This window comes from Actinomadura sp. GTD37 (assembly GCF_041951365.1).
Taxonomy (GTDB): Bacteria; Actinomycetota; Actinomycetes; order Streptosporangiales; family Streptosporangiaceae; genus Spirillospora.
The window spans coordinates 454,932-512,602 of sequence record NZ_JBGNUS010000004.1 but is presented as its reverse complement, the minus strand read 5'-3'; the positions used below and the strand labels follow the sequence as shown (position 1 = coordinate 512,602).

Genomic DNA, 57,671 nt, shown 5'->3' with positions numbered 1-57,671 from the left:
CCCGCTCCTGCAGCAGCCGCGCCACCTCGTAGGCGAGGACGGCGCCCATGCTGTGCCCGAACAGCGCGGCGGGACGGTCCATCAGCGGGGCCATCGCACCGGCGACCAGGCGGGCGAGCTGGTGCGCGTCGGTGACGAACGCGTCCGCCATCCGGTCGGCGCGGCCCGGGTACTGGACGGCGTGCACCTCGACGGCCGGGCTGACCTCCTTCGCCCACGGGCGGTAGAACACCGCCGACCCGCCGGCGTGCGGCAGGCAGAACAGCCGCATCGACGCCCAGGGGCGCGTCTCGGCGCAGCGGAACCAGGTCACGTGATCAACTCCTCCTCGTACCGGCGGGAGGCGCGGCGCGGGTCGTCCGGCAGCGGCCACGGCGCGACCCTCGGGTCCGGCACGAGCTTGGGCGCGGTGCTCTCCGCGGCCACCTTGAAGCCCCGGCGCCGGTAGGTGGCGATCGCGTTCGGATGGTCGAGGCTGCTCGTGCGCAGCCACACCCGCGACGCGGGCCCCGCGTCCAGGGCCCACAGCTCGCCGCGCTGCCAGGCGCGCCGGCCGCACTGCTCGACGAGGTAGCCGCCGTAGCCGCGGCCGACGAACGCGGGGGTCAGGCCCACCAGGTGGATCTCGGTGTCCCCGCCGGGCTGCGCCTCGATCTCGAAGAAGCCCGCGATGGTGCCCTCGGCCATGGCGATCCACGTGCTCAGCTCGGGCCGCTCGACCCAGGCGCGCCACTGCGCGTACGTCCACGGGAAGCGGTCCGTCCAGCAGACGCGCGAGCCGACGGTCGCGTACAGGGCGCGGCTGACGTCGGCGGACGGCAGCGCGGCCAGCGTGAACGTCATCTCGACGCCGGGCAGCGGCGCGGGGCGCAGGTCGGCCGCGTCCCGCATCTCCATCTCCCACTCGGTGACCGAGGGGATCTCCAGAGCGCCGTCTCCTGGGGGCGGCCCCCAGACGCCTTCACTCACCCATGGCCTCGATGAGGCTCTTCGGCCGCATGTCCGTCCAGTTCTCGTTGATGTAGTCCAGGCACGCCTGCCGGGTGTCCTCGTCCTTGGCCACCGTCCAGCCGGCGGGGACCTCGGCGAAGGACGGCCACAGCGAGTGCTGGCCCTCGTCGTTGACGAGGACGGTGTACGTGCCGTCCGGGTCCTCGAACGGGTTGCTCATCTCTATCCCTTTCAGTGACTGCTGCGCAGTTTGTCCAACTTAGCGGCCAGCACGGCGCCCATCTCGGCGGCGGGGCCCGGCTCCATGAGGAGGTGGTGGTCGACGTCGAGCGGGTAGTCCTCGATCTCGCCCTCGACGAGCGGGCCCCAGTTGGACCGCCCGGTGGGCGAGTCGCCGGTGCGCCCCCGGAGCGCGGTGAAGAACACGATGTCGCCGCGGAACCGTCCCGGCCGGTACCGCTCGGCCTGGCGGAGCCCGTTCTCGTAGTTGCGGTAGACGTTGACGAGGTCGTCCTCGCCGAGGGTGGCGAGGGCGTCGTCGCGGTCGGCGAGCAGGGCCATGATCTGCGCCATGTCGGGGTTGCCGTCCGCGGCGACCATCCCGGCGTCGATGCCGATGGCCTCCAGCAGCTCCGGGAGGACCTCGCGCCGCTCGGATTCGAGGTCCTGGCCGTGGTAGGCGTCGATGAGGGCGAGCAGGCCGACGCGCTCGCCCGCGTCCTGGAGCCGGACGGCCATCTCGTAGGCGACGAGCCCGCCGAGCGACCAGCCCGCGAGGTGGTAGGGGCCGGACGGCCGGACGGCCCGGATCTGCTCCAGGTAGTCCGCGGCCATCTCCTCCACCGAGCCGGGCAGCTCGGACTGCGTGAACGCGCGGGCCTGCAGCCCGTAGATCGGCTGGTCGGGGCCGAGGTGCCGCTGGAACTGGAGGTAGCCCCAGGACAGGCCGCCGGCCGGGTGGACGAAGAAGACCGGCGGGCGGGCGCCCCCGGCGCGGATCGGGAGCAGGACCTCGAAGCCGAGCCTGTCCTCGGGCTCGCCCGCGCGGGTCAGGGCCTCGACGGTCTGGTGGGTGAACACGTCGCGGGGCGTCAGCTCGACGCCCGCCAGGCGGGCCCGGGTGACGAGCTTCAGCGCGGCGATGCTGTCGCCGCCGAGGTCGAAGAAGCTGACGTCGGCGCCGACGCGGTCGAGGCCGAGGACGTCCGCGACGATCGCGCAGAGCCGCTCCTCCTCGGGCGTGCTGGGGTCGCGTCCGGCGGCGGCCTCGCCGTAGTCGGGGGCGGGCAGGGCGCGCCGGTCGAGCTTGCCGTTCGGGCCGGTGGGGAACGTGTCGAGCCGGACGAACGCGGCCGGCACCATGTACTCGGGCAGCCGGTCCCTGACGAACTCGCGCAGCCCGCCGATCGATTCGGCGACGACGTAGGCGACGAGGGTCTTGACGCCGGGGGCGTCCTCGCGGGCGACGACGGCGACGTTCTGCGCGGCCGGGTGGGCGGCGACGGCCGCCTCGATCTCGCCCAGCTCGATCCGGAACCCGCGGACCTTGACCTGGAAGTCGGCGCGGTCGACGTATTCGAGGGCGCCGTCCGGCCGCCACCGGACGAGGTCGCCCGTCCGGTACATGCGGTCGCCGGGCGCGCCGTACGGGTCGGCGACGTAGCGCTCGCCGGTGAGCGAGGGCCGCCGCAGGTAGCCGCGGCCGAGCCCGGCGCCCGCGATGTACGCCTCGCCGACCACGCCGGGCGGGACGGGCCGCAGCCCCTGGTCGAGCACGTAGACGCGCACGTCGTCGAGGGGGCGGCCGAGGACGGCGGACGTCTCGGACGGGTCGGCGAGCGGCGCCCGCTGCCCCGCGATGGTGGTGTACGTGGTGGCCTCGGTGGGCCCGTACACGTTGCCGACCTCGATGCCGGGGCAGGCGGCGAGGACCTTGCGGATGGCGCTCGGCGATCCCGCCTCCCCGCCGGTCAGGACCTCGCGGAGCCCCGCGAACGCGTGCGGCCGCTCGTCGGCGACCAGGTTGAACAGGGTGGTGGTGAGGAACAGGCCGGTCAGCTCCCCGGCGGCGATGAGCTCTTCGAGCGCCTCGCCGCCCAGGTGGCCGGGGGGCGCGACGACGGCGGTGCCGCCGCGCAGCAGCGGCGTCCAGATCTCGTAGATCGACGCGTCGAACGCGTGCGGCGAGTGGACGAGGACCCGCTCGTGGGCCCCTCCCCCGAGCCGCCCGTCGGTGGCGAGGTCGACCGCGTCGCGGTGCCGCAGCATGACGCCCTTGGGGACGCCCGTCGAGCCGGAGGTGAACAGCACGCAGGCGAGCTGCTCGGGGTGGCACTCCACGTCCGGGGCGGTGTCCGGCAGCGCGTCCGCTCCGGGGTCGTCGTCCACGACCAGGATGCGGGCGGACGTGCCGAGGGCGGCGACGCGGTCCCGCATCGGCGCGTTGACGACGAGGACGGGCGCGTCCACCTCGGCGATCGCCCAGGCCGTCCGCTCGGGCGGGTAGCCGTGGTGGATCGGCGCGTAGGCTCCGCCGGCCTTGAGGATCGCCAGCGAGACCACGACGGTGTCGGCGGATCTTTCGAGCAGCACCGCGACGGGGGTCTCGCGCCCGACGCCGAACTCGATGAGCCGGTGCGCAAGCCTGTTCGCCCGCGCGTCCAGTTCGGCGTACGTGAGCGACTCCCCCGCCGCGCGGAGGGCGGTCGCGCCGGGGTTCGCGGCGAGCTGCCCGGCGAAGCGGCCGGTGAGGGTGTCCGGGCGGTGGCCGGCCCGCGGGCCCTGCCACGTCCCGAGGACGAGGGCGCGCTCGTCGTCGTCCAGGACGGCGATGCGGCCGAGCGGCAGGTCCGGGCGGTGGGCGATCGCTTCGAGGACGCGGACGAGGCGGCGCATCAGGCGGCGCGCCTCGGCGGCGGTGCAGAGGTCGGTGCGGTGGTCGATGCGGAGCGACAGGCCGCGGCCGGGGACGGCGGCGAACGTCAGCGGGTAGTGCGAGGCGTCGTGGCCGTCGACGCCGTGGAGGGTGAGGCCGCCGAGGTCGGTACCGGCGGCGTCGGGGTCGAACGGGTAGTTCTCCAGGACGGTCATCGTGTCGAACAGCGTCCCGGCGCCGGTCAGCCGCTGGATGTCGGACAGGCCGAGGTGGTGGTGCGGCATCAGCGCGGCCTGCTCGTCCTGGAGCCGGGTGAGGGCCACGGCGACGGTGTCGGCGGGGCGGACGCGGACGCGGATCGGCAGCGTGTTGATGAACAGGCCGATCATCTGCTCGACGCCGGCGAGTTCCGGCGGGCGGCCGGACACGGCGGCGCCGAACACGACGTCGGTGGAGCCGGTGAGGCGGCTGAGCAGCGTCCCCCAGGCGAGTTGCAGGACGGTGTTGAGGGTGACGCCCTGGGCGCGGGCGCGCGCGCCGAGCGCGGAGGTGAGCTCCTCGGTGAGGCGGGTCCGGACGCGTCCGGGGGTGTCGGCGCCGGGCTCGGGCGCGCCCGGCGCGACGAGGGTGGGTTCGTGGACGCCGTCGAGGGAGCGGCGCCAGGCGTCCTCGGCGGCGGGGCGGTCCTGGGCGGCGAGCCACGCCAGGTAGTTCTTGTACGGCGTGACCCGCGGCATCCCGGTGTCGTCGCCCTTGGCGAGGTACAGCGCGAACAGCTCGGTCTGCAGGACGGGCGTGGACCAGCCGTCCAGCAGGATGTGGTGGTTGGTGAACACCATGCGGTGCAGGCCGTCGGCGAGCTTGATGAGCGTGTACCGCAGCAGCGGCGGCTTCGTCATGTCGAAGGGCCGGGCGCGTTCGGCGGCGGCCAGTTCGCGCGCCCTCGCCTCGCGTTCGGGCTCGGGCAGGGCGGAGAGGTCCTCGTCCCGCCACGGCAGCCGGACCGTGCGGTGCACGACCTGGACCGCCGAGCCCTCCTTGCGCTGCCGGAACCCGGCCCGCAGGTTCGCGTGCCGGCGCAGGAGGGTCGCGGCGGCGGCCTTGAGCGCGTCCACGTCGAGGGGGCCGCGCAGGTCGAACACGACCTGCGCGGTGTAGACGTCGCGGCCCGAGTCGTAGAGGGCGTGGAAGAACAGCCCCTGCTGCAACGGGGACAGCGGGAGGATGTCCTCAAGCTGCGACTTGCTCAATCCAGCTCCCATTCGCCGTCGAGCTCGGCGGCGAGCTCGTCGATCTCGTCCTGGCTGACGTCCACGAGGGACAGGTCGGACGGGGTGAACCCGCCGACGGGCCCCGCGGCGGCGCCGCCGGCGACGTGCGCGACGAGGCCGCGCAGCGCCGCGTACCAGCGGGCGGCGAGGTCCTCGACGGCGGCGGCGTCGAACAGGTCCCCGGCCCACGTCCACGTCGCGGACAGCTCGGGGCCGCCCGGCAGGTCGCGGGTGTGCGCGTTGACCTCGACGGCGTGGACGAGGCCGAGCGCGGGGTCCTGCCCGGCGCCGAGCGCGGCGCCGTCGGCCTGGTCCGCGGGCCCCCAGTCGGTGGCCTCGGGCGCGGCGGAGCGGCCGAGGTAGTTGAACGCGATCTGCGGGCGGGCGGTGAGGGCCGCGCCGGACGCGGGGGCGAGGTGGCGGAGCAGCCCGTAGCCGATGCCGTTGTCGGGGATCTCGCGGAGCTGCTCCTTGACCCGCTTGAGCGCCGTCCCGACGGCCTGGCCGCCCTCGCGGACGTCGGCCGGCTCCACCCAGCCCGCGTCGACGCGGACCGGGTGGATGGAGGTGAACCAGCCGGCGGTGCGGGACAGGTCGACGCCGGGGACGATCTCCTCGCGGCCGTGCCCTTCGAGGTCGATGAGGACGGCCGTCTCGTCGGACGTGCCGCGCTCGCGCCGCCATTCGGCGACGGCGAGGGCGAGGCCGGTGAGCAGGACGTCGTTGACGCGCCCGTGGAACGCGGCCGGGACGGCGGTGAGGAGCGGCTCGGTCACGTCGGCGGGCAGGTCGAGGGTGAGGTGCCGCGCCGTCCCGAACGTGTCGGCGGCCGGGTCGAGCGGGCGGGCGCCGAGGACGGGGTCGGGGGTGGCGAGGACGTCCTCCCAGAGCGGCAGCTCGGCGGTCCGGGCGGGGTCGGACGCCTCGGCGGTGAGGCGCTGCGCCCAGCGGCGGAACGACGTGGGGACGGGGTCGAGCTCTCCCCCGGCCCACGCGGTGACCAGGTCGGGGAGCAGGATCCGCCAGGACACCCCGTCCACGGCGAGGTGGTGGAGGGTGAGCAGGAGGCGTCCCGAGGCGGCGGGCCCGGCGTCGAACCAGACGAGCTGCGCCATCGTCGCGGCGGACGGGTCGAGGCGGCGGCGGGCGGCCTCCGCCTCCCCGGCGAGGACGGCGCGGAGGGCGCCGGCGTCCAGGCCCGCCACGTCCACGCGGCGGACGAGGGGCGCGGCGTCGACCGTGCCGGGCTCGCCGACCTCGAACTCGTCGCCGTCCGCGCGGAGGCGGAGCATGTCGTGGTGGTCGAGGACGGTCTGGAGCGCCCCGGTCAGGGCGCCGACGCCGAGGTCCGGCGGCACCTGGAGCAGCATCCGCTGGCTGTAGCCGGCGACGGGCCCGGCCAGCTCCCGGTACCAGCGCATGATCGGCGTCGCGGGGACGCGGCCGATGCCCGCGCCGGGCGCCTCGGCCTCGACCCGCTCGCCCTCGCCGACCGGCCTGGCGGCGGCGGCCAGCTCCTCGACGGTCTGGTGCTGGAACACCTCGCGGGGCGTGATGACGAGGCCGGACTGGCGGGCGCGGGAGACGAGCTGGATCGCGATGATCGAGTCGCCGCCGAGGTCGAAGAACCCGTCGTCGATCCCGGCCCGCTCCAGGCCGAGCACTTCGGCGAACAGCCGGGCGAGGGTCTCCTCCTCGGCGGTGCGCGGCGCGCGCGACGACGCCTTCGCGGCGAAGCCGGGCGCGGGCAGGGCCGTGCGGTCGAGCTTGCCGTTGGACGTCAGCGGGATCGCGGCCAGCTCGACGACGGCCGCCGGGACCATGTAGTCGGGCAGCGACCGCCCGGCGAACCGGCGCAGGTCGGCCGGGTCGGCGGGGGCGGCGCCGGCCGCGACGACGTAGGCGACGAGGCGGCCGTCCCGGACGATGACGGCGGCGTCCTTGACGGCTTCGTGCCTGGTCAGGACGCCCTGGATCTCGCCCGGCTCGATGCGGAAGCCGCGCAGCTGCACCTGCTGGTCGGCGCGGCCCAGGTATTCGAGGGCGCCGTCGCGGCGCCGGCGGCCGAGGTCGCCCGTCCGGTACATGCGGGCGCCGGGCGCGCCGTGCGGGTCGGCGACGAACCGCTCGGCGGACAGGCCGGGGCGGTTCAGGTAACCCCGCGCCAGGCCCGCCCCGGACACGTACAGCTCGCCCGCCACGCCCGGCGGGACGGGCTGGAGGCGTCCGTCGAGGACGTAGACGCGCAGGTCGGGGATGCCGACGCCGATGACGCTGCCCGGGGCGGTGGCGGCGTGGACGCGGTCGAGGGCGATGTGGGAGACGTGGACGGTCGTCTCGGTGATCCCGTACATGTTGACGAGCGTCGGCGCGTCCTCGGGATGCCGGGAGTACCAGTCCTCAAGGCGTCCCAGGTCGAGGGCCTCGCCGCCGAACACGATGTAGCGGAGCGCCAGGTCCGTGCCCGGGTTGTCCCTGTCGGCGGCCATGAGCTGGTAGAACGCCGACGGGGTCTGGTTGAGGACCGTGACCTTCTCGGCTTCCAGAAGCTTGAGGAAGTCCTCCGGCGAACGGGACGTCAGGTACGGGACGACGATGAGACGGCCGCCGTAGAGCAGCGGCCCCCACAGCTCCCAGACCGAGAAATCGAACGCGTAGGAGTGGAACAGCGTCCACACGTCGTCCGGCCCGAAACCGAACCACTGCTCGGTCGAGCGCAGCAGCCGCACCACGTTCTGGTGCGGAACCACCACGCCCTTGGGCCGACCCGTCGAACCCGACGTGTAGATGACGTAGGCCGGGTGGTCCGGGTGGATGGCGACATCAAGGTTCGTACTGGGCTGCCCGGTAGCGTCCAGGTCGTCCGGGCCGAGGGTCAGGACGGGCTTGGCGTCCTCGACCATGTAGGCGATGCGGTCTTCCGGATAGTCCGGATCGATCGGCACATATGCCGCGCCCGTCTTCAACACCGCCAGGACCGCCACCACGAGGTCCGCCGAGCGCGGCAGCGCCAGCGCCACGAACTGCTCCGGCCCCACACCCCGCTCCGCGAGCCGGCGCGCCAGGCGGTTCGCCTTCGCGTTGACCTCCGCGTACGTCCACGACACGCCCTCGAACGTCACGGCGGGCGCGTCCGGCCGCGCCGCCGCCTGCGCCTCGAACAGCGCCGGGATCGTCGTCCGCTCGGCCTCGCCGGCGCTCTCGCCTCCGGCCCAGCGGCGCAGCAGCGTGCGGCGCTCGCTCCGGTCGAGGATCTCGGCGGCGGTGATGGGCGCGCCGGGGTCGGCGACCAGTGCGCGGACGAGGCGCTCGAAGCGGTCGGCGACGGACACGGCGGTGGCGGCGTCGAAGAGGTCGAGGGCGTACTCCAGCCCGGCCTCGATGCCGCCGGGCGCGCCGCCGTCGCCGTGCCGTTCCTCCAGGTAGAGGGACAGGTCGTACTTGGCGACGCCCGCGACCAGGGGTTCCGCGCCGCCGGTGAGGCCGTCCAGCTCCAGCCGGGCCTCCGGGTTGTTCTGGAACGACAGGACGACCTGGAACAGCGGGTGCCGGGCCATCGACCGCGCCGGGTTGAGCACCTCGACGAGCCGCTCGAACGGCAGGTCCTGGTGCGCGTACGCGGCGAGGTCGGACTCCTTCACCCGGGCGATCAGCTCGCGGAAGGACGGCTCCCCCGAGGTGTCGGTCCGCAGGACCAGCATGTTCACGAACATGCCGACGAGGTCGTCGAGGGCCTCGTCGGTGCGGCCCGCGATGGGCGAGCCGATCGGCACGTCCGTGCCCGCCCCGAGCCGGGTGAGCAGCGCGGCGTAGGCGGCCTGCATGACCATGAACAGGCTCGCGCCGCTCTCGCGGGCGAGCGCCAGGAGCCCTGCGTGCAACTCGGCGTCGAGCTCGAACGTGTGCGTTCCGCCCCGGTAGGACGCCTCCGCCGGGCGCGGCCGGTCGGTGGGGAGCGACAGTTCCTCCGGCAGCCCGGCCAGAGCGTCCCGCCAGTAGGCGACCTGCTGCGAGATCAGGCTCTCGGGATCGTCCTCCGAACCGAACAGCTCCCGCTGCCACAACGTGTAATCGGCGTACTGGACCGGCAGCGGAGCCCACCCCGGCGCCGCGCCCCCGGCCCGCGCCGCGTAGGCGGTGATCACGTCGCGGGCGAGCGGCGCCATCGACCAGCCGTCCGCCGCGATGTGGTGCAGGACGAGCATCAGCACGTGGACGCCGTCGCCGAGCGTGAACAGGCGGGCGCGCAGGGGCGGCTCCACCGACAGGTCGAAGCCGCGCCCGACCTCGGCGGCCAGCGCCGTCGGCAGGCCCGCCTCGCCGGTCGCGTCGACCGCCAGCCTCGGCCGGGCGGCGGCCGGTTCGAGGACGAGCTGGCGGGCGGTGCCGGACCCGTCCGGGAAGATCGTGCGGAGCGACTCGTGCCGCGCCACCACGTCGGCGAGCGCCTCGCGCAGCGCGGCCAGGTCGAGGGAGCCGTTCAGGCGCAGCGCGATCGGCATGTTGAACGTCGCCGGCGCGCCCTCGAACCGGTTGAGGAACCAGAGCCGCTGCTGCGCGTACGACAGCGGCACGACGTCCGGGCGCTCGGCCCGCACCAGCGGCGGGCGCACGTCGCCGGCCGCGTCCGCGAGGCGTTCGGCGAGGCCCGCGACGGTCGGCGCCTCGAACAGCGCCCGGACGGGCAGCTCCGCACCCAGCGCGGACCGGACCTTGCCGACGAGCCGCGTCGCGGTGAGCGAGTCGCCGCCGAGGTCGAAGAACCCGTCGTCGACGCCCACCCTCGGCACGCCGAGGATCTCCGCGAACAGCCCGCACAGGATCTCCTCCTGCGGGGTGCGCGGCGCGCGGCTCGCGGCGGCGCCGGCGTCGGGCGCGGGCAGCGCGGACCGGTCCAGCTTGCCGTTCACGGTCAGCGGCAGCGCGTCCAGGACGGTGAGCGCCGGGACCATGTAGTCGGGCAGCCGCCCGGCCGCGTACCGGCGGACGGCCGCGACGTCGACGTCCGGGCCCACCAGGTACGCGGCGAGGCGCTTGTCGCCGGGCCGGTCCTCGCGGACGACCACGGCGGCCTGCGCGACGCCCGCGCACCCGGCGAGGACGTTCTCGATCTCGCCGGGCTCCACCCGGAACCCGCGGATCTTGACCTGGTCGTCGGCGCGGCCGACGTACTCGATCGTGCCGTCCGGCCGCCACCGCGCCAGGTCGCCGGTGCGGTACATGCGGTCGCCGGGCGCGCCGAACGGGTCGGCGACGAACCGCTCGGCGGTCAGGCCGGGCCTGCCGAGGTACCCGCGCGCGAGCTGCGCGCCCGCCAGGTACAGCTCGCCGGGGACGCCCGCGGGGACGGGCTGGAGCGCGGTGTCCAGCACGTAGGACCGGGTGTTGCGGTGGGGGCCGCCGACCGACGGGTGCTCGCTGCGCGCGACCACCTGGTTCATCGTGTCGATGGTCGACTCGGTGGGCCCGTAGAAGTTGCGGGCGGTGAGGCCGGGGATCGCGCGGAGCTCGGCCCACAGGCTCTCGCCGACGGCCTCGCCGCCGAGGAGCAGCTGCGTCGGCAGGTGCCGCCCGTCGTCGTCCAGCAGGCCCGCTTCGCGGAGCGAGGTGAAATGCGACGGGGTCGTGTTCACCAGGTCGATCTGCGCGCGCGCCACGTAGCCGGTGTACGCCTCGACGTCGCGGCGCGTGTCGTCGTCGATGAGGTGCAGCTCGTGGCCGTGCATCATCCACAGCAGGCCCATCCACGACGTGTCGAACGAGAACGACGCCAGGTGCGCGAACCGCATCCGCCGCCCGCCGGCGGCCTCGGCCGCCGGATCGATGAACGCGTCCCGGTGCGCCTCGAAGTAGTTGAGCACGCCCGCGTGCGGGACGGTCACGCCCTTGGGCCGCCCCGTGGACCCGGACGTGTAGATGACGTAGGCGGCGTTCCCGGCCCGCAGGCTCCGGACCCGCTCGCCGTCCGACGGGTCGTGCGCCGGGCGTCCCGCCGCGTCCGGGAAGTCGCCCGCGGTGACGGTCAGGGCCGGACGGGCGTCGGACAGCATGAAGGCGATGCGGTCGGACGGGTACTCCGGGTCGATCGGGACGTACGCCGCGCCCGCCTTGAGGACGCCCAGGATCGCCGCGACGATCGCCGGAGTGCGCGGCAGGACGAGCGCCACGCGGTCCTCGGGGCCGATGCCCCGGGCGATCAGCTCGTGGGCGAGGCGGTTGGCGCGCTCGTTCAGCTCCGCGTACGTGAGCGTCGCGTCCCCGCAGGCGAGAGCCACCTCGGACGGGGTGCGGGCGGCCTGGGCCTCGAAGAGGGCCGGGAGGGTGCCGGACGGCGCCGCGGCGGCGGTGTCGTTCCAGGCCGCGAGGGCCGAGCGCTCATCGGCGGCGGGCAGGGCGACGGCGCCGATCAGGCGGCCCGAGTCCTCGGCGAACGCCTCCAGGAAGCGGCGGACGCGGGCGAGGAGCGCCTCGACGACCGCGTGCTCGTAGACGTCCGGGCGGTAGTGCAGGCGGAGCGACAGCCGCTCGCCGGGCGCGGCGACGAACGACAGGGGGAAGTGGGTCGCGTCGTAGGAGTCGGCGGCGGCGATGCGGACGCCGTTGAGGGACCCGTCCATCGAGGACGGGTCGAACGGGTAGTTCTCCAGCACCGTCATCGTGTCGAACAGCGCGCCGCCGTGGCCGGTCACGCGCTGGATGTCGGTGAGTCCCAGGTGGTGGTGGGCGAGGAGTTCGGTCTGCTCCTCCTGGAGGCGTTCCAGGAGGGAGCCGAGCGACTCGTCCGGCCGGTACCGGACGCGGATCGGCAGCGTGTTGATGAACAGCCCGATCATCTGCTCGATGCCGGGCAGCTCGGGCGGGCGGCCGGACACGGTCGCGCCGAAGACCACGTCGTTCGTGCCGAGGAGGCGGCCGAGGACGAGCCCCCAGGCGCCCTGGAGGACGGTGCTCAGCGTGACGCCGTGGCGGCGCGCCGCGCGGCCGAGGCGGCGGGTGGTCCGCTCGTCGAGTTCGACGGCGGCGCGCTCCGGGGGCTCCGGGGCGCGGGCGGCGGCCTCGGGCGCGACGAGGCTGGGCTCGGCCACGCCGTCGAGGGCGCGGCGCCACGCCTCCTCGGCGGCCGCGCGGTCCTGCCGGGCGAGCCAGGCCAGGTAGTTCTTGTACGGGGTGACGCGCGGCATCCCCGTGTCGTGGCCGCCCTGCATGTAGAGCAGGAACAGCTCGGTCGCGAGGATCGGCGTGGACCAGCCGTCCAGCAGGATGTGGTGGTTGGTGAAGACCAGCCGGAACCGCTCGGGCCCCATCCGGACGAGGACGAACCGCAGCAGCGGCGGCGCGGTCATGTCGAAGCCGCGGGCCCGTTCCCGCGCGACGACGGCGTCCGCGTCGGCCCCCGACGCGGTGACCTCCTCCCACGGCGTCGCGACCGTGCGCGGGACCACCTGGACGGGCCGCGACAGGTCCTCGTGCCAGAACGCGGCGCGCAGGTTGGCGTGCCGGCGCAGCAGCGTCTCCGCGGCGGTGCGCAGCGCCGCGACGTCCAGGGGCCCCTCCAGGTCGAGGACGAACTGGGCCGTGTAGACGTCGCCGTCGCCCGCGTCGAAGAGGGCGTGGAAGAAGAAGCCCTGCTGCAAGGGCGACAGCGGCAGGATGTCCTCGAGGTCCCCCCGGTTCACGATCTGTGCCTCCACGCGGTCTGCAGCTTGTCGATCTCGCTCTGGTCCAGGTCGACGAGCAGGTCGGACGGGGTGAACCCGGCGGCGTCCCCGGCGGCGGCGTCCGCGGCGAGGGCGCGCAGCGCGCTGAACCAGCCCTCGGCCAGCTCCCGGACGTCGGCGGCGTCCAGCAGGCCGCCCGGCCACGTCCAGGTCGCCGACAGCACGGGCCCGCCGGGCAGGTCCCGGGTGACGGCGTTGATCTCCAGGACGTGCGCCATCGGCATCGCCGGGTCCTCGCCTGCGGGGAGTTCCTCGGACGCGAGCGTCCAGTCGCCGCCCTCGTCCCCGGCCGCGACCCGGCCGAGGTAGTTGAAGGCGATCTGCGCGGCCGGCACCGCGGCCAGCTCCTCGGCGGCGGCGCCGCCGCCGTGGCGCAGCAGCCCGTAGCCGATGCCGCCGTCCGGCACGGCCCGGAGCTGCTCCTTCACCGTCTTCAGCGCCGCGCCGCCGGCCGCGCCGCCCGCGTCCAGCCGGACGGGGTGGATCGAGGTGAACCACCCGGCGGTGCGGGAGACGTCGGCTCCAAGCACGACGTCCTCGCGGCCGTGGCCCTCGATGTCGACGAGGACGCCGGTGCCGCGCCCGCCGCGGTGCCGCCGCCACTGGGCGACGGCGAGGGCGAGGCCGGTGAGCAGCACGTCGTTCGCCCGCCCGTGGAACGAGGCGGGGACGTCGGTGAGCAGCGGCCCGGTGACGTCGGCGGGCAGGTCGAGGGTGACCGAGCGGGCGCGGGCCGCGATGTCCACGCGCGGGTCGAGCGGGCGCTTCGCGAGGTTCTGCGGAGGGCCGTCGACGATGTCGAGCCAGTCCTCCAGTTCCTCCTCGTCCCGCTCGGACGTGGTGAGCTTCTGCGCCCAGCGGCGGAACGACGTCGGCACCGGGTCGAGCTCTCCCCCGGCCCACGCGGTGACCAGGTCGGGGAGCAGGATCCGCCAGGACACGCCGTCCACTACCAGGTGGTGCAGGACGGCGAGGAGGCGGCCCTGCTCCCGGCCGGCGTCGAACCAGACGAGCTGCGCGACCGTCCCGGCGGACGGGTCGAGGCGTTCGCGGGCGGCGGCCGCCTGCTCGGTGACGACGGACTGGAGCTTGTCGGCGTCCAGCCCGGCGACGTCGACGCGGGTGACGAGCCCGGCCGCGTCGCACGCCCCGCGCGGCCGGACGACGGGCTGCCAGCCGTCCAGCCGGAGGCGGAGGACGTCGTGGTGGTCGAGCAGGGTCTGGAACGCGGCGGCCAGCCGCTCGGCGCCGAGGTCCGGCGGCGTGCGCAGCAGCATCGACTGGTGGAAGCCGCCGATCAGCGCGGCGTCGCCGGCCACCCGGTCGCGCAGCCACGCGACGATCGGGGTGACGGGGACGGGGCCGATCCCGGCGCCGGGCGGCTCCGCCTCGGTCTCCTCGCCCTCGCCGACCGGCTGCGCGGTCGCGGCCAGCTCCTCGACGGTCTGGTGCTGGAACACGTCCCGCGGCGTGATGACGAGGCCGGACTGGCGGGCGCGGGAGACGAGCTGGATCGCGATGATCGAGTCGCCGCCGAGGTCGAAGAACCCGTCGTCGACGCCCACGCGCTCCAGGCCGAGCACCTCGGCGAACAGCCGGGCGAGGGTCTCCTCCTCGGCGGTGCCGGGCGCGCGCGACGACACCTTCGCGGCGAAGCCGGGCGCGGGCAGCGCCGTGCGGTCGAGCTTGCCGTTGACGGTGAGCGGCAGCGCGTCCAGCTCGACGACCACGGCCGGGACCATGTGGTCGGGCAGGTCCCGGGCGGCGAACCGGCGCAGCTCGGACGAGTCGGCGCCGGACCCGGCGACGTGGGCGACGTAGGCGACGAGGCGGTCGTCGCGGACGACCACGGCGACGTCGGAGACCGCGTCGTGGCGGGCGAGGACCGACTCGATCTCGCCCGGCTCGATGCGGAAGCCGCGCAGCTGCACCTGCTGGTCGCTGCGGCCCAGGTATTCGAGGGCGCCGTCGCGGCGCCGGCGGCCGAGGTCGCCCGTCCGGTACATGCGGGCGCCGGGCGCGCCGTGCGGGTCGGCGACGAACCGCTCGGCGGACAGGCCCGGACGGTTCAGGTAGCCCCGCGCCAGGCCCGCCCCGGACACGTACAGCTCGCCCGCCACGCAGGGAGCGACCGGCTGGAGGCGGTCGTCCAGGACGTAGAGGCGCAGGTCGGGGATGCCGACGCCGATGACGCTGCCGGGCGCCGTCGCCGCGTAGGCGCGATCGAGGGCGATGTGGGAGACGTGGACGGTCGTCTCGGTGATCCCGTACATGTTGACGAGCGTCGGCGCGTCCTCGGGATGCCGGGAGTACCAGTCCTCAAGCCGCCCCAGTTCCAGGGCCTCGCCGCCGAACACGATGTAGCGCAGCGCCAGGTCCGTGCCCGGGTTGTCCCTGTCGGCCGCCATGAGCTGGTAGAACGCAGACGGCGTCTGGTTCAGGACGGTCACCCGCTCCGCCGCCAGCAGCGCCAGGAACTCCTCCGGCGACCGCGACGTCAGGTACGGGACGACGACCAGGCGGCCGCCGTAGAGCAGCGAGCCCCACAGCTCCCACACGGTGAAGTCGAACGCGTAGGAGTGGAACAGCGTCCACACGTCGTCTGACCCGAAACCGAACCACTGCTCGGTCGAGCGCAGCAGCCGCACCACGTTCTGATGCGGAACCACCACGCCCTTGGGCCGACCCGTCGAACCCGACGTGTAGATGACGTACGCGGGGTGGTCGGGCGAGATCGCGACACCGAGGTCGGCGTCGTCGTAGCCGGAGGCGTCCAGGTCGTCCGGGCCGAGGGTCAGGACGGGCTTGGCGTCCTCGACCATGTAGGCGATGCGGTCTTCCGGGTAGTCCGGGTCGATCGGCACATACGCGGCACCCGCCTTGAGGACCGCCAGGACCGCCACCACGAGATCGGCCGAGCGCGGCAGCGCCAGCGCCACGAACTGCTCCGGCCCCACACCCCGCTCCGCGAGCCGGCGCGCCAGGCGGTTCGCCTTCGCGTTGACCTCCGCGTACGTCCACGACACGCCCTCGAACGTCACGGCGGGCGCGTCCGGCCGGGCCGCCGCCTGCGCCTCGAACAGCGCCGGGATCGTGGCCCGCTCCACGGGGGCGGCCGTCCGGGACGCGGGGCCGCCGGCCCACTCGCCGAGGATCAGCGACCGCTCCTCCGCCGACAGGACCTCCGCGCCGCCGATGGGCGCGTCCGGGTCGGCGAGCAGCGCGGACAGGTGCCATTCGAACCGCTCCACGAGCCGCCGCGCGGTCGCCGGGTCGTAGAGGTCGAGCGCGTACTCCAGTTCGCCGTCGAGCCCGTCCGCCCGCTCGGTGAGGATCATCAGCAGGTCGAACCGGGACACCCCGGCGGTCAGCGGCTCCGGCTCGGCGCTGAACCCGGGCATCTCCAGCCGGGCCTCGGGGTTGTTCTGGAACGTCAGCCCGACCTGGAACAGCGGGTGCCGGGCCAGGTGGCGCGGCGGGTTCAGCACCTCGACGAGCCGCTCGAACGGGACGTCCTGGTGCGCGTACGCGGCGAGGTCGGTCTCCCGCACCCGGCCGACCAGCTCGCGGAACGACGGGTTCCCGGACGTGTCGGTCCGGAAGACGAGCATGTTCACGAACATGCCGACGAGGTCGTCGAGGGCCTCGTCGGTGCGGCCCGCGATGGGCGAGCCGATCGGCACGTCCGTCCCGCCGCCGAGCCGGGTGAGCAGCGCGGCGAACGCGGCCTGGGCGACCATGAACGGGCTCGCGCCGGTCTCGCGGGCGAGGCCCAGGAGGGCCGCCCGGAGGTCGGCGCCGAGCCGGAACCGCTCCGTCCCGCCCCGGTAGGACGCCTCCGCCGGGCGGGGCCGGTCGGCGGGGAGCTCCAGCTCCTCCGGCAGCCCGGCCAGAGCGTCCCGCCAGTAGGCGATCTGCTGCGAGATCAGGCTCTCGGGATCGTCCTCCGAACCGAACAGCTCCCGCTGCCACAACGTGTAATCGGCGTACTGGACCGGCAGCGGAGCCCACCCCGGCGCCGCGCCCCCCGCCCGCGCCGCGTAGGCGGTGATGAAGTCGCGGGCGAGCGGCGCCATCGACCAGCCGTCGCCGCCCACGTGGTGCATGAGCAGCAGCGCGACGTGCTCCTCCGGCCCGACGCGGAACAGGTGCGTGCGCAGCGGCGGCTCGGCGGAGATGTCGAAGGCGTACCCGGCGGCCATGGCGAGCCGCGTCGGCAGCTCCGCCTCGGTCGTCTCGGCGACCTCCAGCTCGGGGCGTGCGGCGGCCGGGTCCAGGACGAGCTGGCGCGGCACTCCCCCGCTGTCCGGCAGGACCGTGCGGAGCGTCTCGTGCCGCTCCACCAGGTCGCCGACGGCGGCGCGGACCGCGTCCACGTCCAGCGCGCCGCGGATGCGCAGCGCGGCCGGCATGTTGTAGGTCGCGTTCGGCCCCTCGAACCGGTTGAGGAACCAGTGCCGCTGCTGCGCGTAGGACGGCGGGACCACGTCCGGCCGCTCGCGCGGCTCCAGCGCCGGCCGGGGCGGCCGCCCGCCGCCGCCGAGGAGCGCGGCGAGGCCCGCGACGGTCGGCGCCTCGAACAGCGCCCGGACGGGCAGCTCGACGTCCAGCGCGCGGCGGACGCGGCTGACCACCCGCATCGCGATGAGCGAGTTGCCGCCGAGCGCGAAGAAGTCGTCGTCGGCGCCGATCCGGTCCGCGCCGAGCAGCTCGGCGAAGACGGCGGCGACGGCCTCCTCGGCCGGCCCGGACGGGGCCCGGTACGCGGTCGCGGGGGCGATCGCCAGTCGCGGCTTCGGCAGCGCCTTGACGTCGACCTTGCCGTTCGGGGTGAGCGGCATCTCGTCCAGGACGACGACGGCGGCGGGCACCATCGACTCCGGGAGGCTCTCCCGGATGTGGGCGCGCAGCTCCTCCGGGTCGAGGGTCTGGCCGGGCGCGGCGACGACGTAGGCGACGAGCCGCTTCTCCGCCGGCCCGTCGACGGCCTCGGCGGCGTCCCCGGCGATCCCCTCGGCGGCGGTGGCGCCGGGCAGGTCGAGGCCCTCGACGGTGACGGCGGCGCCGGACGCGACGGCGGCCTCCAGGGTCCGCCGGAACCAGTCGGCGAGCCGCTCGGCGGTGCCGCGGTCGAACAGGTCGAGCGCGTACTCCAGGGTCCCGGCGAGCGCGCCGGAGCCGTCGCGGGCGTCCTCCAGCAGGAACTCCAGGTCGAACTTGGCGACCCCGGCGTCCACCGGCTCGACGGCGACGTGCAGGCCGGGCAGCTCGACCGACGCCTCCGGGTTGTTCTGGAGCGTCAGCATGACCTGGAACAGCGGGTGCCGCGCCAGCGACCGGACCGGGTTGAGCACCTCGACGAGCCGCTCGAACGGGACGTCCTGGTGCGCGTACGCGGCGAGGTCGGTCTCCCGGACGCGGGCGAGCAGCTCCGCGAAGGACGGGTCGCCGGACGTGTCGGTCCGCAGCACGAGCGTGTTGACGAAGACGCCGACGAGGTCGTCGAGGGCCTCGTCGGTGCGGCCCGCGATGGGCGAGCCGATCGGCACGTCCGTGCCGCCGCCGAGCCGGGTGAGCAGCGCGGCGAGCGCGGCCTGCAGCACCATGAACACGCTGACCTGGTGGTCGCGGGCGAGGGCGCGCAGCCCGCCGGCCAGTTCCGCCGGGACCTCGAAGCCGACCTGGCCGCCCCGGTAGGAGGCGCGCTCGGGGCGCGGCCGGTCGTGCGGCAGCCGGATCTGGTCGGGGAGGCCGGCGAGGGCGTCCCGCCAGTAGGCGATCTGGCGGGCGGCGAGGCTGCCCGGGTCGCGCTCGCCGCCGAGCAGGTCGCGCTGCCAGAGCGCGTAGTCGGCGTACTGCACGGCGAGCGGCGCCCACTCGGGGGCGCGGCCCTCGCGGCGGGCCAGGTAGGCGGTGATGACGTCGCGGGCGAGCGGCGCCATCGACCAGCCGTCGCCGGCGATGTGGTGCAGGACGATGAGGAGGAGGTGCTCGTCCCCGTCCGGCCCGTCCCCGTCCGACGCGTCGCGGCCCGTCCGGTAGAGGTGCGCGCGGAGGGGCAGCTCGCGCGCCAGGTCGAAGCCGCGCGTGGCGTCCATGAACAGGGCGCCGCGCAGGTCGTCCGGCTCGGCGGCCGTGAGCAGCGGCTCCGCCTCGTCCGGCGGCAGGATCACCTGGTGCGGCTCGCCGTCGGCGTCGGCGAACAGGGTCCGCAGCGGCTCGTGCCGGGCCACGACGTCGCGGAGCGCGTCCCGCATCGCGTCGTGGTCGACCGCGCCGGTGAGCCGCAGCGGGATCGGCATGTTGTAGGTGGCGGTGAGCCCTTCGAGCCGGTTCAGGAACCAGAGCCGCTCCTGCGCGTGGGAGACGGGCAGCGGGACGGGCCGCTCCGCCGGCCGCAGCGCGGGGCGCGCCGCGCCGGCGGCGGACGCGATGTGCCCGGCCAGGCCCGCGACGGTCGGGGTCTCGAACAGCGCCCGGACGGGCAGCTCGACGTCCAGCGCGGCGCGGGCGCGGGCCACCACGCGGGTCGCCTTCAGCGAGTCGCCGCCGTGGTCGAAGAACCCGTCGTCGACGCCGACCCGGTCCAGGCCGAGGACGTCGGCGAAGATCCCGCAGAGGATCTCCTCGCGGGCGTCGCGCGGGCCGCGCGCGGTGAGGTCCGCGGCGAAGTCGGGCTCGGGCAGCGCGGACCGGTCGAGCTTGCCGTTCGGGTGGAGCGGCATCGCGTCCAGCACGACGATCGCGGACGGCACCATGTAGTCCGGCAGCGTCCCGGCGACGAAGGCGCGCAGCTCCGCCGGCTCGACGTCCCCCACGACGTACCCGGCGAGGACGTTGTCGCCGACCGCGTCGCGGCGCGCCACGACGACGCTCTGCGCGACCGCCGGGTGCGCGGAGAGCGCGGTCTCGATCTCGCCCAGCTCGATCCGGAAGCCGCGGACCTTCACCTGGTGGTCGAGGCGGCCGAGGTACTCGATGTGGCCGCCGCGGTTCCACCGGACGAGGTCGCCCGTCCGGTACATCCGCTCGCCCGGACCGCCGAACGGGCAGGCGACGAACCGGTCCGCCGACAGGGCGGGGCGGCGCAGGTAGCCGCGCGCGAGGCCGTCGCCCGCGAGGTACAGCTCGCCCGGCACGCCGACGGGGACGGGCTGGAGCCGCCCGTCCAGCACGTAGGCGCGGGTGTTGGCCATCGGGCGGCCGATCGGGGCGAGGCCCGCGGTGTTGCCGTCGTCGTACCAGCCGGTGACGAAGACCGTCGCCTCGGTCGGCCCGTAGATGTTGGAGATGCGGGCGTCCGGCAGCAGCGCCCGGACGTCCTGGACGAGCTGCGGCGGCAGCGCCTCCCCGCCGAGCGCCACGTCCCCCGCCTCCAGCCGGAACTGGGGGGACGCCCCGCCGGCGGCGTCCCGGCGGGCCCCGCCGCGCGACAGCAGCACCGCCACCGCCGACGGGACGCCGCTGATCATCGTCCCGGACCAGCCGCCGCGCTCGGCGACCTCCAGGAGGTCGCGGACGACCTCGATCTCGCCGCCGGCGGTGAGCGGCACCAGCCACTCGAACACCGACACGTCGAAGTTCAGCGACGTGGAGAACAGGACGCGCCGCATCCGGGCGGGGCCGTAGCTCGCCATCGACTCGGCGCAGAAGTCCACGACGTTGGCGTGGGAGATCACGACGCCCTTGGGGCGGCCCGTCGAGCCGGACGTGTAGATGATGTACGCCGGGTTCCCGGGACGCAGCGGCCGGACGCGTTCGGCGTCGGCGAGGTCGCCTGCGGGCAGCCCTCCGAGGGAGAGCGCGTCGAGATCGACGCGGGGCGTCCCGCCGGGCAGCGCCGCGCCCGACGTCGTGATGACGCAGGCGGGGGCGGCGTCCTCCAGCATGTAGGCGATGCGGTCGGCCGGGTACGCCAGGTCGACGGGCAGGTACCCGGCGCCCGCCTTCAGCACGGCCAGCGCCGCGACCACGAGGCGGGCGTCGCGCGGCAGGGCGAGGGCGACGAAGTCCTCGGCGCCGACGCCGCGCGCGACGAGGTGCCGGGCGAGGCGGTTCGCGCGGGCGTTCAGCTCGGCGTAGGTGACCCGGTCCCCGCCGGCCACGACGGCGGTCGCGTCCGGGGTGCGGGCGGCCTGCGCCTCGACCAGGTCGGGGACGACGGCGGGCACGACCGGCAGGGCGGTGTCGTTCCACCGGTTCAGCAGGGTGTCGCGTTCGGCGCCGTCCAGCAGATCGACGGCGCTGAGCGGCAGGGACGGGTCGGCGGCGACCTGGGCGAGCAGCCGCTCCAGCCGGGCCGCCATCGACGCGGCGGTCTCCGGGTCGAACAGGTCGAGCGCGTACTCCAGCCGGCAGCCGATCCCGGCGGGGGCGCCGGCCGCGTCCTGCGCCTCCTCGACCAGCAGCGCCAGGTCGAAGCGGGACACGCCCGGGTCGACCGGCTCCAGCGCGACCGTCAGGCCGGGCAGCGCGACCCGCGCGGACGGGTTGCTCTGGATCGAGATCATCGCCTGGAACAGCGGGTGCCTGGCCATCGACCGCTGCGGGTTCAGCACCTCGACGAGCCGCTCGAACGGGACGTCCTGGTGGGCGAACGCGGCGAGGTCGGCCTCGCGGACCCGGCCGAGCAGCTCGGCGAACGACGGGTCGCCGGAGGTGTCGGTGCGCAGCACGAGCGTGTTCACGAACACGCCGACGAGGTCGTGCACGGCCTCGTCGCCGCGGCCCGCGACCGGCGAGCCGATCGGCACGTCCGTCCCCGCGCCGAGGCGGGTGAACAGCCCGGCGAGCGCGGCCTGCAGCACCATGAACAGGCTGGCGCGGTGGTCGCGGCCGAGCGCGGTGAGCGCGGCGTGCAGGCCGGGCGGCAGCGTGAACGCGTGCTGGGCGCCCCGGTAGGTGGCGCGCGGCGGGCGCGGCCGGTCCGCCGGCAGCGCCAGCTCCTCGGGGAGGCCGGCGAGGGCCTCCCGCCAGTGCGCGAGCTGCCGGCTCATGACGCTGCCGGGGTCGTCCTCGTCGCCGAGGACCTCGCGCTGCCAGATCGCGTAGTCGGCGTACTGGACGGGCAGCGGCGCCCACTGCGGCTCGTCCCCGGCGGCGCGGGCGGCGTAGGCGGTGATGAGGTCGGTCGCCAGGGGCTCCATCGACCAGCCGTCCCCGGCGATGTGGTGCATCACCAGCAGGAGCAGGTGGTCGTCCTCGGCGACGCGGAGGACGTGCGCGCGGACGGGCGGCTCGGCGGCCAGGTCGAACCCGCGGGTCGCGGCCTCGAACACCGCGTCCCGGAGCCCGTCCGGGCCGCAGGCGATGACCTCCGGCTCGGCGCCGAGCTCGTCCGGGGCGAGGACGCGCTGGTACGGCTCGCCCTCGACCGGCACGAACACCGTGCGGAGCGCCTCGTGCCGCGTCATCATGTCGCGCATCGCGGCGCGGACCGCGGCCAGGTCGAGCGAACCGGTCAGCCGCAGCGGGATCGGGATGTGGTAGGTCGCGTTGGGGCCTTCGAGGTCGTGGATGAACCAGAGGCGCCGCTGCGCGTACGAGACCGGGACGAGGCCGGTCCGCTCCGCCGGGACCAGCTTCGGCCCGGCCTCCCCGGCCGCGTCCCCGATGGCGGCGGCCAGCGCGGCGACGGTCGGGGCGTCGAACAGCGCCCGGACGGCCAGCTCCGCGTTCAGCGCCGCGCGGGCGCGGGCCACCACGCGGGTCGCCTTCAGCGAGTCGCCGCCGAGGTCGAAGAAGTTGTCGTCGATCCCGACCCGCGCCACGCCGAGGACCTCGGCGAACACCGCGCACAGCGCCTCCTCGCGGGCGTCGCGGGGCGCGCGGCCGGCGGCGGGCGCGGCGGGGCCGGGCGCGGGCAGCGCGGCCCGGTCGAGCTTGCCGTTCGGGTTCAGCGGCATCTCGTCGAGGACGACGATCCCCGCCGGGACCATGTACTCGGGCAGGACCGCCGCGACGGACCGCCTCAGCTCCGCGGCGTCGACGCCGTCGCCGACGACGTAGCCGGCGAGGACGGTGTCGCCCGCGGCGTCCCGGCGCGCCACGACGACGCTCTGCGTCACGGCCGGGTGGGCGGAGAGCGCGGTCTCGATCTCGCCCAGCTCGATCCGGAAGCCGCGGACCTTCACCTGGTGGTCGAGGCGGCCGAGGTACTCGATCTGCCCGCCGTCGTTCCAGCGGACGAGGTCGCCCGTCCGGTACATCCGCTCGCCGGGCCCGCCGTAGGGGCAGGCGACGAACCGTTCGGCGCTCAGCCCGGGGCGGCGCAGGTAGCCGCGCGCCAGGCCGTCGCCCGCGAGGTACAGCTCGCCGGGGACGCCCGCGGGGACGGGCTTGAGCGCCGCGTCCAGCACGTACGCGCGGGTGTTGGCGATCGGGCCGCCGATCGGCGCGTGGCCGGCGGTGTTGCCGTCGTCGGACCAGGCCGTCGCGTAGACGGTCGCCTCGGTCGGGCCGTAGATGTTGGAGACGCGCGCGTCCGGGACGAGGGCGCGCAGGTCATGGACGAGCCGGGCCGGCAGGGCCTCGCCCGCGAGGACGATGTCGTTCGCCTTCAGGTCGAGGGGGCCCGCGGCCAGGAGGGCCGACATCGCGGACGGGACGCCGGAGACGAGCGTGCCGTGCCAGCCGCCGCGCTCCGCCACGTCCAGCAGGTCGCGGACGACCTCGATGTGGCCGCCGGCCGTCAGCGGGGCCAGCCACTCGAACACCGACACGTCGAAGTTGAGGGACGTGGAGAACAGGACGCGGGCGAGGCGCCCGGCGCCGAAGTCCCGCTTCGCCCACGCGCACAGGTCGGCGGCGCCGGCGTGCGATACGACGACGCCCTTGGGGCGTCCCGTCGAACCCGAGGTGTAGATGGCGTAGGCCGCGTTGCCGGGACGGAGCGGGCGGACGCGGTCCCCGTCGGCGGGCGCCTCGGCGGACTCGCCGGACAGGTCGAGGCCGTCCAGCAGGACGCGCGGCACGGCGCCCGGCAGGTCGGCGCCGGACGTCGTGACGACGCAGGCGGGGGCGGCGTCCTCCAGCATGAACGCGATGCGGTCGGCCGGGTATGCCGGGTCGACCGGCAGGTACGCGGCGCCCGCCTTCAGCACGGCGAGGGCCGCGACGACGAGGTTCTCGTCGCGCGGCAGGGCCAGCGCGACGAAGTCCTCCGCGCCGACGCCGCGTCCGATCAGGTGGCGGGCGAGGCGGCTGGCGCGCTCGTCCAGCTCCCGGTAGGTGAGCGTGGCCCCGCCGTGCGTGACGGCGGGCGCGCCGGGGGTGCGGGCGGCCTGCGCCTCGAACAGCTCGGGGAGGACGGCCGGCCCGACCGGCGCCGCCGTGTCGTTCCACTCGTCCAGGACCCGGGCGCGCTCGGCGTCGTCCAGCAGGTCCACGTCGCGGAGCGGCGTGGACGGGTCGGCGTCGCCCAGCGCCCGCAGGAACCGGACGTAACGGTCCAAGTGCGTGGCGACCTGGTCCTCGGTGTAGAGGTCGGGGTGCGCCTCGAAGTCGACGCGCATCCCGGCGCCGTCGGAGTTGTCGTAGATGTTGATCGACAGGTCGTCGATCGGCCCCGTCGTGATGGCGTGGGGCCGCGCCGGCAGGCCCCCGAAGTCGAACCGGTAGTCGAACGCCATGATGTTGATGACGGGCCCGTACAGCCGGCGGCGCTCGCCGAGCAGCTTCAGGTCGCGCAGCAGGTCCTCGCGCCGGTAGCGCTGGTGGCGCAGCGCCCGCGCGCTCGCCCGCGTCACCGTGCGGACCAGCTCCTCCACCGTCATGCCCGGCCGGACGGTGACGCGCAGCGGCAGGACCGTCGACAGCATGGCCGGGGTGTCCAGGGCCGCCTGCGAGGTGCGGCCGGACACCGCGAGGCCCAGGATGACGTCCTCGGCGCCGGTCATCCGCGCCACGTACGCGGCCGTCGCGGCGATCGCGAGGCCCTGCGTCGCGGTGCGCAGCCGGCGGGCGCCCGCCGCCAGGCCGGCCGCCTCCTCCGGCGGGACGGCGCCGATCAGGCTGAGGTAGTCGGTGGTCGGCTCGGCCATCTCGTCCGACAGCGACACCGCGACCGGGCGGTCGGCGAACCGGTCCGTCCAGTAGGCGCGGTCCCGCTCGAACCGCTCCGACGCCCGGTAGTCCTCCTCGGCGGCGAGGAGCGCCCGGTAGTCGCCCACCTCCGCCGGGACGTACTCGCCGCCGTTCGCGAGCAGCGTGTAGACCTCGGCGGCGCGGCGGCTGATCAGCAGGCCGCTGTAGGCGTCCAGGATCGTGTGGTGGGCGCGCAGGAACCAGCGGTGCAGGTCGGGCCCGAGCCGCAGCAGCGCCGTGAGGAACAGCCGGTCGCCGTCGAGGGGCAGCGGCGCCGACATCCGCTCGCGCATCCACGCGCGCGCGGCGGCGTCCGGGTCGGGCTCGCCGGACAGGTCCACGAGCGGGATCGACACGCTCGCGTCCGGGTCGAGGATCTGCCGCGGGACCCCGTCCCCTCCGGCGAGCCGCGCGTTCATCGCCGGCGACTCGTGCGCGGCGATCCGCGCCACCCGGTCGAACAGAGCGTGGTCGACCGGCCCCTCGATCTCGATGTACTGCGCGATGTGAATCGGCGTTTCCGGCGCCAGCTGCTGCGCGTACCAGACGCTCCGCTGAGCGGCCGAAAGAGGAACGAACTCGGTGGACATCAAGCGGCACTTTCCCGGTCGAAGGGGGTTTCCTTTACGCCCGGCATCGGAACCGGCAGGGCGCCGGCGGGCAGCAATTCAGAGAGAATGACCACAGAACTGATCGGGCTTTCCCCGTCCCCTTTCACCCCGAGCCGCCACCGGGAACGCGATCGGCCCGCGTTTTCCCGGAGTCAACGCCCTGTGTTCCCGCCAATACAGAGCGCCGCCGCTTTCCGCGCTCACCGGAACCGCCCTCGACCCAACGTTCTACTCAGGAGTAGCGGAGTCACAGTCAACCAGCCTGTCACATGCCTCGCAATCCCCTCAAAAGTAGAACTTGGCCGGTCCCATTGCTAACAGGAGTGACAAAACCGCCGGGCCGCGTCCCGCGCCGACCCCGCCGGGACGCTCATCGGATGACAAAGGTTGGCAACCCGATCGGCCCACTGCGGTCACCCAGAGTGATCGTCAGCGGGTCGGGTACTCGTGCACGACCACCGCGGCGGCGCCCACACCCGGGTGCCGCTGGAGGACCGCCTCGATCTCGCCCAGCTCCATCCGGACCCCGGCGATCTTGACCTGCCGGTCGACGCGCCCCAGGTACTGCAGGGTGGGGCGGTCCTCGCCGCCCGCGCCCGCCGGCAGCAGCCGCACCGCGTCGCCCGTCCGGTAGAGGCGGCCGGTCGGGGACGAGGCGTCGAAGGGGTCGCGGTAGAACGCCTCGCGCGTCCGCTCGTCGCCGCCGAGGTAGCCGCGGCCGACGACGACGCCGCCGACGAACAGCTCGCCGGTCTCGCCGGCGTCGCAGGCCGCCCAGGTGCTCGCGCCGTCCGCGCCGTCCTCCTCCCGCAGCACGTACAGGCGCGCGTTGACGACCGGGGTGCCGATGGGGAGGCGGAGGAGCCCGAGGTCGCCGGCCGTCACGGTGTGGTGGGTGACGTCGTCGGAGCACTCGGTCGGGCCGTAGGCGTTGAGCAGCCGGGCGTGCGGCATCGCCTCCAGCCAGCGGCGGGACAGCTCGGCGGGCAGTTCCTCGCCGGTCGCGATCATCCAGCGCAGCCGGGTCAGCGAGCCCGGGGCGAGGTCGTCGAGGAGGTGCCTGACCATGGTGGGGACGAGCTCGACGATCGTGATGCCCTGGTCGTCCACGGCGCGGGCGAACGCCGCCGGGTCGTGCGCGGCGTCGTCGCCGATCACGTCGACGCGCCCGCCGAGCAGCAGCGGGCACAGCATCTGCCAGATCGAGATGTCGAAGCCCAGCGGGGCGGTGAACGCGACGACGTCCGCGCCGGTCAGCTCCAGGTCGACGATCTTCGCCCAGAGGTGGTTGAGCATGCCCTGGTGCTCGACGACCGCGCCCTTGGGGCGGCCCGTCGAGCCCGAGGTGAACAGGACGTACCGGGGCTGGTCGAGGGCGTCCAGGCGGGGCTCCCCGGCCCACGGCGCGAGCCCGCCGGCGGCGGCCGCGCCGACGACCCGGCACCCGGCCTCCGCGGCGCCCTCCAGCAGGGCGGGGGCGGGCTCGGCGTCCACGGTGACCAGCACGGACGCGCCCGCCTGGCCGAGGACGTCGCGGACGCGCCCGGCGGGCCACGTCTCGTCGGCCGGCACGTACAGGGCGCCGATCAGCTCGATCGCGAGGAAGGCGGCGACGACCTCGGCGCAGCGCCCGCCGCCGACGCCGACGACGGCGCCCGGTTCGACGCCCGCCGCCTCCAGCAGCGCGGCGAGGCGGCGGGCCTCGGCGGCCAGCCCGGCGTAGGAGAGGGTGCGGCGCCCGTCGGCGACCGCCGGGCGGTCGCGCTCGGCGGCGAACCGCTCCACCCGGGCGATGACGGTGCCGGCGAGGTCGACGTCCCGCTCGCGGACCATCCCGTGCCGGACGGCCAGCTCCCGGGCCCGCTCCGCCTGCGCCGCGGGCACGTCGAGGGCGGGCAGCCCGGACAGGGGGAGCAGCCGGTCCACGGCGGGTCCGCGAGCACTCATCATTACTCTCCGTGTTCTATAACCACTCCGCTGTAACGGCAATACAAGCGGAGGCCATAGCTTATGTCCGACAGTCGGCAGAAGCACCGCGCAATACACCCTACCGGCCAGTAAGTAGGGGGTTGCGACGGGAAGTTGCCCGCGGGTACGGTGATGCTCCGCATGGCTCTGGCGTGAGGCCGGCGGCGAACTCGGGGGAAGATGAGGGAATTGTTTCTTCATTTGAGGGTGGACGCGTGCCGATAATCACCTCGCCGCAGGATTTCAATGTCGACGACCTTTATGTCGATCTGCGGCATGTCATCGACCGGCCGCTCTACCTGAAATGCGAGGGCTTCAATTTCGCCGGATCGGTCAAGCTGAAGGCGGCCGCCGCGATGGTGGAGGCGGCCGAGCGCGAGGGCGCGCTCACCGCCGGGTCGGTCATCGTCGAGTCGTCGTCCGGCAACCTCGGGATCGCGCTCAGCCTCATCGCCGCGAGCCGGGGCCTGCGGTTCGTGTGCGTCACCGACCCGCGCTGCAACCCCGCGTCGATGCGGGTCATGCGGGCGCTCGGCGCGGAGGTCCGCGTCGTGTCCGACAAGGACGCCAACGGCGGCTACCTCGGGGGCCGCATCAGCTACGTCCGGGCGCTGTGCGAGTCGGACGAGCGGTACGTCTGGCTGAACCAGTACGCCAACCGGAACAACTGGCTGGCGCACTACCGCGGGACCGCTCCAGCGATCGACCGCGAGTTCCCCGACCTGGAGGTTCTCTTCGTCGGCGCCGGGACGACGGGCACCCTGATGGGCTGCGCCCGCTACTTCCGCGAGCACGACCGCCCCGTCACGATCGTGGCGGTCGACGCGGTCGGCTCGGTCACGTTCGGCGGCATCCCGGAGCGGCGGATGGTGCCGGGGCTCGGCACCAGCAGCAGGCCCTCCCTGGTGGACGAGTCGTTCATCGACGACGTCGTGCACGTCGCCGAGCCGGACACGATCCGCACCGTCCACGCGCTCGCGTCCCGCGGGTTCCTGTTCGGCGGCTCGACCGGCACCGTGGTGTCGGGCGCGTCCCGCTGGCTGGACGCCAAGTACCCGGGCGAGGACCCGGTCGCGGTGGCGATCGCCCCCGACCTCGGCGAGCGGTACCTGGACTCGATCTACGCGGAGGACTGGGTGCGCGAGCACTTCGGCGGCCTGCTCTCCGACCCGGCCGGTATCGTCGGCGACTGATCATCGAGAGAACACGGAGTTTCCCACCATGACGCAGGTCCCAGCATTCGCCGTGATCTCCGGCGCCCAGGTCCACGAGGCCGTCGCCGGGCGCGAGGAGGAGGTCACCCGGATGGTCGAGGCGGCCTACCGGCTGCACGGCGCGGGGGCGACCGTCAACCCGGACTCCTACTTCCTGCGGTTCCCCGACCGCCCGGCCGACCGGATCATCGCGCTGCCGGCCTCGGTCGAGGGCGACGTCGGCGTGCACGGCATCAAGTGGATCTCCAGCTTTCCCGGCAACGTCGCGAACGGCATCCCGCGCGCCTCGGCCGTGCTCATCCTGAACGACGCGGAGACCGGCTACCCGTTCGCCTGCCTGGAGAGCTCGATCATCTCCGCGGCCCGCACCGCCGCGTCCGCCGCGCTGGCCGCCGCCGCCCTCGCCGACGCCCGCGGCGACCGCCCGCGCCGGGTCGGGTTCATCGGGGTCGGCCTCATCGCGCGCTACATCCACACCTACCTGGCGGGCAACGGCTTCACGTTCGACGAGCTGGGCGTCCACGACCTGTCCGCCGCGCACGCGGAGGGCTTCAAGGGGTACCTGGAGCGGTCGGAGAAGGGCGAGATCACGATCCACGAGTCGGCGGAGTCGCTGATCCGCTCGTCCGACCTGATCGTCTTCGCGACCGTCGCCGGCGAGCCGCACGTGCACGACCCGGCCTGGTTCGCGCACGGCCCGCTCGTGCTGCACGTGTCGCTGCGGGACCTCTCCCCCGAGATCATCCTGTCGGCCTACAACATCGTGGACGACGTCGAGCACTGCCTGAAGGCCGGCACGTCGCCGCACCTGGCCGAGCAGAAGGCCGGCAACCGCGACTTCGTCGCGGGCACCCTGAACGACGTCCTCACCGGGGCGGCGAAGCCGCCGTCCGGCAGGCCGGTGGTCTTCTCACCGTTCGGCCTGGGCGTCCTCGACCTGGCGGTGGCGAAGTACGTCTACGACCGGGTCTCGTCGTCGGGCGCGCTGCACACCGTCCCCGACTTCTTCCACGAGCTCAAGCGCTACGGCTGACCCCGCCGCCCGGCGCGCGTCCCCTCGCGGACGGCGCGACGGCGCGCGCCACGACTCCCTCGAACCATTGGGCGAGCCAACGACCATGTTATCGTTGGTCTCGCCAACGTTGGCCGTGCCAAACATCTGGCCGGCGAACGCATACCCGAGGGAGCGAAGACCATGATCAAGCCGTTCCGCATCGACATCCCGCAGGCCGACCTCGACGACCTCGGCGACCGGCTCGCCCGCACCCGCTGGCCCAACGAGATCGCGGACGCCGGATGGGACTACGGCTTCCCGCTGGCGCGGCTCAAGGAACTGGCCGAGTACTGGCGCACCGGCTACGACTGGCGCCGGCACGAGGCCGAGCTCAACGAACTCCCGCACTTCACCACCGAGATCGAGGGCCAGGACGTCCACTTCGTGCACGTGCGGTCGCCGAGGCCGGACGCGCTCGCGCTGATCCTCACCCACGGATGGCCGGGCTCGTTCCTGGAGTTCCGCGACGTGATCGAGCCGCTGTCGCGCGACTTCCACCTGGTGATCCCGTCCATCCCGGGGTTCGGCTTCTCGGGGCCGACCCATGAGCGCGGCTGGGACGCCGGCCGGGTCGCGCGGGCCTGGGCCGAGCTGATGCGCCGCCTCGGGTACGAGCGCTACGGCGCGCAGGGCGGCGACTTCGGGGCCGGCATCTCGACGGCGCTCGGCGCGGCGGCGCCCGCGAACGTCGTCGGAGTGCACGTCAACTACCTGCCGACCCGGCCGGACCCGGACGCGGGCGTCGAGCTGTCCGCGTCCGACGAGGCCCGGCTGGACAAGGTCCGGCACCTGATGGCGAACCGCCCGCCCTACCAGGCGCTGCAGGCCCTCACCCCGCAGACCATCGGCTACGCGCTGACCGACTCGCCGGTCGGCCAGCTGGTCTGGATCGCCGAGCGCTTCGCGCAGTGGACCGGCCCCGACACGCAGATCGACGACGACCGGATGCTCACCGACGTCTCGCTGTACTGGCTGACCGCCACCGCGGCCTCCTCGGCCCGGCTGGCCCGCGAGACCCCGCGCGGCGGCGCGCCGTGCCGGGCGCCGCTCGGCGTGGCGGTGTTCGCGCACGACATCACGCAGCCGGTGCGGCCGCTGGCCGAGCGGCTGTACGACATCAGGCACTGGTCGGAGTTCGACCGCGGCGGCCACTTCGCCGCGATGGAGGTCCCGGAGCTGCTCGCCGGGGACGTCCGAGACTTCTTCCTCACCCGGCTCAAGGAGGACGGCCTGGCCGCCGCCCGGTAGCGGCGGGCGCGGCCGCGGGTGTCACAGGACGGGCCGGTGCGCTGTCTTGACTCACGTCGGCCACCACGCGCCCGACTCCGGAACCTTCCCATGGAAAGGGAGAGGCTCATGACCAGTCCTCGAATCCGCGCAGCGCACCACGTCAGGAGACGGCCCGCCGCGGCGATCGTCCTCGCCGCAGTCCTCGTCCTGGTGAGCCTCGTCCCGGTGCGGAGCGCCCCCGCGCAGGAGAGCCGGCCCGGAGCGCCGAAGCCCACGGTCGTGCTCGTGCACGGAGCCTGGGCGGACGCCTCCAGCTGGAGCGGAGTCGTCACGAGGCTCCAGCGCCACGGGTACTCCGTCGCCGCGGTCGCCAACCCCCTGCGGTCGCTCTCCGGGGACGCCGCGTACGTGCGGGCCTTCCTGGAGACGCTGAAGGGCCCGATCGTCCTCGTCGGCCACTCCTACGGCGGAGCGGTGATCACCAACGCGGCGACGGGGAACCCGAGCGTCAAGGCGCTCGTCTACGTCAACGCCTTCGCGCCGGACGAAGGCGAGACCGCGACGGCCCTCGCCGGGCCGGACTCCGCGCTCTCGGCCGCCGACCCCACCACCCTGTTCGACTTCGTCCCCGCCGCCCTCCCGCCCACCCCGGCGACCGACCTCTACCTGAAGCGGTCGACCGTCTCGGCGTCGTTCGCGATCGGGCTGAGCGCACCGGACATGGCACTGGTGACGGCCACGCAGCGCCCGGTCACGCTCGGCGCGCTCAACGAGCCGTCCGGGGCTCCCGCCTGGCGGACGATCCCGTCCTGGTACCTCATCGGAGACAAGGACAGGATCATCCCGCCCGGCGCCGAACGCGCCATGGCGGCACGGGCAGGCTCCACCGTCACCGAGTACGACGCCGGGCACCTCGGCCTGGTGACGGCGCCCACGACCGTCGCCCGCGGAATCGAGCAGGCCGCGAGGGCGGGCGTTCGCTAGCGGCGCGGTACCCGGCCTCGCCCGCGTCCGTCCGGCCGCCGCCGGCGGACGACGGGCGAAGCCGCCTGTCCGGCCGGCGTCCCGTCCCGGGCGGCGGGCGTCAGACTTCGATGACGACCTTGCCGGGGACCCCCTTCCGCTTGGCCTCGAACGCCTCGCGGGTCTCGGCCAGCGGGTACACGGCGCCGACATGGGCCCGGAGCCGCCCCGACTCTGCCCGCCGCGCGATTTCGGCGAGCTGGGCGCGGTCGGGCTCGACGATGAAGAAGACGGCGCGTCCGTTCTCGGGCTCGACCGGGGGCGGCGCGGTGATCGAGACCAGGGCGCCGCCGGGCCCGACCCTCCCGGCGGAGCGCGCGAGCAGGTCGCCGCCGATGGTGTCGAAGATCAGGTCGACGGGGCCGACGGCGTCCTCGAAGCGCTGCCGTTCCAGGTCGACGAATACGTGCGCGCCCATCTCGGTCGCGACGTCCGCGGCGCGGGCCCGGCCGGTGGCGATGACGTGCGCGCCGGCTCCGCGGGCCAGCTGGACGGCCAGGCTTCCGGTGCCGCCGCCCCCGCCGTGCACGACGACGGACTTGCCGGATTCCAGGCCGCCGTGGACGAAGAGCGCCTGCCAGACGGTCAGCCCGGCGAGCGGCAGCGCGGCCGCCTCGGTGAACGTCGACGACTCGGGCAGCCGGGCGAGGTTGCGGGCCTCGACCGCGACGTACTCGGCCGCCGCGCCGTCGCGGTGCCAGTCGGTCAGGCCGAAGACGCGGTCGCCCACGGCCAGGCCGGCGGTTCCGTAGCCGACCTCGGCGACCACGCCGGCGACGTCGTGGGCCGGGATCGACGGCGTCCGGTCGCGTCCCGCTCGATCCACCCAGGTGCCCGGCCAGTCGAGCTCGTCCGGCACGAACCCCGCCGCGTGCACGCGTACGACCACGTCGCCCGTCGCCGGCCGCGGTCGCGGCGCGTCCTCCAGGACGAGTCCCCCGCTACCGCCGCGCTCATGAATGCGCACAGCCCTCATCGCCGTCCCCTTCCGCTCCATGGGTAGTCCCTTCCCCTGAGAGATGATGATCCACGAGCCCCGCCGCGCGCCGCTCCTCTCTCCAGAAGGAGATAGAACGGGCCGGAGTGGGCACGGGTCGGCTATGGATGAGCGTGATGTCAGGCGCGGGGACGTCCAGGAGCTGTCGGACTTCGAGCTGGTCGTGTACGAGACCGTGGCGGAGATCGACAAGGAGCGCGGCGCGGCCGACTTCGCGGCGATCGGCGCGCTCGTCGAGGCGCCCGAGGAGGATCTGTGGGCCGCGCTCGGGCACCTCGTGGCGATCAACCACCTGCACTCGACCAGCGAGGGGTACGTGCTCGGGCCGCACGACTGGGCGCCCTGACCGTCCCGCTGGATGGGAGCGCCGGGCGGGCGGCGCCCGGCGCGCTGGCACGATGACCGGGTAAAACTGGGACACGTGTGGGAGGCCGCCGCGATGAAGCTCGTCGTCACCGAGGAACAGCGGGAGCTGCGGGACGCGCTGCGGCGCTTCTTCGCCGACCGGTCCCCCGCCGCCGAGGTGCGGCGGCTCATGGAGACGGCCGAGGGCCACGACCCCGGGGTCTGGGCGCAGATGGCCGAGCAGCTCGGGCTGCAGGGCCTCGCGATCGCCGAGGAGCACGGCGGCGCCGGCTTCGGGATCCGGGAGCTGGCCGTCGTGTTCGAGGAGATGGGACGCGCGGTCGTGTGCGCGCCGTTCCTCGCCACGATCACGGCCGCGGCGGCGCTGGAGGCCGGTGAGGGCGGCCATGACCTGCTGCCCGGCATCGCCGACGGGTCGGTCATCGCGACGCTGGCCGTGGCCGAGGACGGCGGGTCCTGGGACCTCGGCGACGTCCGGGCCACGTTCGGGGACGGGCTGCTGCGGGGCGGCAAGAGCTTCGTCCTGGACGGGCACCTGGCCGATCTGGTGCTCGTCGCCGCCCTGGGCGAGGACGGCCCCGGGGTGTACGCCGTGGAGGACGTGTCGCGGCTGACCCGGACCCTCATGCCGACGCTCGACCAGACGCGGAAGCTGGCGCGGATCGAGTTCGACGGCGTCCCGGCCCGCAGGGTCGGCGGGCGGGACGCGCTGCTGCGGGCGCTCGACGTCGCGGCCGTGGCGCTGGCCGCCGAGCAGCTCGGCGGCGCGCAGCGGACCCTGGACATGACGGTCGAGTACGCGAAGGTGCGGCACCAGTTCGGGCGCCCGATCGGGTCGTTCCAGGCGATCAAGCACCGGTGCGCGGACATGTTCGTGCTGGTGGAGTCGGCCCGGTCGGCCGTGCTGAACGCGGCGGGCGTCGCCGACGAGAGCCCGGACGAGCTGCCGGCCGCCGCCGCGCTGGCGAAGGCGTACTGCTCGGACGCCTTCTTCCACACGGCGGGCGAGGCCATCCAGCTGCACGGCGGCATCGGGTTCACGTGGGAGCACGACGCGCACCTGTACTTCAAGCGCGCCCAGGGGTCGCGGCAGCTGTTCGGCTCCCCCGACCGGCACCGGGAGCGGCTCGCCGCGCTCGCCGGGCTCACGGGTGCAGCCGCAACCCCTTGAGTGCCTTGTCCACGCCGTTCTTCGGGCCGTGGACGGCGAACCCGACCAGCGGCATGTCCTCGGCCGCGACCGCCCGGACGGTCGCGCGGTTCGCCTCGTCGTGGCCGGTCTCGAACATGTCCTCGATGTAGACGGCGACGTCCATCCCGCGGGCGAGGGCGCGGGCGTGCGCCGTCACGATCGCCTCGGCGGCGGCCTCGTACACGAGGACGGGCTGCCGGAACATCGCCGGGTACCGGTTGCCGGACGCGTCCTCGTACGGTTCGCCGAGCACGCCGGGCACGCCGCCCGCCACGGCGCCGGCGAGGAACGCGGTCACGTTGAGGCGCTGCCACGCGGCCAGGTCGTCCCGGACCACGATCCCGATCTTGGTGTCGAAACGCATGCCGGACAGGGTGCCGCGACCGGCGGCGGCCCGTCTTGAACGCTCGTGCGCCAGACTGGGACGCGTGGACTGGAGCCGGTACTGGCGGTCGCCCGACCGCCCCCTGGAGGCGATGCACGCCCACTTCGAGCGGCACGTGTACCACCGGCACAGCCACGAGGCGTACTCGTTCGGCGTGACCGAGGACGGCTACCAGGCGTTCCGCTGCCGGGGCGGCGCGCACACGAGCGCGGCCGGGATGGTCATCGCGTTCAACCCCGACGACCCGCACGACGGCCGCCCGGCCGACGAGCTGGGCTTCACGTACCGGATCGTGCACATCGGGCCGGAACTGGTGTCCGGCGTGCTGGCCGACATGGCGGGCCGGGCGGCCGGGCTCCCCCTGTTCGACTTCCCCATCGTCGACGATCCCGTCCTGGCGCGGAGCCTGCGCGGGCTGCACGCGGCGCTCCTCGGCGGCGCGACGGCCCTCCGGCGGGACGAGCTGCTGACCGCGGCGGTCGGGGCGATGGTCGACCGGGCCGCGACGCGCCGTCCGGGGACCGCGTACTCCGGCGGCCACGTCGAGCGCGCCAGGCGGCGTCTCGACGAGGCGTACCTGGACGACATCGGCGCCGACGCGCTGGCCGAGGCGGCGGGGTGCAGCCGGTTCGCGCTGTACCGGGGCTTCCGGCGGGCGTACGGGATGGGGCCGGGCGACTACCAGCGCCAGCTCCGGCTGCGCGCCGCCAGGCGGCTCCTCGCCCGGGGCGACGCGATCGGGGACGTCGCGGCCCGCACCGGCTTCGCCGACCAGAGCCATCTGACGCGCTGGTTCGTCCGCTGCTACGGCATGACGCCGGGCCGCTTCCAGCGTGCCGGTTGAGACCGGTTGCGGAAGAATGCCCGCCATGAGACGGGCGAGCGGGGCGATGTTCGGGCTGGCGTACGGCGACTCCCTGGGAGCGCCGACCGAGTTCCTCACCATGGAGCAGATCAACCGGCGCTTCGGCGAGCACGGGCCCGCGCAGCCCGACGGCGACCCGGCGCTCGTCACCGACGACACGCAGATGGCGATCGCGGTGGGCCTGGCCCTCCTGGACGCCCTGGCGAACCCCCCGTTCACCCCCGGCCTGGTCGCCCCGATGTGGCGGCGCCGCTTCGTCGACTGGCTGAACAGCCCCGACAACAACCGCGCGCCCGGCAACACGTGCCTGCGCGCGTGCCGGAGCCTCGAAGCCGGAAAGCCCTGGGTGCAGGCGACCGTGGCGGACTCCAAGGGCTGCGGCGCCAACATGCGGGTCGCGCCGGTCGGCCTGGCGCCCGGCTTGACGGACGAGACCCGGGCCGGCGCGTCCCAGCTCCAGGCCGCCCTCACCCACGGCCATCCGACCGGGCTGGCCGCCAGCGAGCTGACCGCGTTCGCCGTCCGGTGGCTGGCCGGCGGCATGGACCCGTCCGACCTGCCCGCGGCGCTCCGCGACCGCTGCCACGAGCAGCGCACCGCCTACCACGAGCGCTGGCTCGGCGACCTGTGGCGGCGGGCCGGGACGGACGCCCCGGAGACGTTCATCGCGCGCGGCTGGGACGAGTGCCTCGCCGTCCTCGACCGCCTGGACGGGGCCGTCGCGCGCGGCGACCGCGCGGCCGACCCCTGCGCGGCCACCGGTGCGGGCTGGGTCGCCGAGGAGGCCCTCGCGACCGGGCTGCTGTGCTTCCTGCTGTTCCCGGACGAGCCGGTCCGGGCGATCCGGCGCGGCGCGGCCAGCTCCGGCGACTCCGACTCGATCGCCTGCCTGGCCGGGGCCTTCGCGGGCGCCCGCCACGGCATGGGCGCCTGGCCGGACGAGTGGTCCGCCCGGATCGAGTACGCCGCCGACCTGGCGCGGATCGGCGCGGCCTGGGACTGACGCCCGAGAGCACCGCTCTTGACTCGCGCCCACCCTATGGCTAATATCATTAGCTATAGGGCTACTGAAATTCAAGGAGTGTGCGATGAGCGAGACCCGGTTCCTCGACCTTCCCGGTGGGCGGCTCGCCTACGACGACAGCGGCGACGGCGGCGACGGGGGCCCGCTGATCGTGTGCCTGCCGTCGATGCTCGACCTCCGGTCCCAGTACCGGTTCCTGCGGCCCCTGCTGCTCAAGGCCGGCTACCGGGTCGTGACCGTCGACCAGCGCGGCATGGGCGAGAGCAGCGCGCGGTGGCCCGAGTACGGGAGCACGCCCCTGGCCCACGACCTCCTGGCGCTGCTGCGGCACCTGGACGCGGGGCCGGCCCTGGTCTACGGCTGCTCGAACGGCGCGGCGGCCGCCGTCTGGGTCGCGGCCGAGGCCCCCGAGCTCATCGAGGGGCTGGTGCTGGCGGCGCCGTTCGTCCGCGACGGCGAGGCCGGGTTCGCGCAGAAGCTCACCATCGCCCTCATGCGGGTCCCCGGCCTGGCGGTTCCGCTCTACATGTCGTACTACCCGAAGTGGGAGCCCGTGCCCCCGGCCGACTTCGCCGAGCACAAGGCCAAGCTGAAGGCCAGTTTGAAGGAGCCGGGCCGCGGCGGCGTCATCGCCGGCTACCTGAGCATGTCGCACGCCGAGGCCGAGGCGCGGCTCGACCGGGTGCGGGCGCCCGTGCTCGTCATCATGGGGACGGGCGACATCGACTGGCCCGACCCGGCCGCCGAAGCCGAGTGGGTCGCGCAGAAGCTGGACGGGCGGGTCGTCCTCCTGGACGGGGCCGGGCACCACCCGCACGTGGAGTTCCCCGAGAAGGTGGCCGAGGCGGTCACGGCGTTCCAGCGGTCCCTCTGAGACCGGGCCCGCCGGCTCAGGACGCGGACCAGCCCGTCCAGGCGTCGATCGTGATCGCGACGACCGGGCCTTCGGGCGGGCGGTCGCGGTACTGGGCGTAGCGGTCCGCGAGGAGCGCGACGGGCCCGGCCATCCGCGCGGGGTCGTCGACGATGTGGGCGTGGCCGTCCACGCGGACCCACCACAGGCGGTCCCAGTCGTCCTCGTAATGGTCGGCGAGCAGGGCCACCCGGGGGTTGGCGCGGACGTTGGCCAGCCTCCGCAGATCCCGCGTGCTCTTGGGCTTGTGGTCCACGGCCGTGTAGACGCTGCCACGGTGGACGGCGAACGCCACGGGGACGAGATGCGGCCGCCCGTCCTCCCCCACGGTCGCGAGGCGCACGACGGGGACCGTCGTCAGGAGGCGGCGCGCGTCGTCCGGCGAGAGCTTCGGCACCCCTTCACCCTGCCACGCCGCCGTCCGTCAGTCCTCGAAGTCCGGGGGCCGGTGCTGCTTGCGGGCCTTGATCGCCTCTTCGAAGTTGCGGGTGGTGAGCCGGACGTAGAGCTGGGCGAGCCCCTCCTGGCCCATGTGCGCGTCGAGGCTCGCGGCGTCCAGGCCGGACCACAGCATCCGCTTGGTCAGCTCCACGCCGGGACGGCTGAACGCGGCGATCCGCTCGGCGAGGTCGTAGCAGGAGCCGAGCAGCTTGTCGGCGGGGACGACCCGCGAGAGCAGGCCGATGCGCTCGGCCTCGGCGGCGTCCACGTCGCGCCCCGACAGCATCATCTCGAAGGCGCGGGACGAGCCGATCGCGCGCGGCAGCAGGTAGCTGAGGCCGAGTTCGCTCGCGGTCAGCCCGTTGTTGATGCCGGCGGCGCGGAACAGCGCGGTCTCGGCGCCGAGCCGGATGTCGGCGGCCAGCGACAGGCAGAGGCCGCCGCCGATCGCCGGGCCGTTGACCGCCGCGATGACCGGCTGGTGGACGCGCCGCATCGCGCGGACCACGTCGTCCAGCAGCTCCATCGAGCGCAGCGCGATGGTCGGCAGCGTCAGCCCGTCGATGCCCGGAAGGTCGCCGGGGTTCTCCAGGTCGGCGCCGGAGCAGAAGCCGCGCCCGGCGCCGGTGATCACGACGGCGCGTGTCCCGTTGTCGCGGCTGACCTCTTCGAGGGCCTCGCGGAACGGGACCATCACGTCGAACGCCATCGCGTTCATGCGCTCGGGCCGGTTGAGCGTGATGAGCGTGATGTGCGGGCGCGGCCGGTCGATCAGGACGAAGGGCAAGGCGGGCCTCCCGGAGTCAACCTAACAAGCGTTAGGTTACACGCGGGGAAACTCCGGCGGCGCGAGGCCGCGCTCGACCACCCTCGCCAGCTCCTCGTCCGTCAGGACGCGCGGCTCGCCGATCATCCTCGCGCGCACGTAGACGCCGCACAGCCATTCGAGGAGCCGCGCGTTCTCGAACGCCTCGTCCAGGTCGCGGCCGATCGCGACGCCGCCGTGGTTGGCCATCAGCGCGGCGCGCTTGCCGCCGGCCATGGCCTCCCGGACGTTGTCCGCCAGCTCGGGCGTCCCGTAGGTGGCGTACTCGGCGACCCGCACCACGCCGCCCAGCAGCAGCGTGTTGTAGTGGATCGGCGGCAGCTCGGACATGGTCGTCGCCACGACGGCGCCGTAGGTCGAGTGCGTGTGCACGATGGCCGCGGCCGGGGTCGCCGCGTAGAGCGCGAGATGCATCGGCGTCTCGGAGGACGGCGCCCGCTCCCCCTCGACGAGCCGCGAGGACAGGTTCACCACCGGGCAGTCGGCGGGCTCCATCCGGTCCAGCATCATGCCGCCGGGGGTGACCGCGACGAGGTCGCCCGACCGGACGCTGGCGTTGCCCGACGCGCCGGTCACGAGGCCGGCGCCGGCCAGCCGCCGGCCGATGGCGCACAGCTCGTGCCGTTCGTCCTTCAACAACATGCGAACACCTCTCACGTTCTTCGGTCTCCACCGCGTACGCTACGGCCCTGACGATCATTAAGGGGCCGGTCATGACCGTTGTCACTGTCGGTGCGCACATCCTCGACGTGCTCGCACGTCCCGTGGAGGGCATCCCGGACGGGCAGGACACCGTCGTCGTGGAGCAGATCCGGGTGACCGCCGCGGGCGCCGCCGCCGGGACCGCGGTGGCCCTCGCCCGGCTCGGCAACGACGTCATCTCGGTCGGCGCGATCGGGGACGACGACCTCGGCGACCTCCTCGTCACGATCATGACGCGGAACGGCGTGGACGTGACCGGGCTCGTCCGCCGGACGGCCGACCAGACGAGCGCGTCGATCCTGCCGATCCGGCCGGACGGCGGCCGGCCCAGCTTCCACGTCCCCGGCGCGAACCTGACGCTGACGACGGGCGCGGTCGGGCCGGGCCTGCTCGGCGCCGCGAGCGTCGTGCACCTCGGCGGGCCCGACGTCACGTTCGGGCTCAACGACCCGGCGTTCTTCGAGATGCTCGCCGCCGCCCGCCGGACCGGCACCGTCGTCACGATGGACCCGCTGTCCAACCTGCCCGACCTGCTGGCCGGCGCCGCCGCCTTCCTCCCGCACGTCGACCACTTCCTGCCGAACGAGGAGCAGGCGGCCGCGATGACCGGGGAGAGCGACCCGGAGAAGGCCGCGCGGGCGCTGCTCGACCGGGGGCCGGGCACGGTCGTCGTCACGCTCGGCGCGGACGGCAGCCTCGTCGCGACCGCCGGGGGCGTCCACCGGCTGCCCGCCCTGCCGGTCGAGGCCGTCGACACCACCGGCTGCGGCGACGCGTACTGCGCCGGGTTCATCACCGGGCTCGAACACGGGCGGGACGTCCTGGAGGCGGCCCGCTGGGGCGCCGCGGCGGCGGCGACCGTCGCCCGGGGGCTCGGCTCCGACGCGTGCCTCACCGGCCTGGACGCGGTCCTCGCGCTGCTGGAGTGAGTCAGATCCGCTGCTTCCGCCCCGCCCAGTACGGGTCGCGGAGGAGGCGCTTGTAGAGCTTGCCCGTCGGGGTCCTCGGCATCTCGGCGACGAAGTCGACCGAGCGCGGCGCCTTGTAGCCGGCGAGCGACGCGCGGACGTGCCCGATCAGCTCGGCGGCGAGGGCGCCGGACGGCGCGTACCCGTCCGACGGCTCGACGGCGGCCTTCACCTGCTCGCCGAACTCCTCGTCCGGGACGCCGAACACCGCCACGTCCCGGACGGCCGGGTGGGTGATCAGCACGCCCTCGATCTCCGCCGGGTAGATGTTCACCCCGCCGCTGATGATCATGTCGATGACGCGGTCGGCGAGGAACAGGTAGCCGTCCTCGTCCAGGTAGCCGACGTCGCCGGTGGTGAACAGGCCGTCCGCGCGGTGCACCGAGCGGGTCTTCTCCTCGTCGCCCCAGTACTCGACGTCGTCGCCGCTCGTGTAGCGGAAGTAGATCTGGCCGCGCTCGCCGGCGGCGGCGGGCCCGCCGTCCTCGCGCAGGACGCGGACCTCCGTCGTCGGCAGCGGGCGGCCGACGCTGCCGGGCCGCTCCAGCCACTCCTCCGCGGTGATGACGCTGTTCACCGACGCCTCGGTGGACCCGTAGTACTCGTGGACGACCGGGCCGAGCCAGTCGATCATCCGCCGCTTCACCTCGGGCGGGCAGGGCGCGGCGCCGTGCCACACGACCGCGAGGCTGGAGCCGTCGAAGGCCGCGCGGGTCTCCTCGTCCAGCCGCAGCAGCCGGACGAACTGGGTCGGCACGAGGTGCACGTTCGTGATCGCGTGCTCGTCGATGAGCCGGAGCGTCCCGGCCGGATCGAACTCCCGCCGCATCACCACGGGCCTGCCCCTGAGCAGGAACGCCAGCGACCACAGCCACTGCGCCGAGTGGTAGACGGGGCCGACGAGCAGCGACCGGCCGCCCGCCGGGATCCGCAGGACCTCGGCGAACACGTCGCCGACGAGGCTCGCCGTCTCGATCGGCGCGCCGGCGCCCAGCTGCTTGCGGCGCACGCCCTTCGGCCGTCCGGTGGTGCCCGAGGTGTAGAACATCGGGAAGCCCATGACCGGGTCGGCGATCTCCGCCTGCGCGCCGGACGCGAGGAACTCCTCGTACGGGGTGAAGCCCTCGACCGCGTCGCCGAACGCGACGCGTGCGGCGAGGCCGACGCCCTCGGACGCCTCGCGCGCGACGCCGCCGAGCGCGTCCTCGGAGAACAGGGCCCGCGCGCCCGCGTCCGTCAGCACGTACCGCAGCTCGCCGGCCGTCCAGTGCCAGTTGACCATGACGTACCGGAGCCCGATGTGGCCGGCGGCGCACATCAGCTCGAAGTACTCGCGCCGGTTGCCGGAGTGGATCGCGATGGCGTCGCCGGCGGCCAGGCCGAGGCCGCGCAGCGCGTTCGCCAGCCGGTCGGTCCGCGCGTCCAGCTCCCGCCAGGACGTGCTGCCGCGTTCATCGGTGAGGGCGGACCCGTCCGGCTCGGCGTCGGCGTACGGGCGGAGCAGCGCGGCCATCGGCCACCTCCTGGAACGCGGCGGGGTCCTGGACTGCGACTCTAGGTCCCGTCCGGCCGCGTGGCCAGGTCAGGACGCGGGCTGACCGGCCGGGACGCCGTAGAGGACGGCGTCGGCGGCGACGGCGAGCTGCTCCAGCCGGAAGACCTCGGTGCGGTGGAACGGCGGCGCGCCCGTCCGGGCGGCGACCAGCGCGACGACGCCCATGGCGAGCGGGGAGACCGCGTACTGGGTGCCGTCCGGCGCGGTGAACGCGCGCGGCCGCAGCGGCAGCAGGCCCGGCAGGTCCGCGCCCGACACGCCGCCGACGCTCGCGTGCACGAGGAGCGCGCCCTCCTCGCCCATCGGCTCGGCGAGGCCCGCCCAGTCGGCGCTCAGCAGGGCCGGGACGGCGTCGGCGAGGATCTCCATGCCGCGCTCCGGGACCGCTCCGACCTGCCCGATCACGGCCGCGTCCGGGAACGCGCCCTGCGGTTCGGCGGTCGGCCAGATGCCGACGACGTCCACGCCCTGGACCGACCCGAGGCCCTCCATCAGCCGCTCGATGCCCGCGCCGGCGGGCCACGCGACGGTGAAGTCGTCCATCGCCCGGCCGTTCTCGCGCTCCAGCACCGCCATCTGCACGACGTCGGCGCCCGCCGCGCCCAGGGTGCGGGCCACCTGCGCGAGCGATCCGGGACGGTCCGGCAGCCGTACGCGTATCCGCAGCAACATCGGCACCTCCAGTGTCCGCCGGCGATCACCGTGCGAGACCCCCAGCTTCGGCGAAGCCGGTTTCCGGGGCGTTACCCCCAGGTGTCGTCCGGAGAAAACGACGCCGCAAGTCGGTGCTGGAATGACGGGTACGGGTCAAACTAGAGTCCAGGCAAGGTCATCATCGGACCTGTCGTACGCATGCCGTCCAGCATTAAGGTAACCGCACGTGTCGAGGGACGGGGAACCCCCAGTCAACGAGGAGTCCGGAGCCGAGCCGGAGCCGGCCCCCGCCGGGGACGAGACCGGCGGCGGGGCCGGCGCGGCGGCGTTCCGCGAGGACGTCCGGGACGCCCTCGCGGGCCTCGCGGCGCGGCTCGACCGCGAGCACGAGCGGGCGGCGCACCGCGAGGCCGTCATCGACCGGCTGCACGAGGAGAACCAGCGGCTGCGGCGGGGCGAGCTGCAGGGGATGCTGGAGCCCGTCCGCACCGCGCTGTACCGGCTGCACGACCAGGCGCGCCGCGAGTCCGCCCGGCTCGCCGCGCCCGGCCCCGCCGAACCGCCCGGCCCCCGGCAGACCGCGCTGCTGCTGGCGGCGCTCGCCGACGACGTCGCGGACGCGCTGGCGCGGCTCGGCGTGGAGAGGTTCACCGTCGAGCCCGGCGCGCCCTACGACGCGTCCCGGCACCGCCCGGTCGCGGTCACGCCCGTCGCCGACCCGCTGCGCGCCGGCACCGTCACCGCCGTCGAGTCCGACGGGTTCGAGCAGAGCGGCAAGGTGCTGCGCAAGGCGGCGGTCAGCGTCGGGAGGCTCGACGAGGGCGCCGGCGGCGGGAACGGATCGGAGCCGGCGGTCAAGTCCGGCCCAAGTCGCCGCGGCGGGGCGGGGCGCGGCGGGACGCTGGACGGCGGGCCGGCACAGAACTCAGGACTCGGGACCGACAGGTGAGAGGGACATGGCTGTCTACGGGATCGACCTCGGAACCACGTACTCCTGCATTGCCTCCATCGACGATGTAGGGCGGCCCGCGGTCCTGCGCAACCTGGAGGGCACCGACACCACGCCGTCCGTCGTCTTCTTCGAGAGCGGCGAGAACGTCGTCGTGGGCGCCACCGCGAAGGACACCGCGGTCCTGGAGCCCGACAACGTCGTCAGCCTGGTCAAGCGCGACATGGGCCGGGACGTGACGCGGCCCGTCCACGGGATCGACTTCACGCCCGAGGAGGTGTCGGCGTTCATCCTGCTGAAGCTGGCGACGGACGCGCGCACCACGACCGGCGAGGACGCCCGCGACGTCGTCATCACCGTCCCGGCGTACTTCGGCGCGGCCGAGCGCGACGCGACCCGCAAGGCGGGGCGGATCGCCGGGCTGAACGTCATCGACATCGTGTCCGAGCCGATCGCCGCGGCGATCACCTACGGCGTCCTCAACCCCGAGGTGGACCGGACGATCCTGGTGTACGACCTGGGCGGCGGGACGTTCGACACGACCGTCATCGCGCTGCGCGGCGGCCACATCGAGGTCGTGTGCACCGACGGCGACCACGAGCTGGGCGGCGCCGACTGGGACGCGCGGCTCGTGGAGCACCTGGCCGAGCGGTTCCGGGAGGAGCACCCCGACGCGGGCGACCCCCTCGACGACAAGCAGACCGAGCAGCAGCTCCGCCGCGACGCCGAGGACGCGAAGAAGGCCCTCACGACGCGCACGGCCCAGACGGTCCGGGTGATGCACGGCGGGCGGGTCGCGGCGGTCGAGGTCACCCGGGAGAAGCTGGAGGAGCTCACCAAGGACCTCCTCGACCGGACCGTGGAGATCACCGGCCGGACGCTGTCGACCGCCGCCGAGAAGGGCGTGGACGACTACGACGACCTCGTCCTCGTCGGCGGGTCCACGAAGATGCCGGTGGTCGCGGCGCGGCTGGCGACCGAGCTGGGCCTCGCGCCCCGCCTCCAGGACCCCGACCTCGCGGTCGCGAAGGGCGCGGCCCTGTACGCGTTCGAGGAGACCTACCGGCGGCTCGTCCGGGAGGGCGCCGCCGAGCGCGCCGAGGAGATGGCGAGCCGGGCCGGGCTGTCCGCCGAGCAGCAGAAGCAGATCGCCGGGCGCCAGATCAAGACGGTCGCCTCGCACGCGTTCGGGATCGTCGTGGTCGACCGGGAGACCGGCGCGGAGACCGTCGCGCACCTCGTGCACGCCAACGACGAGCTGCCCGCCGCCAAGACCGAGGACTTCTTCACCGTCTACGACGACCAGACGTCCGCCGACATCCGGGTGATGGAGCAGGCCGGGGTCGTCGAGTCCGCCGACCTGATCGACAACACCGAGATCGCGACCGGGGAGATCCGCGTCCCGCCGGGCAAGAAGGCGGGCTGGCCGATCGGCGTGACGTTCGCGCTCGACTCGTCCGGGCTGCTGAACGTCACGGCCGTGGAGAAGGAGACCGGGGAGCGGCTGGAGCTGAAGGTGGACGTCGGCGGCATGTCCGAGGAGGACGTCGAACGGTCCCGCAAGGCCCTCTCCCGGGTCCAGGTCAGCTAGCGGCCCGCCGACTTCGGGGAGGCGCCCGTGGCGTTCGACGACGACTACCGGCGGGAGGTGCTGGAGCCCGCGCGGGCGGCGGGCGACCAGCCTCCCGAGGACCTGCGCGTCCGGTACGCGCTGGACGGCGCACCGTCCGCTAGCCCGCACGCGCCGCCGTTCAACGGACGGGCTCCGCTCGACGGGCTCACCGGGCCGGCCGTGACCGAGCGGGTGAAGCAGGTCCGGCAGTGCTGGCGGCGGGCGCGCGGGCAGCTGAAGTACCGCAAGCTGATCGACCGGCTGGAGGCCGAGCACCGCGAGCTGGCCCCGCTGTTCACCGCCGCCGGGCGCGGCGACCTGCGCCCGCTGGAGCAGCGGCTGCGCGGCGGCGCCGAGCGCGCGGAGCGGCGCCGCGGCCAGGCCCGCGCCCGCCTCGCCGACGCCGCCGGGGCGCTGCGGACGGCGGCGCCCGCCGAGGTGGAGGCGATCGCCCGCACCGCCGGGGTGACCCGGGCCGAACTGGCGGAGCTGGCCGCCGCCGACGGCATCGAGGTCCGCGAACCGGACCCGCTGCCGCCGGGCGCGCCCTACCCCGCGTACCGGAAGGTGCGCGAGTCGCTGGACGTCCTCGGCAAGCGGCACCTCGCCGACTTCGTGTTCGGCGCGCGGCTGACCGGCCCGATCCGCGTCCTGGACGGCTTCGCCGCACCCGGCGGCGACCTGCGCCTCGACGGCGGCGCGGTGGCGGCGGCCGGCGCCGAGTGGGCGCGCCGCAGCCGCGACACCAGCACCACGCACGCCGACACGATCCTCGCCGCGCTCCGCTCGGACGCCGACCCGCACGCCCTGCTGCTGTTCGACGTGGTGGACCGGCTCCGCGAGCGGCTGCGGCAGCGGGCGTCCGAGCGGGCGCTGCTCCGGTACGCGGCCGAGGACCTCGGCGTCGAGCAGGGCGACGCCCGCCGCCTGGTGTTCGCGGTCGTCCGCGAGACGGGCCCGGGCGGCGGCCTCGCGGGCCGCCTCCGCGGCCTCCTCGACGCGGGCGACGTGTACGCCGCCGCCGAACTCGCCGACGCGGCGAAGGTCCGCGACCCCGCGCCGCACGGGGAGCCGGCCGAGGAGGAGTCCCTCGCCGCCGAGGCCCGGCACCGCCTCGACACCGCCCTCCGGCTCCGCGAGGGCGCCGCCGCCGAACCCGATCCCGACCGCGCCTTCCGCCTGCTCGCCGACGCCCTCCGCCTCGTCCGGGACCTTCCCGGCGCCGCCGGGCACCAGCGCCGCCTCGCGCCGCGTCCCGTCCCCGTCCTCCACGCGGACGTCGACCCCGCCCCGGCGGGTGGCCACGGGCGCGCCGGAGCCCCGGACGGTCCGCCGATCGACGGCGGCGGCGCGGCGGGCGGAGTGTCGGTGCGGTTGTCGTGGGAGGCGTCGCCCTCCCCGGTGGGCGAGATCGGCTACCAGGTCGTGCGGCGCGCCGGGCGGGCGCCGCGGGACGTGCGGGACGGCGAGCCGATCACCGGGGTGGTGGACGAGCTGCCGCCGGTCAACGTGCCGCTGTACTACGCGGTGTTCGCCGTTCGCGGGGAGGGCGTGGCGGCGCCCGCGGTGACGGGGCCCGTCGTGGTGCGGCCGGAGCCCGGGGACGTCGCGCTGACCGCCGGGGACGGGCAGGTCACGGGCCGGTGGCGGTGCCCGGCGGAGGCGGCGCGGGTCGTCGTCCTGCGGGACGGGCGGGCCGTGCCGGCGGAGCGGGACGGCTTCCGCGAGCGGGTGCCCAACGGGCGGACCCACCACTACCTGGTCCGCGCCGTCTACCTCGACGAGTCCGGGCGGGAGCTGGTCACCGGCGGGGTGCGGGCGTCCGCCACGCCCAGCGCGCCGCCCGAGCCGGTCTACGAGCTGGGCGCCGAGACCGCCGCGTCCGATCCGGGGCTCGTGCGGGTCCGGTTCGACCGGCCCGGCAACGGCGCGGTCGAGCTGGTGCTGTCGGACGGGCCGCCGCCGTGGCCGCGCAGCGCGGTCGTGCCGCTGGCGGAGGTGCGGCGCGAGACGCGGCGGCTCGCGTGCGCCCCGGCGCCGGGCGGGCTGGAGGTGCGGCCCGGGTCCAGCGGATGGCTGCTGGCGGTGACGGTCGCGGAGGGCGCCGCCGCGATCGGCGCCTACCACCGGCACGTGAACCTGCCGCCGCCGCGCGGGCTGGTCGCCGAGCGGCGCGGCGCGTACCTGCACGTCGGGTTCGACTGGCCGGCGGACGTCACCGAGGTCGACCTCGACTACCTGGTCGGCGGGGAGCCGCGGGCCGAGACCGTGACCCGCGCCTCCTACGACACCCAGGGCGGAGTCCGGCTGCCCGTCCCCGAGGACGCGCCCGTCGAGCTGTCGGTCGCGGCGGCCGGGACGGTGGGCGGCGCGCGGGTGGCGGGGCCGCCGGTGACCGCCGAGGTCGCGGCGCGCACCATCGTCCGGTACGACGTGCTGCGGTCGGGGCCGCCGTGGCGGCGGTCGCTGACGATCCGGCTCACCTCGTCGCGGCCGCTGCGGGTGGCGCGGCTGTCGCTGGTGCTGCGCACCGGGCGGGTCATGCCGCACCGTCCCGGCGACGGCGACACGCTGGGCGCGTGGGAGCAGGTGCCCGTGCCGGGCGAGCTGTCCCTGGCGGCGCCGGACGCGTCCGGGCCGTACTGGCTCCGCTGCTTCGCCGACGACGACGGCGTCGAGCTGAGCGACCCTCCCGTCCGCCGGCTCCAGGTCGCGCGATGACGCGGCCACTGGCCCGGGTGGGGTTCCCCGGGGCGCCGTCCAGGCAGGGCGTCACCTGCCCCTACTGCTTCGCGTCGGTGGCGCCGCAGCGGGTGCTGTTCCGGTGCCGCGGGCAGGTGGGGCGGCGGCGGGGGTGCGCGCCGGTCCTCGACGAGCGGCTGGCCGACTACACGGGGTCGACGGCGGGCGCGTCGCTGCCGCCGGTGTTCGCCGCGTCCGGGCGCAAGGGGCGGGCCGACTGCCCCGAGTGCGGGCTGCCGACGGGGAACCGGGCCTGCCCGGAGTGCCACAACCCGCTGCCGTCCGCGTACTGCGACTCGCCGGGCCGGATCGTCGCGCTCGTCGGGGCGAAGAACGCCGGGAAGAGCACCTACATCGCCGTCCTGCTGCACGAGCTGATGAACCGGGTCGGGACGGAGCTGGACGCGTCGCTCGTGGCGTGCGACGACCGGACGATCGAGCGCTACAAGCGCGACTTCGCGCGGCCGCTGCTGGAGGAGCGGCGGCTGCTGCCGACGACGGCGAGCGCCGCGACCGGCCCGCGCGAGCCGCTGGTGTACCTGCTGACCCGGACGCGGCGGGGCCGGTTCGCGCGCCCCCGCAACGACTCGCTGGCGCTGGTGCTGTTCGACACGGCGGGCGAGGACCTGCGCAGCAGGGAGGCCACCGACCTGCACCTGCGGTACCTGGAGGCCGCCGACGCGATCATCTTCCTGGTCGATCCGCTGGAGCTGCCCGGCGCGCGGGCGGGCGTGCGGGACGCCGTGCCGGGGCCGCGCGCGGCCGGGGACGACCCCGGCAGCGAGCCGCTGAACATCATCGCCCGGGTGACCGAGTCGCTGCGGCAGCGGCACGGGACCCGGCCGGGCGAGCCGCTGCCGGTACCGGTCGCGGTCGCCCTCACCAAGATCGACGTGCTGCGGCCGGGGCTGCTGGAGCAGTCGGCGCTGCACCGGTCGCGGTCTGGGCGGGGCGTGCTGGACCTCGACGACAGGGACGCGGTGGACGAGCAGATCCGGGCGCTGCTGCACGACTGGCAGGCGGGGCAGCTCGACACCTACCTCGGCCAGCAGTACGCCGGGCACGCGCTGTTCGGGCTGTCGGCGCTCGGCGGCGTGCCCGCGGAGGGGCGGGTCGGCGCGGGCGGCGTCCGGCCGTACCGGGCCGAGGACCCGCTGCTCTGGCTGCTGTACCGGTTCGGGATGCTCGACGGCGTGCGGCCCGGGGACGCCTAGTGGCCTGGCAGCTGCACTACACGTCGGCGCGGCGCGGGCCGACCGGCCGGGCCGGGTTCCAGTTCGTCGCGGAGACGCCCGGCCTGCCGGACGGGGTGCGGGCGGGCGTGACGCCGTACCTGTCGTACCGCCCGCCGCCGGACGCGCCGCTGTCCCCCGACGACGCCGAGCTGCGGCTGTTCCCGGTGTCGCTGCTGTACGACCGGGTGGACGGGCGGCCGCTGCTGCTCCGCTCCCGGTACCTCGGCCGCGACTACTCGGGGCGGTTCGGCAACTTCTTCGCGCACGCCGTGGTGGCGGAGCCCGAGGAGCTGGAGGGGCTGCGGCCCGCCGAGCTGTGGCATGCCGCGCACTGGGCGCAGCGGCCCGCGCCGGAGGCCGTCCTCGACCCGCTGGACGAGCTGGACCCGGGCGCCGCGCTCGATCCCGAGGCCCTCGCCGCGTGGCTCGCCGTGTCCGGCCCGGACGACCCGTACGCGCTGCTCGCCCGGCTCGTGGACGCGGTCGCGGCCGTCCTCGGCCGCGGCCACGGCCGCGTCGTGCTGGTCGCCGACGACGTCGAGCTGATCGCGCGCTGGATCGCGGTCGTGTCGTACTCGCTGCCGGTCGCGGCGGCGGCGCGGCTGTCGTTCGTCACCTACACCGCCGACCCGGACGGCGCCGCGCAGCGCCTGGTCGGCACGACGCCCGCGATCTGGGCGGGGGTGCGGCACCACGCCTCGCACGCGTCCGCGTTCGACCTGCGCGAGGGCGGCGCGGACGGGCCGGCGAGCCGCTTCGCGCGGACCGTCGCGGACTGCTGGCGCGCCGCCGACCTCGGCGGCCTCGACGCGCTCGGCGAGCTGGCGCCGCTGGACGACCCCGCGCGGGAGGGGGCCGCCGCGCTGCTGGCGCTGTGCCGGCGCGACCCGGCCGTCACGGCCGGGGAGGAGCGCGCGGCGGCGGAGCTGCTGGAGCGGCGCGGGCCCGGGATCCCCGAGTGGGTGTGGCGCGACCTCGTGCCCGGCGTCCCGTCCATGGGCCTCGACCTGGCGCTGGCCGTCCACGCGCGGGCCCCGGCCGGGCTGCGGGACGCGGTGCTCGACGGGGTGGTCGCGGGGCTCGCCGGGGGGCGGGCGGCGCGGCTCACGCCGGACCACTGCGAGCTGCTCTACCGGCACGCCGACCGGCTGCGGGCCGTGCCGGACGTCGCCGTCCCGGTGCTGACGTCCGTCGCCCGGGGGCGCCGGGGCCGCCGGATCGCGGTCACCGGCGAGCTGCTCCGGCTGGACGGCGCCGACGTCGGCGCGGCCGTCCGCGAGGTGTGGGAGGCGCCGCCGTCCGCCGGCGAGTGCGCCGACCTCCTGGACGCGCACGGCGCGCATCCGGCGCTGGCGGGGCTGCCGTCCCGCACGTTCACGCGGCTGGCCTTCCCCGGCGGCGAGCACCTCGCCGACGCGGCGACGCTGCGGCTCGCCGAACGGGTCCGGGCGCTCATGCCGGACGGGCCCGCCGGGCGCGACGCCGCCGCCGTCCAGGCGTACGCGGCGGCGATCACCGCGGACCCGGCGCGCGCGGCACGCGCCCTGGAGGAGATCGCGGACGCGCCCGGCGCGACCCCGCAGCTCGCCGACGAGGCGTTCGTCGGCGCGGCGCGGCGGCTCGCGCACCGGCCGCCGCGGTTCCGGGCGGAGCTGCTCGCGGCGGTGCCGCCGCCCGTCCGCGCCCGGATCGCCGGGCGGTGGACGGCCGGGCTGGCCGGCCGCGCCCGCGGCGGCCGCGCCCCGCTGCTCGGCCGCGAGATCGAGCAGCGCAACGACCTGGTCGAGGTCGTGCTGCGGCTGCGCGAACGCGGCGTCGCCGAGCCGTCCCTGGAGGCGTGGGCGCGGGCGGCGGCGGGACGCTGGCTCGCCGCCAAGCAGCTCGACGCGCACCTGGCGCGCAGCCCCGAACTGCGCGCCGCGCTCCGCGGCCTCCTCGCGGAAGACGGGGGGTGAGCGCGTGCACCCCGTCCTCGTGCTGCTGCTGATCGCGGTGTGGCTGGGCGCCATGTGGCTCGGGTTCATGTACGTGTTCCCGGTGCTGTTCGCCGCGACGCTCGTCGTCGCCGGGGCCGCCGCGCTCGGCGTGTACTACCTGCACGCGTGCCGGACGCTCGCGCCGTCCAGCCTGGCGGGCCCGTCGCCGGTCGCCGCGCCGGACGTCGCGTACCGGCACTACCTGCTCGGCCAGGTGTGGCGCGACTGGTGGACGATCAGCCGGACGGTCGCCCCGCAGGTGTACCGGACGGCGCGCGGCATCGTCGTGAGCCTGACCCGCACGCTCCTCGGCGGCCCGTGGGGGTTCTTCGTCTTCCCGGTCTGGCTGGCGCTGTGCGCGGGCATCGCGGCCGCCGCCGTCCCCGCCTCGGTGTTCGTGCTGGCGCTGACCGTCCTGTACGGGCTGGTCGCGGCGGTCGGCCTCGCGGTGTGGCTGGCGTGCGTGCTGGTCCTGGCGGCGGTGGAGCGCGGCTTCATGATGTACGGGCGCATCCTCCAGACGTGCCCGCACCCCTTCTGCTACGAGCGGATCGGCCTGCCGGAGTACGAGTGCCCGGGATGCGGGGCGCGGCACCGGCGCCTCGCGCCCGGCGCGGGCGGCGCGTTCCGGAACGTGTGCCGCTGCGGGGCGCGGCTGCCCACGACCGTCCCGCTCGGGCGGTTCCGGCTCGCCGCGTACTGCCCGCACTGCGGCGGGCGGCTGCCGGAGCGGATCGGGCGCGTCCGGGTGGAGCCGCTGCCGTTCGTCGGCGGCCCGGCCGCCGGCAAGACCACGTTCATGGTCCTCGGCATACGCGCGCTGCACGCGCGGGCCCGCGCCGTCCACGGGCGGCTCTCGTTCGTCGAGCAGCGGCACGCGCAGGCGTACGCGGGCGCGATCCGCGAGTTCCAGCGCGGCGGGCGCCTCGCCAAGACCGGCCCGGAGCTCCCCCTGGCGACCATGGTGGACGTGGAGCTCCCGGGGCGGGCCCGGCGCATCCTCTACCTGTTCGATCCCGCCGGGGAGCACTACACGGGCGCGACGGAGGTCGAGTCCCTGCGCTACCTCGACCACAGCGAGGCGCTGCTGTTCATCGTCGACCCGTTCGCCCTCCCCCACCTGCGCCGCGCCCTCACCGGGGACGAGCGGGAGCTCGTCGACCACGCCGCCGTGTCGTCGGAGGAGGACCCCGCCGACACCCTGCAGCGGGTCCTGAACGACCTGCGGTCGCGTCCCGACCAGGGCCGGCAGAAGCGGGTCGCCGTCGTCGTCACCAAGACCGACCTGCTGGCCCGCACGGAGATCGGCCGCTGCCTGGGCGGCGACGCCGACCTCCGCGAGTGGCTCGGGCGCGTCGGCCTCGGCAACACCGTCCGCACCCTCGACCAGGTCGCCGCGCAGGTGCGGTACTTCGCGTCCGGCCTCGCCACCGAGCCCGCGGACGTCGCCGAGCTGCTCGGCTGGGTGACCGGGCTCGGCCCCGCCGGGCCCGGCGACGGCGACGCGCCCCTGACCGACGCCGCGCAGGAGCCGCCGGGCACCGCGCCGCTGCGCGCCCCCTGGCCGGTGCGGGGGCGGGGCTCGGGCCGCGTCCCCATCGGGTACCAGGTCGGACGGTGGGCGGTGCTGTCCGGGGTGTCGGCGCTGACCGTCGCGACCGTCACCGGCGCCGTCCTCGCGGCCGCCGAGCGGTTCCCGTTCTGACCCCCCGCGCCGTCTCCGCGGCGCCCCGCCCGGCCCGCGAAGGTTGCGTCACGGAACTGACGCCGCGTACGGTCGGAGGGTGATCGTCCGCATCGGCATGGCTCCGGCAGCGTCCGCCCTCGGCCCCGAGTCCCTGACCGCGCTCGCGCGCGGGCTCGAACGCGAGGGGTTCGACTCCCTGTGGGTGTCGGAGCGGGTCACGGGCCCCGCGCTCGACCCCATGGTGGCCCTGACGTACGCGGCGGCGCTGACGTCCCGGATCAAGTTCGGGATGGCCGTGATGACGCTCCCCGGACGCGCTCCCGCCGTCCTCGCCAAGGAGACGGCCTCGCTCGACGTGCTGTCGGGCGGGCGGTTGCTGCCCGCGTTCGGGCTCGGCCAGCGGCACGCGGGCGAGCAGCAGGCGTTCGGGGTGCGGCGGGAGGAGCGGGCGGCGATCTTCGAGGAGGCGCTGCCGCTGCTGCGCCGGTTCTGGGCCGAGGACGAGGTCACCCACGACGGGCCCCGGTTCCGCTACGAGGCGCTGCGCGTGCTGCCGAAGCCCGCCAAGCGGGGGTTCGACGTGTGGATGGGCGGGACGTCCGAGCCGGAGCTGCGCCGCACCGGCCGGCTGGCGGACGGGTGGCTCGCCGCGTTCACCACTCCGGCCGAGGGCGAGCGCGCCCGGCTGGTCGTCCAGGAGGCGGCGGCGGGCGCGGGGCGCGAGATCGAGGAGGAGCACTTCGGCGCGGTCGTCCCGTACCGGCGCGGGCCGCTGTCCGCCGAGGCGGAGGCCCGGTTCGCGCGCGTGCGGCGGGTCAGCGGGCCCGCTCCGCTCAAGGACGTCGTGCCCGACCTGGACGGCCTGGCGGCGCATCTCGGCCGGCTCGTCGAGGCCGGCCTGTCGAAGTTCGTCCTGGCTCCGCCGGCGCCGCCGGACGACTGGGACGCCGAACTCGCCGACGTCCGCGACGCCGCCCTGCACCTGCAGACCCGGCGCTAGTCGAGCGCGGCGAGGATGAAGCCGGCGACCTCGTCGGCGAGCCGGGCGGCCGTCTTCGGGCCGTCCGGGCGGTACCAGGACGGCAGCTGGTTGACCATGCCCAGCGCGACGATCGTCACGGTCTCGGCGGGCGTGGCGGCGCCGAACACGCCGTCCCGCTGGCCCTCCTCGACCAGGCCGCGGAACGCCGCGTGGTAGCGGCGGCGGTCGGCGCGGACCGAGCGCATCCGGGCGTCGTCCAGCCGGTCCTTGTCGCGGGCGAACACCTTCGCCTCGTCGATGTGCTCCGCCGTGCTGCGGATCAGCCCGGTCAGCACGGCGCGGACGGCCTCGCGCGGCGGCAGGCCGCGGGCCAGCACGGCGCCGAGGTCGGCGAGCTGCCGGGCGATCAGCGAGTGGTAGATCTCGTAGAGGAGATCGTCCTTGGAGTCGAAGTAGTGGTAGAGCGCGCCCTTGGTGACCTCGGCGGCCGCGACGATGTCCTGCACGGACGTCCCGTCGAAGCCGCGCTCGGCGAACAGCCGGAGCGCGGCGTCCAGGATCCGCCGCTCGACCGCGCTCTGCCGTACGGGCGCCGTCGATTCCGGCGCCGGTACCGTGTCCGCCACCTGGGCACCTCCTTCGCGCGGGCATTGACGCGGATGCGTCCCGCGTCTTAGCTTGCCAGAAACCGACCGGTCGGTATGCACCGGTGGCGCGTTTTCCCGAGGAGAGCCGATGCCCGCAGTAGAGACCGTCCGCGGCCCAATCGACGTCACCGGCCTGGGACGCACGTACATGCACGAGCACGTCTTCGTCCTCGGCGCCGAGAACATCGAGAACTACGGCGCGGGCGACTGGTGGGACGAGGAGGAGAAGGTCGCCGACGCCGTCGCGAAGCTGCGCGAACTGGCGGGACGCGGCATCACCACGATCGCCGACCCGACCGTGTGGGGGCTCGGCCGCTACATCCCGCGCATCCAGCGGATCGCCGAGCAGGTCCCCGAGCTCAACATCATCGTCGCCACCGGCATCTACACCTACAACGACCTCCCGTTCCAGTTCCACTTCCGGGGCCCCGGCACCATGCTGGACGACGGCCCCGACCCGATGATCGCCGACTTCACCCGCGACCTGACCGAGGGCATCGCCGGGACCGGCGTCAAGGCCGCCTTCCTCAAGTGCGCCATGGACGCGCCCGGCCTCACCAGGGGCGTCGAGCGCATCCTGCGGGCCGTCGCCGGGACGCACCGGGAGACGGGCGCGCCGGTCACCGTCCACACCGAGAGCTCGACCCGCGCGGGCCGGACGGTCGCGGGCATCCTCGGCGAGGAGGGCGTGGACCTCACCAAGGTCGTCATCGGGCACGCGGGCGACAGCAACGACCTCGACTACCTGATGGAGCTGGCCGACACCGGCGCGATCCTCGGCATGGACCGGTTCGGCCTCGACGTCATCAACCCGACCGAGAGCCGGGTCGCCACCGTCGCGGCGCTGTGCGAGCGCGGGTACGCCGACCGGATCGTCCTCAGCCACGACGCGAGCTGCTTCATCGACTGGTTCGGGCCGGACCCGGCGACCGTCCCGGCGATGCAGCCGAACTGGAACTACCGGCACATCAGCGACGACGTCCTGCCCGCGCTGCGCGCCGCGGGCGTCGGCGACGCGCAGATCGACCAGATGCTGGTCGGCAACCCCCGGCGCTACTTCACCCGCTGACCGGCCGCGCGGCGGCACCTCCTTTACATAGCGGACTATTTCCCATGAATCGGGAATCATGGAGAGAATCTGCGGGAGGAGGCACCGAGGTGAGCGAGTACCCCGTACGTCGCGGCCTGCGTGCCGCTGTTCCGATACTGCTGGCCGTGCTGCCGGCCCTCCTCGTCCCGGGCTGCCGGGTCGTCGAGAACGGGGGGACGGGGGACGTCCCGCCGGTCGTGGAGACCACCGCGACCAAGCAGGCCAAGCCCAGCGGGCGCAAGCCGGGCGTGGTCAACATCGAGACCGAGCAGGAGCTGAGCGGCACCCGCGCCGCCGGGACGGGCATCGTGCTCACCGCGGCCGGCCTGGTGCTGACCAACAACCACGTGATCAAGGGCGCCACCGCGATCAAGGGGACGGACACCGACAACCGCCGCACCTACCCCGCGGAGGTCGTCGGCTACGACCACGCGGGCGACATCGCGGTGATCCGGCTGACCGGCGCGACCGGTCTGAAGACCGCCGCGTTCGCCTCCGCGTCCAGGGTGGACGTCGGCGACGTGGTGACCGCGGTCGGCAACGCGGGCGGCAAGGGCGGCTCGCCCGCCGTCGTCACCGGCAAGATCACCGCGCTGGAGCAGGCGGTGACCGCCCGCGACGACAGCAGCGGCACGTCCGAGCGGCTCACCGGGCTCATCGAGACCAACGCGCCGATCAAGCCGGGCGACTCCGGCGGCCCCCTCCTCGACACCCGCGGGAAGGTCATCGGCATCAACACCGCGGCGTCCGCCGGGCTCACCACGAAGGGGGCCGAGCCGAAGAAGGACCACCGCGGCTACGCCATCCCGTCCGACCGGGCGCTGGAGACCGCCCGCCGGATCCAGCGCGGCGAGGCGTCCTCGACCGTGCACATCGGCCGGACGGCCATGCTCGGCGTCAAGGTGCGCTCCAACGGCCGCTCCCCCGGCGCGCTCGTCGCCGAGGTCGTGCCCGGCACGCCCGCCGAGGCCGCCGGGATCCCGGTGGGCGCCGCCATCGTCGCCTTCGCCGACGGGGTCGTGGACTCCCCGACCGCCCTGACCTCCATGATGCTCGCCCACCATCCGGGCGACGCCGTCCGCATCGAATGGACGACCCGCCAGGGCGCCCGCCTGGCGACCACGCTCCGCCTGGGGGAAGGCCCGCCCCAGTAGCGGCGCCCGGCGTGCGAAAGTGGAGGCGGCCGCCGACTCGGCCGGACCGCGAACGAGGAGTGCCCCATGACGCGCAAGGCGCCCGCCGACGACTTCGACGACTCGGGTCTGGAGGTCACGAAGCCGAAGACGTGGGCGGCGGGCGTGCCGGGGGTCACGGCCGCGCTGCGCGGCGCGTACGCGCAGATGGGCGCCGGGCGGACGGCGCTGACGCTGCTGCGCGTCAACCAGCGGCGGGGCTTCGACTGCCCGGGCTGCGCCTGGCCGGAGGGCGACCGCCGGCACGTCGCCGAATTCTGCGAGAACGGCGCGAAGGCCGTCGCGGAGGAGGCGACGCGGCGGCGCGTCACGCGGGAGTTCTTCGCCCGGCACACCGTCGCCGAGCTGGGCGAGCGGTCCGACCACTGGCTCGGGCAGCAGGGCCGGCTCACCGAGCCGATGGTGCGGCGCGCCGGATCCGAGCACTACGAGCCCATCGGATGGGACGAGGCGTTCGGGCTGCTGGCGTCCGAGCTGACCGCCCTCGGCTCCCCGGACGAGGCCGTCTTCTACACCTCGGGGCGCACCGGCAACGAGGCCGCGTTCGCCTACCAGCTGTTCGCCCGCGCGTTCGGCACCAACAACATGCCGGACTGCAGCAACATGTGCCACGAGTCGTCGGGGTCCGCGCTGAGCGAGACGATCGGCGTCGGCAAGGGCTCGGTCCTCCT

35 protein-coding genes (2 of these 35 cut by a window edge) are annotated in these 57,671 nt (G+C 74.9%); 20 read left to right on the top strand and 15 right to left on the bottom strand.

Annotated features, from left to right (window positions below):
* From ACA511_RS23880 to ACA511_RS23850, 7 genes are all read right to left on the bottom strand, one after another.
* Positions 1–313 carry the start of a thioesterase II family protein gene (locus tag ACA511_RS23880; RefSeq protein ID WP_375026798.1) on the bottom strand. It extends 425 nt beyond the left edge of the window, so only the first 313 of its 738 coding nucleotides appear in the window; it begins with the start codon at positions 311–313; the stop codon falls past the left edge of the window.
* A complete protein-coding gene (locus ACA511_RS23875) occupies positions 310–969 on the bottom strand; it encodes a GNAT family N-acetyltransferase (RefSeq protein WP_375026797.1) in 660 nt (219 codons plus the stop codon). The genes ACA511_RS23880 and ACA511_RS23875 overlap by 4 nt, the downstream gene beginning before the upstream one ends.
* On the bottom strand, positions 962–1,171 hold the full coding sequence (locus ACA511_RS23870; RefSeq protein ID WP_375026796.1) for an MbtH family protein: 210 nt from the start codon (positions 1,169–1,171) through the stop codon (positions 962–964). Before ACA511_RS23870 ends, ACA511_RS23875 begins: the two co-directional genes overlap by 8 nt.
* Positions 1,172–1,182: 11 nt before the next feature.
* Positions 1,183–5,076 (bottom strand): amino acid adenylation domain-containing protein, encoded by a 3,894-nt coding sequence (locus ACA511_RS23865; RefSeq protein ID WP_375026795.1) that lies wholly within the window; start codon positions 5,074–5,076, stop codon positions 1,183–1,185.
* Positions 5,073–12,773: an amino acid adenylation domain-containing protein gene (locus ACA511_RS23860; RefSeq protein ID WP_375026794.1), complete on the bottom strand. Its 7,701-nt coding sequence runs from the start codon at positions 12,771–12,773 to the stop codon at positions 5,073–5,075. Before ACA511_RS23860 ends, ACA511_RS23865 begins: the two co-directional genes overlap by 4 nt.
* Positions 12,770–25,489 (bottom strand): amino acid adenylation domain-containing protein, encoded by a 12,720-nt coding sequence (locus tag ACA511_RS23855; RefSeq protein WP_375026793.1) that lies wholly within the window; start codon positions 25,487–25,489, stop codon positions 12,770–12,772. The genes ACA511_RS23860 and ACA511_RS23855 overlap by 4 nt, the downstream gene beginning before the upstream one ends.
* Before the next feature lie 450 nt (positions 25,490–25,939).
* Complete coding sequence (locus ACA511_RS23850) at positions 25,940–27,457, bottom strand: amino acid adenylation domain-containing protein (RefSeq protein WP_375026792.1); 1,518 nt, start codon at positions 27,455–27,457, stop codon at positions 25,940–25,942.
* Positions 27,458–27,693: 236 nt separating this feature from the next.
* On the opposite strand from ACA511_RS23850, the gene sbnA reads away from it, so the two are divergent.
* The 4 genes from sbnA to ACA511_RS23830 all read left to right on the top strand — a co-directional run bounded on the left by sbnA (position 27,694) and on the right by ACA511_RS23830 (position 31,960).
* On the top strand, positions 27,694–28,671 hold the full coding sequence (sbnA, locus tag ACA511_RS23845; RefSeq protein ID WP_375026791.1) for a 2,3-diaminopropionate biosynthesis protein SbnA: 978 nt from the start codon (positions 27,694–27,696) through the stop codon (positions 28,669–28,671).
* A 28-nt stretch (positions 28,672–28,699) separates the two neighbouring features.
* The gene (gene sbnB / locus ACA511_RS23840) at positions 28,700–29,725 is read left to right on the top strand and encodes a 2,3-diaminopropionate biosynthesis protein SbnB (RefSeq protein ID WP_375026790.1); all 1,026 of its coding nucleotides are present in this window, start codon (positions 28,700–28,702) and stop codon (positions 29,723–29,725) included.
* A gap of 162 nt (positions 29,726–29,887) precedes the next feature.
* Positions 29,888–30,994 (top strand): epoxide hydrolase family protein, encoded by a 1,107-nt coding sequence (locus ACA511_RS23835; protein WP_375026789.1) that lies wholly within the window; start codon positions 29,888–29,890, stop codon positions 30,992–30,994.
* A 108-nt stretch (positions 30,995–31,102) separates the two neighbouring features.
* Positions 31,103–31,960: an alpha/beta fold hydrolase gene (locus ACA511_RS23830; RefSeq protein ID WP_375026788.1), complete on the top strand. Its 858-nt coding sequence runs from the start codon at positions 31,103–31,105 to the stop codon at positions 31,958–31,960.
* Positions 31,961–32,060: 100 nt separating this feature from the next.
* Here ACA511_RS23830 and ACA511_RS23825 read toward each other — a convergent pair whose 3' ends face one another.
* On the bottom strand, positions 32,061–32,975 hold the full coding sequence (locus ACA511_RS23825; protein WP_375026787.1) for an NADP-dependent oxidoreductase: 915 nt from the start codon (positions 32,973–32,975) through the stop codon (positions 32,061–32,063).
* Positions 32,976–33,099: 124 nt separating this feature from the next.
* Here ACA511_RS23825 and ACA511_RS23820 point away from each other — a divergent pair, with 124 nt between their 5' ends.
* Positions 33,100–33,342: a hypothetical protein gene (locus ACA511_RS23820; RefSeq protein ID WP_375026786.1), complete on the top strand. Its 243-nt coding sequence runs from the start codon at positions 33,100–33,102 to the stop codon at positions 33,340–33,342.
* A gap of 75 nt (positions 33,343–33,417) precedes the next feature.
* Positions 33,418–34,533 carry an acyl-CoA dehydrogenase family protein gene (locus ACA511_RS23815; RefSeq protein WP_375026785.1) on the top strand — a complete coding sequence of 372 codons (1,116 nt, stop codon included), beginning with the start codon at positions 33,418–33,420 and terminating at the stop codon, positions 34,531–34,533.
* Here the strand turns inward: ACA511_RS23815 and ACA511_RS23810 are convergent.
* Complete coding sequence (locus ACA511_RS23810) at positions 34,508–34,918, bottom strand: DUF2000 family protein (RefSeq protein WP_375026784.1); 411 nt, start codon at positions 34,916–34,918, stop codon at positions 34,508–34,510. The two genes, ACA511_RS23815 and ACA511_RS23810, sit on opposite strands and share 26 nt — an antisense overlap.
* A 64-nt stretch (positions 34,919–34,982) precedes the next feature.
* On the opposite strand from ACA511_RS23810, the gene ACA511_RS23805 reads away from it, so the two are divergent.
* From ACA511_RS23805 to ACA511_RS23795, 3 genes are all read left to right on the top strand, one after another.
* A complete protein-coding gene (locus ACA511_RS23805; protein WP_375026783.1) occupies positions 34,983–35,783 on the top strand; it encodes an AraC family transcriptional regulator in 801 nt (266 codons plus the stop codon).
* Positions 35,784–35,808: 25 nt separating this feature from the next.
* Entirely contained in the window at positions 35,809–36,807 is a 999-nt protein-coding gene (locus ACA511_RS23800; RefSeq protein ID WP_375026782.1) for an ADP-ribosylglycohydrolase family protein, read from the top strand.
* An 85-nt stretch (positions 36,808–36,892) separates the two neighbouring features.
* Positions 36,893–37,702 carry an alpha/beta fold hydrolase gene (locus ACA511_RS23795; RefSeq protein ID WP_375026781.1) on the top strand — a complete coding sequence of 270 codons (810 nt, stop codon included), beginning with the start codon at positions 36,893–36,895 and terminating at the stop codon, positions 37,700–37,702.
* A 16-nt stretch (positions 37,703–37,718) separates the two neighbouring features.
* Here ACA511_RS23795 and ACA511_RS23790 read toward each other — a convergent pair whose 3' ends face one another.
* From ACA511_RS23790 to ACA511_RS23780, 3 genes are read right to left on the bottom strand one after another with little or no spacing between them, the layout of a single operon-like run.
* Positions 37,719–38,138: a TIGR03668 family PPOX class F420-dependent oxidoreductase gene (locus ACA511_RS23790; protein WP_375026780.1), complete on the bottom strand. Its 420-nt coding sequence runs from the start codon at positions 38,136–38,138 to the stop codon at positions 37,719–37,721.
* A 27-nt stretch (positions 38,139–38,165) separates the two neighbouring features.
* On the bottom strand, positions 38,166–38,969 hold the full coding sequence (locus ACA511_RS23785) for an enoyl-CoA hydratase (RefSeq protein WP_375026779.1): 804 nt from the start codon (positions 38,967–38,969) through the stop codon (positions 38,166–38,168).
* Positions 38,970–39,005: 36 nt separating this feature from the next.
* Positions 39,006–39,650 (bottom strand): class II aldolase/adducin family protein, encoded by a 645-nt coding sequence (locus tag ACA511_RS23780; RefSeq protein ID WP_375026778.1) that lies wholly within the window; start codon positions 39,648–39,650, stop codon positions 39,006–39,008.
* A 71-nt stretch (positions 39,651–39,721) separates the two neighbouring features.
* Between ACA511_RS23780 and ACA511_RS23775 the strand changes: the two genes are divergently transcribed.
* Positions 39,722–40,639, top strand: coding sequence for a carbohydrate kinase family protein (locus tag ACA511_RS23775; RefSeq protein ID WP_375026777.1), 918 nt, complete (start codon positions 39,722–39,724; stop codon positions 40,637–40,639).
* A gap of 1 nt (position 40,640) precedes the next feature.
* Here ACA511_RS23775 and ACA511_RS23770 read toward each other — a convergent pair whose 3' ends face one another.
* Both ACA511_RS23770 and ACA511_RS23765 read right to left on the bottom strand, forming a co-directional pair.
* Positions 40,641–42,191, bottom strand: coding sequence for an AMP-binding protein (locus ACA511_RS23770; protein ID WP_375026776.1), 1,551 nt, complete (start codon positions 42,189–42,191; stop codon positions 40,641–40,643).
* Positions 42,192–42,260: 69 nt separating this feature from the next.
* Positions 42,261–42,905 (bottom strand): ACT domain-containing protein, encoded by a 645-nt coding sequence (locus ACA511_RS23765; protein WP_375026775.1) that lies wholly within the window; start codon positions 42,903–42,905, stop codon positions 42,261–42,263.
* 208 nt (positions 42,906–43,113) lie between these two features.
* Between ACA511_RS23765 and grpE the strand changes: the two genes are divergently transcribed.
* The 7 genes from grpE to ACA511_RS23730 all read left to right on the top strand — a co-directional run bounded on the left by grpE (position 43,114) and on the right by ACA511_RS23730 (position 54,088).
* Positions 43,114–43,836, top strand: coding sequence for a nucleotide exchange factor GrpE (gene grpE / locus ACA511_RS23760; RefSeq protein WP_375026774.1), 723 nt, complete (start codon positions 43,114–43,116; stop codon positions 43,834–43,836).
* A 7-nt stretch (positions 43,837–43,843) separates the two neighbouring features.
* Positions 43,844–45,427 carry an Hsp70 family protein gene (locus tag ACA511_RS23755; protein ID WP_375026773.1) on the top strand — a complete coding sequence of 528 codons (1,584 nt, stop codon included), beginning with the start codon at positions 43,844–43,846 and terminating at the stop codon, positions 45,425–45,427.
* 27 nt (positions 45,428–45,454) lie between these two features.
* Positions 45,455–48,169, top strand: a complete 2,715-nt coding sequence (locus ACA511_RS23750; protein WP_375026772.1) for a hypothetical protein — start codon at positions 45,455–45,457, stop codon at positions 48,167–48,169.
* Complete coding sequence (locus tag ACA511_RS23745) at positions 48,166–49,404, top strand: hypothetical protein (protein ID WP_375026771.1); 1,239 nt, start codon at positions 48,166–48,168, stop codon at positions 49,402–49,404. Before ACA511_RS23750 ends, ACA511_RS23745 begins: the two co-directional genes overlap by 4 nt.
* Positions 49,404–51,380 (top strand): hypothetical protein, encoded by a 1,977-nt coding sequence (locus tag ACA511_RS23740; RefSeq protein WP_375026770.1) that lies wholly within the window; start codon positions 49,404–49,406, stop codon positions 51,378–51,380. Before ACA511_RS23745 ends, ACA511_RS23740 begins: the two co-directional genes overlap by 1 nt.
* Before the next feature lie 4 nt (positions 51,381–51,384).
* On the top strand, positions 51,385–53,106 hold the full coding sequence (locus ACA511_RS23735) for a hypothetical protein (protein WP_375026769.1): 1,722 nt from the start codon (positions 51,385–51,387) through the stop codon (positions 53,104–53,106).
* Between the two features lie 79 nt (positions 53,107–53,185).
* Positions 53,186–54,088, top strand: coding sequence for an LLM class flavin-dependent oxidoreductase (locus ACA511_RS23730; protein ID WP_375026768.1), 903 nt, complete (start codon positions 53,186–53,188; stop codon positions 54,086–54,088).
* Here ACA511_RS23730 and ACA511_RS23725 read toward each other — a convergent pair.
* Positions 54,085–54,696, bottom strand: coding sequence for a TetR/AcrR family transcriptional regulator (locus tag ACA511_RS23725; protein WP_375026767.1), 612 nt, complete (start codon positions 54,694–54,696; stop codon positions 54,085–54,087). The two genes, ACA511_RS23730 and ACA511_RS23725, sit on opposite strands and share 4 nt — an antisense overlap.
* 109 nt (positions 54,697–54,805) lie before the next feature.
* Between ACA511_RS23725 and ACA511_RS23720 the strand changes: the two genes are divergently transcribed.
* From ACA511_RS23720 to ACA511_RS23710, 3 genes are all read left to right on the top strand, one after another.
* Positions 54,806–55,786, top strand: a complete 981-nt coding sequence (locus tag ACA511_RS23720; protein WP_375026766.1) for a phosphotriesterase — start codon at positions 54,806–54,808, stop codon at positions 55,784–55,786.
* An 89-nt stretch (positions 55,787–55,875) separates the two neighbouring features.
* Positions 55,876–56,961, top strand: a complete 1,086-nt coding sequence (locus tag ACA511_RS23715) for a S1C family serine protease (protein ID WP_375026765.1) — start codon at positions 55,876–55,878, stop codon at positions 56,959–56,961.
* A 66-nt stretch (positions 56,962–57,027) separates the two neighbouring features.
* Positions 57,028–57,671, top strand: the 5' portion of a protein-coding gene (locus ACA511_RS23710; protein ID WP_375026764.1) for an FdhF/YdeP family oxidoreductase. The gene runs 1,633 nt beyond the window's last position; 644 of the gene's 2,277 nt are visible here — the first part of the coding sequence; the start codon lies at positions 57,028–57,030; its stop codon lies off the right edge, out of view.

Bases quoted from the DNA above. Each gene is read 5' to 3' on its own strand.
- ACA511_RS23755 (WP_375026773.1), top strand. From the start codon at position 43,844: ATGGCTGTCTACGGGATCGACCTCGGAACCACGTACTCCTGCATTGCC.
- ACA511_RS23850 (WP_375026792.1), bottom strand. From the start codon at position 27,457: ATGAGTGCTCGCGGACCCGCCGTGGACCGGCTGCTCCCCCTGTCCGGG.
- ACA511_RS23855 (WP_375026793.1), bottom strand. From the start codon at position 25,489: ATGTCCACCGAGTTCGTTCCTCTTTCGGCCGCTCAGCGGAGCGTCTGG.
- ACA511_RS23825 (WP_375026787.1), bottom strand. From the start codon at position 32,975: ATGAGGGCTGTGCGCATTCATGAGCGCGGCGGTAGCGGGGGACTCGTC.
- ACA511_RS23745 (WP_375026771.1), top strand. From the start codon at position 48,166: ATGACGCGGCCACTGGCCCGGGTGGGGTTCCCCGGGGCGCCGTCCAGG.
- ACA511_RS23775 (WP_375026777.1), top strand. From the start codon at position 39,722: ATGACCGTTGTCACTGTCGGTGCGCACATCCTCGACGTGCTCGCACGT.
- ACA511_RS23800 (WP_375026782.1), top strand. From the start codon at position 35,809: ATGAGACGGGCGAGCGGGGCGATGTTCGGGCTGGCGTACGGCGACTCC.
- ACA511_RS23765 (WP_375026775.1), bottom strand. From the start codon at position 42,905: ATGTTGCTGCGGATACGCGTACGGCTGCCGGACCGTCCCGGATCGCTC.
- ACA511_RS23820 (WP_375026786.1), top strand. From the start codon at position 33,100: ATGGATGAGCGTGATGTCAGGCGCGGGGACGTCCAGGAGCTGTCGGAC.
- ACA511_RS23835 (WP_375026789.1), top strand. From the start codon at position 29,888: ATGATCAAGCCGTTCCGCATCGACATCCCGCAGGCCGACCTCGACGAC.
- ACA511_RS23795 (WP_375026781.1), top strand. From the start codon at position 36,893: ATGAGCGAGACCCGGTTCCTCGACCTTCCCGGTGGGCGGCTCGCCTAC.
- sbnB (WP_375026790.1), top strand. From the start codon at position 28,700: ATGACGCAGGTCCCAGCATTCGCCGTGATCTCCGGCGCCCAGGTCCAC.
- ACA511_RS23830 (WP_375026788.1), top strand. From the start codon at position 31,103: ATGACCAGTCCTCGAATCCGCGCAGCGCACCACGTCAGGAGACGGCCC.
- ACA511_RS23810 (WP_375026784.1), bottom strand. From the start codon at position 34,918: ATGCGTTTCGACACCAAGATCGGGATCGTGGTCCGGGACGACCTGGCC.
- ACA511_RS23720 (WP_375026766.1), top strand. From the start codon at position 54,806: ATGCCCGCAGTAGAGACCGTCCGCGGCCCAATCGACGTCACCGGCCTG.
- ACA511_RS23770 (WP_375026776.1), bottom strand. From the start codon at position 42,191: ATGGCCGCGCTGCTCCGCCCGTACGCCGACGCCGAGCCGGACGGGTCC.
- ACA511_RS23780 (WP_375026778.1), bottom strand. From the start codon at position 39,650: ATGTTGTTGAAGGACGAACGGCACGAGCTGTGCGCCATCGGCCGGCGG.
- ACA511_RS23870 (WP_375026796.1), bottom strand. From the start codon at position 1,171: ATGAGCAACCCGTTCGAGGACCCGGACGGCACGTACACCGTCCTCGTC.